The sequence below is a fragment of the Streptomyces reniochalinae genome, assembly GCF_003323735.1.
In the GTDB taxonomy this organism is placed as follows: Bacteria; Actinomycetota; Actinomycetes; order Streptomycetales; family Streptomycetaceae; genus Streptomyces; species Streptomyces reniochalinae.
The window spans coordinates 1-56527 of record NZ_QOIM01000047.1; the positions used below are offsets into that span (position 1 = coordinate 1).

The 56527-nt window shown below is 73.1% G+C and carries 51 protein-coding genes and 1 rRNA gene (1 of these 52 cut by a window edge); 17 read left to right on the plus strand and 35 right to left on the minus strand.

Annotation, left to right across the window (positions count from 1 at the left end; all coding sequences use genetic code 11):
• Positions 1–90: ribosomal RNA gene (locus tag DQ392_RS30760) — 16S ribosomal RNA — on the minus strand; the annotation flags it as partial.
• A gap of 541 nt (positions 91–631) precedes the next feature.
• Positions 632–2323: a sensor histidine kinase gene (locus DQ392_RS30770; protein ID WP_245982170.1), complete on the minus strand. Its 1692-nt coding sequence runs from the start codon at positions 2321–2323 to the stop codon at positions 632–634.
• Between the two features lie 110 nt (positions 2324–2433).
• Here DQ392_RS30770 and DQ392_RS30775 point away from each other — a divergent pair, with 110 nt between their 5' ends.
• Positions 2434–3177: a DedA family protein gene (locus DQ392_RS30775; RefSeq protein ID WP_114019077.1), complete on the plus strand. Its 744-nt coding sequence runs from the start codon at positions 2434–2436 to the stop codon at positions 3175–3177.
• On the opposite strand, the gene proC is transcribed toward DQ392_RS30775, so the two are convergent.
• The 11 genes from proC to DQ392_RS30830 all read right to left on the minus strand — a co-directional run bounded on the left by proC (position 3125) and on the right by DQ392_RS30830 (position 14456).
• A complete protein-coding gene (proC, locus tag DQ392_RS30780; protein WP_114019078.1) occupies positions 3125–3928 on the minus strand; it encodes a pyrroline-5-carboxylate reductase in 804 nt (267 codons plus the stop codon). The two genes, DQ392_RS30775 and proC, sit on opposite strands and share 53 nt — an antisense overlap.
• 127 nt (positions 3929–4055) lie before the next feature.
• On the minus strand, positions 4056–4793 hold the full coding sequence (locus DQ392_RS30785; protein ID WP_114018993.1) for an ABC transporter permease: 738 nt from the start codon (positions 4791–4793) through the stop codon (positions 4056–4058).
• Between the two features lie 27 nt (positions 4794–4820).
• Complete coding sequence (locus DQ392_RS30790; protein ID WP_114018994.1) at positions 4821–5621, minus strand: ABC transporter ATP-binding protein; 801 nt, start codon at positions 5619–5621, stop codon at positions 4821–4823.
• Positions 5622–5759: 138 nt separating this feature from the next.
• Positions 5760–7922, minus strand: a complete 2163-nt coding sequence (locus DQ392_RS30795; RefSeq protein WP_114018995.1) for an MMPL family transporter — start codon at positions 7920–7922, stop codon at positions 5760–5762.
• Positions 7923–8042: 120 nt separating this feature from the next.
• Entirely contained in the window at positions 8043–8336 is a 294-nt protein-coding gene (locus tag DQ392_RS30800) for a hypothetical protein (RefSeq protein ID WP_114018996.1), read from the minus strand.
• Positions 8333–8731: an ArsR/SmtB family transcription factor gene (locus DQ392_RS30805; protein WP_114018997.1), complete on the minus strand. Its 399-nt coding sequence runs from the start codon at positions 8729–8731 to the stop codon at positions 8333–8335. The genes DQ392_RS30800 and DQ392_RS30805 overlap by 4 nt, the downstream gene beginning before the upstream one ends.
• 172 nt (positions 8732–8903) lie before the next feature.
• Entirely contained in the window at positions 8904–9425 is a 522-nt protein-coding gene (locus DQ392_RS30810) for a hypothetical protein (protein WP_114018998.1), read from the minus strand.
• A 77-nt stretch (positions 9426–9502) separates the two neighbouring features.
• Complete coding sequence (ilvD, locus tag DQ392_RS30815) at positions 9503–11356, minus strand: dihydroxy-acid dehydratase (protein WP_114018999.1); 1854 nt, start codon at positions 11354–11356, stop codon at positions 9503–9505.
• 84 nt (positions 11357–11440) lie between these two features.
• Positions 11441–12253 (minus strand): TetR/AcrR family transcriptional regulator, encoded by an 813-nt coding sequence (locus DQ392_RS30820; RefSeq protein WP_114019000.1) that lies wholly within the window; start codon positions 12251–12253, stop codon positions 11441–11443.
• Positions 12250–13137 (minus strand): sugar phosphate isomerase/epimerase family protein, encoded by an 888-nt coding sequence (locus tag DQ392_RS30825; protein ID WP_245982172.1) that lies wholly within the window; start codon positions 13135–13137, stop codon positions 12250–12252. Before DQ392_RS30825 ends, DQ392_RS30820 begins: the two co-directional genes overlap by 4 nt.
• Positions 13138–13523: 386 nt before the next feature.
• Complete coding sequence (locus tag DQ392_RS30830; RefSeq protein WP_114019001.1) at positions 13524–14456, minus strand: Ppx/GppA family phosphatase; 933 nt, start codon at positions 14454–14456, stop codon at positions 13524–13526.
• Between the two features lie 85 nt (positions 14457–14541).
• On the opposite strand from DQ392_RS30830, the gene DQ392_RS30835 reads away from it, so the two are divergent.
• Positions 14542–15477 (plus strand): DUF3109 family protein, encoded by a 936-nt coding sequence (locus tag DQ392_RS30835; protein WP_245982174.1) that lies wholly within the window; start codon positions 14542–14544, stop codon positions 15475–15477.
• A gap of 66 nt (positions 15478–15543) precedes the next feature.
• Here DQ392_RS30835 and DQ392_RS30840 read toward each other — a convergent pair whose 3' ends face one another.
• Positions 15544–17124, minus strand: coding sequence for a hypothetical protein (locus DQ392_RS30840; protein WP_114019002.1), 1581 nt, complete (start codon positions 17122–17124; stop codon positions 15544–15546).
• A gap of 243 nt (positions 17125–17367) precedes the next feature.
• On the opposite strand from DQ392_RS30840, the gene radA reads away from it, so the two are divergent.
• On the plus strand, positions 17368–18774 hold the full coding sequence (gene radA, locus DQ392_RS30845) for a DNA repair protein RadA (RefSeq protein WP_114019079.1): 1407 nt from the start codon (positions 17368–17370) through the stop codon (positions 18772–18774).
• 328 nt (positions 18775–19102) lie between these two features.
• Positions 19103–20224 carry a DNA integrity scanning diadenylate cyclase DisA gene (gene disA, locus DQ392_RS30850; RefSeq protein WP_114019003.1) on the plus strand — a complete coding sequence of 374 codons (1122 nt, stop codon included), beginning with the start codon at positions 19103–19105 and terminating at the stop codon, positions 20222–20224.
• A 45-nt stretch (positions 20225–20269) separates the two neighbouring features.
• Here disA and DQ392_RS30855 read toward each other — a convergent pair whose 3' ends face one another.
• A complete protein-coding gene (locus DQ392_RS30855) occupies positions 20270–21148 on the minus strand; it encodes a hypothetical protein (protein ID WP_114019004.1) in 879 nt (292 codons plus the stop codon).
• A gap of 225 nt (positions 21149–21373) precedes the next feature.
• On the opposite strand from DQ392_RS30855, the gene DQ392_RS30860 reads away from it, so the two are divergent.
• Entirely contained in the window at positions 21374–22345 is a 972-nt protein-coding gene (locus DQ392_RS30860) for an HhH-GPD family protein (protein ID WP_114019005.1), read from the plus strand.
• A gap of 342 nt (positions 22346–22687) precedes the next feature.
• On the opposite strand, the gene DQ392_RS30865 is transcribed toward DQ392_RS30860, so the two are convergent.
• The 3 genes from DQ392_RS30865 to DQ392_RS30875 are packed head-to-tail and all read right to left on the minus strand — an operon-like array spanning position 22688 to position 25460.
• A complete protein-coding gene (locus DQ392_RS30865) occupies positions 22688–23131 on the minus strand; it encodes a VOC family protein (protein ID WP_114019006.1) in 444 nt (147 codons plus the stop codon).
• Between the two features lie 57 nt (positions 23132–23188).
• Complete coding sequence (locus tag DQ392_RS30870; RefSeq protein WP_114019007.1) at positions 23189–23638, minus strand: helix-turn-helix transcriptional regulator; 450 nt, start codon at positions 23636–23638, stop codon at positions 23189–23191.
• 55 nt (positions 23639–23693) lie between these two features.
• Complete coding sequence (locus tag DQ392_RS30875; protein ID WP_245982176.1) at positions 23694–25460, minus strand: MDR family MFS transporter; 1767 nt, start codon at positions 25458–25460, stop codon at positions 23694–23696.
• Positions 25461–25570: 110 nt separating this feature from the next.
• Between DQ392_RS30875 and DQ392_RS30880 the strand changes: the two genes are divergently transcribed.
• Positions 25571–26140: a TetR/AcrR family transcriptional regulator gene (locus DQ392_RS30880; RefSeq protein WP_114019008.1), complete on the plus strand. Its 570-nt coding sequence runs from the start codon at positions 25571–25573 to the stop codon at positions 26138–26140.
• Positions 26141–26263: 123 nt separating this feature from the next.
• Here DQ392_RS30880 and DQ392_RS30885 read toward each other — a convergent pair whose 3' ends face one another.
• Complete coding sequence (locus tag DQ392_RS30885; RefSeq protein ID WP_114019009.1) at positions 26264–26986, minus strand: M23 family metallopeptidase; 723 nt, start codon at positions 26984–26986, stop codon at positions 26264–26266.
• 479 nt (positions 26987–27465) lie between these two features.
• Between DQ392_RS30885 and DQ392_RS30895 the strand changes: the two genes are divergently transcribed.
• Positions 27466–27708 (plus strand): hypothetical protein, encoded by a 243-nt coding sequence (locus tag DQ392_RS30895; RefSeq protein WP_114019010.1) that lies wholly within the window; start codon positions 27466–27468, stop codon positions 27706–27708.
• Between the two features lie 180 nt (positions 27709–27888).
• Positions 27889–30471, plus strand: a complete 2583-nt coding sequence (locus tag DQ392_RS30900; protein ID WP_114019011.1) for an NACHT domain-containing protein — start codon at positions 27889–27891, stop codon at positions 30469–30471.
• Between the two features lie 94 nt (positions 30472–30565).
• Here the strand turns inward: DQ392_RS30900 and DQ392_RS30905 are convergent, their stop codons facing one another.
• The 12 genes from DQ392_RS30905 to DQ392_RS30965 all read right to left on the minus strand — a co-directional run bounded on the left by DQ392_RS30905 (position 30566) and on the right by DQ392_RS30965 (position 42763).
• Positions 30566–33091, minus strand: coding sequence for an ATP-dependent Clp protease ATP-binding subunit (locus DQ392_RS30905; protein ID WP_114019012.1), 2526 nt, complete (start codon positions 33089–33091; stop codon positions 30566–30568).
• Positions 33092–33765: 674 nt separating this feature from the next.
• Complete coding sequence (locus DQ392_RS30915) at positions 33766–34104, minus strand: histone-like nucleoid-structuring protein Lsr2 (RefSeq protein ID WP_114019013.1); 339 nt, start codon at positions 34102–34104, stop codon at positions 33766–33768.
• A gap of 161 nt (positions 34105–34265) precedes the next feature.
• Complete coding sequence (locus DQ392_RS30920; protein WP_114019014.1) at positions 34266–34790, minus strand: amino-acid N-acetyltransferase; 525 nt, start codon at positions 34788–34790, stop codon at positions 34266–34268.
• Positions 34791–34799: 9 nt separating this feature from the next.
• Positions 34800–35210 (minus strand): BlaI/MecI/CopY family transcriptional regulator, encoded by a 411-nt coding sequence (locus DQ392_RS30925; RefSeq protein WP_114019015.1) that lies wholly within the window; start codon positions 35208–35210, stop codon positions 34800–34802.
• An 82-nt stretch (positions 35211–35292) separates the two neighbouring features.
• Positions 35293–35463, minus strand: coding sequence for a hypothetical protein (locus DQ392_RS34670; RefSeq protein ID WP_181856644.1), 171 nt, complete (start codon positions 35461–35463; stop codon positions 35293–35295).
• A 115-nt stretch (positions 35464–35578) separates the two neighbouring features.
• A complete protein-coding gene (locus DQ392_RS36045) occupies positions 35579–36739 on the minus strand; it encodes a hypothetical protein (protein WP_181856648.1) in 1161 nt (386 codons plus the stop codon).
• A gap of 110 nt (positions 36740–36849) precedes the next feature.
• Entirely contained in the window at positions 36850–37647 is a 798-nt protein-coding gene (locus DQ392_RS30940) for a type III pantothenate kinase (protein ID WP_114019016.1), read from the minus strand.
• The gene (gene nadC / locus DQ392_RS30945) at positions 37647–38714 is read right to left on the minus strand and encodes a carboxylating nicotinate-nucleotide diphosphorylase (RefSeq protein ID WP_114019017.1); all 1068 of its coding nucleotides are present in this window, start codon (positions 38712–38714) and stop codon (positions 37647–37649) included. The genes DQ392_RS30940 and nadC overlap by 1 nt, the downstream gene beginning before the upstream one ends.
• Positions 38711–40492, minus strand: a complete 1782-nt coding sequence (locus tag DQ392_RS30950; protein ID WP_114019018.1) for an L-aspartate oxidase — start codon at positions 40490–40492, stop codon at positions 38711–38713. The genes nadC and DQ392_RS30950 overlap by 4 nt, the downstream gene beginning before the upstream one ends.
• Entirely contained in the window at positions 40492–41373 is an 882-nt protein-coding gene (gene panC, locus DQ392_RS30955) for a pantoate--beta-alanine ligase (RefSeq protein WP_114019019.1), read from the minus strand. The genes DQ392_RS30950 and panC overlap by 1 nt, the downstream gene beginning before the upstream one ends.
• Positions 41370–42317, minus strand: a complete 948-nt coding sequence (locus DQ392_RS30960; protein WP_114019081.1) for a Rossmann-like and DUF2520 domain-containing protein — start codon at positions 42315–42317, stop codon at positions 41370–41372. The genes panC and DQ392_RS30960 overlap by 4 nt, the downstream gene beginning before the upstream one ends.
• A gap of 197 nt (positions 42318–42514) precedes the next feature.
• Positions 42515–42763: a hypothetical protein gene (locus DQ392_RS30965; RefSeq protein WP_114019020.1), complete on the minus strand. Its 249-nt coding sequence runs from the start codon at positions 42761–42763 to the stop codon at positions 42515–42517.
• Positions 42764–42896: 133 nt separating this feature from the next.
• On the opposite strand from DQ392_RS30965, the gene DQ392_RS30970 reads away from it, so the two are divergent.
• Positions 42897–44018 carry a DUF5937 family protein gene (locus DQ392_RS30970; RefSeq protein WP_114019021.1) on the plus strand — a complete coding sequence of 374 codons (1122 nt, stop codon included), beginning with the start codon at positions 42897–42899 and terminating at the stop codon, positions 44016–44018.
• Between the two features lie 55 nt (positions 44019–44073).
• Here DQ392_RS30970 and DQ392_RS30975 read toward each other — a convergent pair whose 3' ends face one another.
• Complete coding sequence (locus DQ392_RS30975; protein ID WP_114019022.1) at positions 44074–44751, minus strand: response regulator; 678 nt, start codon at positions 44749–44751, stop codon at positions 44074–44076.
• Positions 44752–44873: 122 nt separating this feature from the next.
• Positions 44874–46106, minus strand: a complete 1233-nt coding sequence (locus tag DQ392_RS30980; RefSeq protein ID WP_114019082.1) for a sensor histidine kinase — start codon at positions 46104–46106, stop codon at positions 44874–44876.
• Positions 46107–46221: 115 nt separating this feature from the next.
• On the opposite strand from DQ392_RS30980, the gene DQ392_RS30985 reads away from it, so the two are divergent.
• Positions 46222–47232 carry an SAM-dependent methyltransferase gene (locus tag DQ392_RS30985; protein WP_114019023.1) on the plus strand — a complete coding sequence of 337 codons (1011 nt, stop codon included), beginning with the start codon at positions 46222–46224 and terminating at the stop codon, positions 47230–47232.
• 90 nt (positions 47233–47322) lie between these two features.
• On the opposite strand, the gene DQ392_RS30990 is transcribed toward DQ392_RS30985, so the two are convergent.
• Positions 47323–48480: an ABC transporter ATP-binding protein gene (locus tag DQ392_RS30990; protein WP_114019083.1), complete on the minus strand. Its 1158-nt coding sequence runs from the start codon at positions 48478–48480 to the stop codon at positions 47323–47325.
• A gap of 211 nt (positions 48481–48691) precedes the next feature.
• On the opposite strand from DQ392_RS30990, the gene DQ392_RS30995 reads away from it, so the two are divergent.
• The 4 genes from DQ392_RS30995 (at position 48692) to DQ392_RS31010 (ending at position 52758) form a co-directional block, all read left to right on the plus strand.
• On the plus strand, positions 48692–49495 hold the full coding sequence (locus DQ392_RS30995; RefSeq protein ID WP_114019084.1) for an ABC transporter permease: 804 nt from the start codon (positions 48692–48694) through the stop codon (positions 49493–49495).
• Positions 49496–49501: 6 nt separating this feature from the next.
• Complete coding sequence (locus DQ392_RS31000) at positions 49502–50290, plus strand: ABC transporter permease (RefSeq protein WP_245982178.1); 789 nt, start codon at positions 49502–49504, stop codon at positions 50288–50290.
• A 115-nt stretch (positions 50291–50405) separates the two neighbouring features.
• The gene (locus tag DQ392_RS31005; RefSeq protein WP_114019085.1) at positions 50406–51347 is read left to right on the plus strand and encodes an ABC transporter substrate-binding protein; all 942 of its coding nucleotides are present in this window, start codon (positions 50406–50408) and stop codon (positions 51345–51347) included.
• Between the two features lie 64 nt (positions 51348–51411).
• A complete protein-coding gene (locus DQ392_RS31010; protein ID WP_147266600.1) occupies positions 51412–52758 on the plus strand; it encodes a hypothetical protein in 1347 nt (448 codons plus the stop codon).
• Between the two features lie 44 nt (positions 52759–52802).
• On the opposite strand, the gene DQ392_RS31015 is transcribed toward DQ392_RS31010, so the two are convergent.
• Positions 52803–53951 (minus strand): NADH-quinone oxidoreductase subunit D, encoded by a 1149-nt coding sequence (locus DQ392_RS31015; protein WP_425470644.1) that lies wholly within the window; start codon positions 53949–53951, stop codon positions 52803–52805.
• 70 nt (positions 53952–54021) lie between these two features.
• On the opposite strand from DQ392_RS31015, the gene DQ392_RS31020 reads away from it, so the two are divergent.
• The 3 genes from DQ392_RS31020 to folP form a co-directional block, all read left to right on the plus strand.
• Entirely contained in the window at positions 54022–54579 is a 558-nt protein-coding gene (locus DQ392_RS31020; protein ID WP_114019026.1) for a PH domain-containing protein, read from the plus strand.
• Positions 54576–56075: a PH domain-containing protein gene (locus DQ392_RS31025; protein ID WP_425470646.1), complete on the plus strand. Its 1500-nt coding sequence runs from the start codon at positions 54576–54578 to the stop codon at positions 56073–56075. The genes DQ392_RS31020 and DQ392_RS31025 overlap by 4 nt, the downstream gene beginning before the upstream one ends.
• Positions 56076–56192: 117 nt before the next feature.
• Positions 56193–56527, plus strand: partial view of a dihydropteroate synthase gene (gene folP, locus DQ392_RS31030; RefSeq protein ID WP_245982180.1) — the beginning only. Its footprint extends 601 nt past the window's final position; the window shows 335 of its 936 coding nt (coding positions 1–335); it begins with the start codon at positions 56193–56195; its stop codon lies beyond the right edge, outside the window.

Below are 56527 nucleotides of genomic sequence, written 5' to 3' on the forward strand. Positions count from 1 at the left end.
TCCCCCACCGAAGCGGGTTCATCGTTCGACTTGCATGTGTTAAGCACGCCGCCAGCGTTCGTCCTGAGCCAGGATCAAACTCTCCGTGAATGCTTCAAACCATCCACAGGAAGAGCGGAACAAGCCGGAGGAATAATCCAACCTGTTCACAGCGTCCTCGCTGTTGTGTATTCCAAAGGAACCTCAACCCACCGGAACAACCCGGCAGGTCGGGGTATCAACATATCTGGCGTTGACTTTTGGCACGCTGTTGAGTTCTCAAAGAACGGACGCTTCCTTCAAAACCGTCTCACCGGTTTCTCCGGACGTTTGCCCTTTCGGTGTCTCCGACTCTATCAGATCCGTTTCCCGGCCCGTTTCCGTGCCGTTCTTCCGAATCGGATTCCCCTGTCGGCGGGGCGCCTTCCGGCTGGTCTCTACTTTAGAGCCTTTTCCCTCCGGCTCCAAATTGAGCCGGCCGCAGAAGAAATTCGGCATGCCGAATAGACCCCTGCGAAGGGAGATCGTGCTCTCGAAGTGGTACCCGCCGGAGTGGCGAAGAGGAGTCGCCGCGAAACCAGGACGGCTTTGCGGCAACCCGATGAACCTTACGGACGGGTGACCTCCGTGTCAACTGTGAGCCCCGTCTCGGTCAACGGTCCCGCTCATCCGCCCTGATCAGGTCTTTGTGGGACAACCGTCCGTCCGTGAAGCAGAGGCGGTAGAGCAGGGAGTTGTCGAAGGTGCTGACGCGGTGGAAGCGGCACTCGTCGGTGTGTACGGGGTTCTGTGGCGCGCCGGGCGGCGCCGCCTCCGCGTCGAACTCGTACGAGGGAAGGCGCGGGAGCACGGACGAGCGGGGGTCGCCGACACGCAGCTCGCTGTAGGTGTGGTCGCTGAGTACGGACTCGTATGAGGTGTAGAGCTGATAGCCGTACATCACCACCGCCAGTACCGCGGTCGCGGCTGCCGGGATCCACAGGGCGTTCGCCATCCCGCGCCGTACCCGCCGCCGGGCTCTGGCGAGCTGCGCCCCGGAGCGGGTGGCGAGGGGCGCGGCGTCGGTTTCGGGTCTCGCCGGCGCGTTGGGGAGGTGGTCGGGGCCGAGGGGGAGCTGGGCGGTCACCTCGAAGCCGTCGGCGGACGGGAGGGGGTGTGCGCGAAAGGTGCCTCCGGCCTGGCGGACGCGTTCGTCGAGGCTGATGAGCCCGGTGCCCGCGCCCGTGCCCATACCCGTGCCCGTCATCTTCCCTGCGTGCGCCCCGGGGCGGAGGCGACCGTCCGCCGCGGGGGCGTCGTTCGTGACCGTCACGTGCACGGCGGTCCGCTTCTTCCGTAGCTGGACGGTGATCGCCGCGCCCGGTGCGTGCTTGGTGGCGTTGGTGACGGCTTCCTGGACGACGCGGTGGACGGCGCGGTCGACGAGGGGCGGGAGCAGCACCGGAGCGTCCTCGGCGTCACTCTTGGGGCTCCCGGCGGTCCCGGTGTTCCCGGCGTCCTCCCGGAGGGTGATGGCGACGCCTGAGGCGGCGGTGCGGGCGACCAGGTCGTGGACGGTTTCGGCGGTGGGGGCCGTCGTGTCCTGACGGAGGAGGCCGATGATCTGGCGGAGGCGTTCGGTGGCGTCGGCGGCGGCCTGGCGGAGCTCGGCGGCGGAGGCCCGGGCGGCGTCGTCCACACCTGGGGACACCTGGAGCGCGGCGGCGCGCACGGCGATGAGGCTGAGGTCGTGGCCGAGGGAGTCGTGCATGTCGCCGGCGATGCGGGAGCGTTCGCGCAGCCGTGCGCGGTCGGCGACGAGTTCGTGTTCGCGCTCCATGCGCGCCGCCAGGTCCCATCCGGTGGCCTGGAGGTCGTACTGCCGGCGGCGGAAGCGTCCCAGCAGCCAGGGGAATACGGCGGCGAACAGGACGGTGATGATGAGGGTGAACCAGTCCCACAGGCTGGCGTCGGGGAGGGTCAGGGCCAGAACGAGGCCGACGGCGCAGACGGCGACCGCGGCGGCGAGCGAGCGGCGCCCGTTCTCGGCGCGGCGTCCGAGGAGGAAGCTCAGGATGACGAGGGCGGGGCTGAAGGTGCTGGTGAACAGCTCGGGGGTGACGGCGAGGCCGAGGCCGGCGGGGACGGCCGCCGCCGCGACGGGGGCGCGGCGGCTGAGGAACGCGGCGGCGGCCAGCAGGGGGGCCGCGGCCACCCTGAGCCAGACCGGGACTTCGCTGAGGGTGGGGAGGGGGTAGGCGAGGAACAGCCACAGGGCCAGGTCGGCGAGGAGGGCGCGGCTGCGGGGCCGGCGCAGTGCGGCGGTGAAGCGGCCGGGGCCGGTGCGGGTGGATGCGGCGTTCACGTGCGCCACGGTACGCAGGGCCGCCGCGGGGCACACCTGACGAAAGTGGGGGAAGGCCGGGGCCGATGGTGCACTGCTCGGCGTCTGGTGTGCTCCGTACGTTCCGGGGCATGAACGAGGCGATAGTGCATGCGGTCGAGGGGTTCGTGAGTACGCCGTGGGTGTACGTGGCGCTGTTCGGGATCGCGATGCTGGACGGGTTCTTCCCCGTGGTGCCGAGCGAGACGTTGGTGATCACGCTGGGGGTGTTCGCCGCGGCGCAGGGGGATCCGGCGCTGTTCTGGGTGATCGTGGTGGCGGCGCTCGGCGCGTTCGCCGGCGACCACGTCTCGTACCTGATCGGGCGGCGCTCGGGGGCGCGGCTGACGGCGCGGCTGACGGAGGGGAGCCGCACCTGGCGGGCCTACGAGCGGGTGGGGCTGATGCTGGCCGAGCGGGGCGGTCTGGTGCTGGTGGCGGCGCGCTACATTCCGGGCGGCCGGACGGCGGCCACGCTCACCACCGGCGCGACGGGTTTTCCGCGCCGGCTGTTCACGCGGTACGACGCCGTGGCCGTGGTGAGCTGGGCCTGTTACTCGGCGGGCCTGGGCTATGTGGGCGGCGCCGCGTTCGAGGAGACGCCGCTGTACGGGGTGGCGCTCGGGCTCGCGCTGGCGTTCACGATCACGCTGGTGCACGAGGGAGTGCGCGGCCTGCGGGCGCGCGAACGCCCCGAAGGGGCGCGGGGAGCTGCGCGGCCAGCCACAACGGACGCGCAGTCCGAAGGCGACGTACAGGTGGCGCCCCCTTTCAAACCCGCCGTCAGCCCCCGAGCTCGCGGCTGCGGTCGCGTGCGGCCTCGATGGCGTCGATGAAGGCGGCGCGGACGCGGTGGTTCTCCAGCTCGCGGATGGCGTTGATGGTCGTGCCGCCGGGCGAGGTGACGTTCTCGCGCAGGGTGACGGGGTGTTCGCCGCTGTCGCGGAGCATGGTGGCGGCGCCGACGGCGGCCTGGACGATCAGCTCGTGCGCCTTGTCGCGGGGCAGGCCGAGCTGGATGCCGGCGTCGGTCATGGCCTCGACGAGGAAGAAGAAGTAGGCGGGGCCCGAGCCGGAGAGGGCGGTGGCGGCGTCCTGCTGGCTCTCGGGCAGGCGGAGGGTCTTGCCGACGCCGCCGAAGATCTCCTCGGCGAGGGCGAGATGGTCCTCGGTGGCGTGCGTGCCGCCGGAGATGACGGACATGGCCTCGTCGACGAGGGCCGGGGTGTTGGCCATGACGCGGATGACGGGCGTGCCCTCGGTCAGCCGCTGTTCGAGGTAGCGGGTGGTGATGCCGGCGGCGCCGCTGATGACCAGCCGGCCGGCGGGCACGTGGGGGGCCAGCTCGTCCACGAGCGCGCCCATGTCCTGGGGCTTGGGCGTGAGGATGAGGGTGTCGGCCGCCTTGGCCGCCTCGGCGTTGCCGACCGGTTCGACGCCGTAGCGCTCCCGCAGTTCGGCCGCGCGTTCGGGGCGTCGCGTGGTGACCAGGAGGCGGGAGGGCGACCAGCCGCCTCGGAGCATGCCGGAGAGCAGGGCCTCTCCGATCTTGCCGGTGCCGAGGACCGCGACGTTCTGGGTGGTCATGGAGTGGTTCACCTCGTGCCTCGTCGTGCTGGTTGAGCCCGGCTGTGCCGTTGCCGGTCGTGGCCGGTGGTGCCTCGTCACGGGGGCGTGGCACCGGCGGGGCCGTCCATCCTCGCACCGGGGCGGCTCACGCGGTGCGGCGGCGCAGGGTGGCGGCGCCGAGGGCGAGGACCAGGAGCGCGCTGCCGGCGACGACGCCGATGTCGCGGACGAAGTCGCCGGTGGCCTCGGAGTGGTGCAGGACCTCCGTCATGCCGTCGACGGCGTAGGACATGGGCAGCACGTTCGAGATCCCCTCCAGGACGGGCTGCATGCTGCCGCGGGGGGCGAACAGGCCGCACAGCAGGATCTGCGGAAAGATCATCGCGGGCATGAACTGGACGACCTGGAACTCGGAGGCGGCGAAGGCCGAGACGAACAGTCCGAGGGCGGTGCCCAGGAGCGCGTCGAGCAGGGCGACGAGGAGCAGCAGCCAGGGCGAGCCCGCGATGTCCAGGTCCAGGAACCAGATGGCGACGCCGGTGGCGAGCGCGGCCTGGACGACGGCCAGCAGGCCGAAGGCGAGCGCGTAGCCGACGATCAGGTCGCCTTTGCCCAGCGGCATGGACAGCAGCCGCTCCAGGGTGCCGGAGGTGCGCTCGCGCAGGGTGGCGATGGAGGTGACCAGGAACATCGTCACGAGCGGGAAGATGCCCAGCAGGGACGCGCCGATGCTGTCGAAGGCGCGGCGGTCGGCGTCGAAGACGTAGTACAGCAGGACGAGCAGCAGGATCGGGACGAGCAGCAGCAGCGCGATCGTGCGGGGATCGTGGCCGAGTTGGCGCAGGACGCGGCGTGCGGTGGCGAGTGTGCGGGAGGCGTTCATGGTGCTCCTCGCGGTCGGTCGGTGGGGTCAGGGGGTGGAGTCCTCTGCGGCGCGGGCCGCGTCGACGAGGGCGAGGAAGGCTTCCTCGACGGTGTCGCTGCCGGTCTGCTCCCTGAGCGCCCGCGGGGTGTCGGCGGCCAGCAGCGTGCCGTCCCGTACGAGGAGCAGGTGTGCGCAGCGGTCCGCCTCGTCCATGACGTGGGAGGAGATCAGCAGGGTGGTGCCGTGGGCGGCGAGGCGGTGGAAGAGGTCCCACAGGTCGCGGCGGAGCACCGGGTCGAGGCCGACGGTGGGTTCGTCGAGCACCAGGAGTTCGGGGGCGCCGAGCAGGGCGACGGCCAGCGAGACGCGGGAGGCCTGGCCGCCGGAGAGGTTGCCCGCCAGGTCGTCGGCGTGCGAGGTGAGGTCGACGTCGGTGAGGGCCTGGGTGACGGCGGCGGCTCGCCGGGAGCGGGGGATGCCGAGGACTGCGGCGTAGTAGTCGAGGTTCTGGCGCGCGCTCAGGTCGCCGTAGACGGAGGGTGCCTGGGTGACGTAGCCGACGCGGGAGCGCAGCCCGGCCGATCCCGCGGGGCTGCCGAGGACGTCCAGGGTGCCGGTGACCTTGGCCTGGGTGCCGACGATCGCGCGGATGAGGGTGGATTTCCCGCTGCCGGAGGGGCCGAGGAGGCCGGTGACGGTGCCGGGGGCGACGTCGAAGGAGAGGGCGTCGAGGACGCGCCGGGTGCCGCGGACGACGGTGAGGCCGCGGGCGTGGACGGCGGGATCGGGGCCCGGCCCGGTGGGTTCCGCGGGGTCGGGGGGCGGTTGTGGCGGCGGTTTATTCATCACATGTTGAATTATGGGTCGGGCGGCGCACGGGCGTCAAGAAGGCGGGACGGTCAGGGCGGCGCCCCGCCCGCCCCGCCGCGTGGTGCGCACGGCGAGCGGGGCATCGGCCGGCGGGCGACGCGCACCGCCGCCGCCTCAGACCCTCTCCGGCTCCGGCCGCGCCACCCGCTCGCCCCGGCCCGGTGCTCCCTGCCCCCGATGGCGGTCCGGGCGCCCCGGCCACCAGATGCGGGCGCCGAGGTCCAGCGCCAGCGAGGGCACCAGCACCGTGCGGACGAGGAAGGTGTCCAGCAGGACGCCGAAGCCGACCAGGACGCCCAGCTGGGCCATCGAGACCAGCGGCATGGAGGCGATCACCGCGAAGGTGGCTGCCAGCACGATCCCCGCCGAGGTGATCACGCCGCCTGTGGAGGTGAGTCCGGCCAGCACCCCCGCGGCGTGGCCCCGCCGTCCGGCCTCCTCGCGGACGCGGGTCATCAGGAAGATGTTGTAGTCGATCCCCAGGGCGACCAGGAAGACGAAGCCCATGAGCGGCAGCGAGTTGTCCACCGCGGGGAAGTCCATCAGGTGCTGGAAGATCAGGTTCGAGGCTCCCAGCGCACCGAAGTAGGACAGCACCACCGTCGCCAGCAGGAGCAGCGGTGCGACCAGCGAGCGCAGCAGCGCGACCAGGACGAGCAGGACGACGGCGAGCACGACGGGGATGACGGTCTCCAGATCGCTCTCGGCGGCCCTGCGGGTGTCCAGCGACTCGGCGGTCGTGCCGCCCACCAGCGCGTCGGCTCCGTCGACGGCGTGGACGGCGTCCCTCAGCCCGTCGACGGTGGCTTTGGCGGCGTCGCTGTCGGGTGCGTCCTCCAGGACGACGGCCAGGGAGGTCAGTCGCCCGTCGCTCGTGCGGTCCTGGGGCCTGACGGACTCGACGCCGTCCACGCCGGACGCCGCGCCGCGCACCGCCTCGCGCGCGCCGGTGCGTACCACGACGGTGGCGGGGTCGGAGGCTCCCGAGGGGAAGTGCGCCGACAGCTTCTCCTGGGCCACCACCGACTCGGGCTTGTCCTGGTACATCTCCTCGTCGGTCAGGCCCATGGTCAGTCCTGTCGCGCTGAGCGCCAGCACGGCCGTCACACCGACCGACATCAGCCACGACCAGCGCGGACGGCGCGCCAGCACGGCGCCGATCCGGGACCAGACGGTGCGCGCCTGGCGCGGCGCCGATCCGTGGCGCGGTACGAACGGCCAGAAGACCCACCGGCCCGTCGCCACCAGCAGCGCGGGCAACACCGTGACCATGGCGAACACGGCGCAGACGACACCGACCGCGCCGACCAGGCCCAGTGAGCGGGAGGAGTTGATGTCGGCGAGGGCCAGGCAGGCCAGGCCGATGGCGATGGTGGAGGCGGAGGCGAGGATCGCGGGGCCCGAGCGGCGCAGCGCGATCCGCATCGCCTCGTGCCGGTCGGCGTGGCGGTGGAGTTCCTCGCGGTAGCGGGCGATCAGCAGCAGCGCGTAGTCGGTGCCGACGCCGAAGACCAGCACCATGAGGATGCCCGCGCTCTGCGGGTCGACGGGCAGCGCGGCGTACGTGGCCAGCAGGTAGGTGGCCACCTGGGTGAGCACGGCGGCGAAGCCGACCGACAGCACGGGGAAGAGCCACAGCAGGGGGCTGCGGTAGGTGAGCAGGAGCAGCAGTGTGACGACGGCGCCGGTGGCCAGCATCAGGGTGGAGTCGAGGTTGTCGAAGACCTCGATGCTGTCGAGCAGCGATCCGGCGGGACCCCCGACGGCGACGTCGAGTCCTGGTGGCGCGTTGGCGGCCGCCACGGTGCGGATCTTCTCCAGGTCGTCGGTCATGTCGTCGTCGCCCGTCGTCAGGGGCACGACAAGCATCAGGGCCTTGCCGTCCTTCGAGGGGACGGGCCCGGTGAGCTTCTCGCCCGGCGGCACCAGCGGGGCGAACGCGGCGCGGTCGGCGCGCGCCTTGGCCGCGTCGGCCTTCGTGACGGCGGCGCCGCCGCGTGCGTAGACGGCGACCGCGGGGATGATCTCGTCCTCACCGCGGAACTTCTCCAGCGCGGTGTTGACCTGGGCCGACTCGGCGCCGCCCGGCAGAAAGGCGTTGGCGCTGCTGTCCTCGACCTCGGTGAGCTTGCCGGCCAGCGGGCCGAGCGCCAGGACGAGCAGCAGCCAGGCGGCCAGGACCAGCCACTTGCCGCGCCGGTCGCCGGGGACCGCGGCGAGACGGCGCGGCCCGCGCGGGCGGCTGACGTCCGGAGGCGGCGGGGAGAGCGCGGACATGGGTAACCTCCATGGGGTGGGTGTGGGACGCGAGGGGTTCGCGGTGACGCACGCTCACGTGTACGGCCGGGAGTTGCCGCTCCCGGCCGTACGAGCGCCTTGGACGAGGGGACGGGCCGGTTACTCGATCTCGCGCATCATCTTCTCCATCGAGGCGATCGACTGCCGCGCCTGCGTCAGCTCCTCGACGCTGCGGCGGTGCAGCTCGACGTTGTCCTCCAGCAGCTGCGCGTACTTGAGGGCCAGCTGCTTGTACTGCTGCTCCCGGGCCGCCAGCATCCGGGCCCGCCAGGTGGCGGCGAGCTGCCAGACCACGACGATCAGCAGGACGAAGACCCCGCCGGTGCCCAGCGCCGCGGCCCAGACGCCGGCCGGGTCGACCGGCGCGGCCACGGTCGTGAGGTGCTCGTTCACGTCGCTCTCTCTTTCTCGTCCGAGACCTGCTCGTCCGGCTCGGGGCCGGCTTCTTGCCGCTCGTCGGCGCTCTTGGCGGCCTGGTCCGTGAGGGTCCGCGCGGCCTCTGCGACGACCTGCGGGGTCAGCGCGTAGGCGAACGGGGACACCTCGAAGAACTTCATCGCCTTGCCGCTGTCCGACAGCTCCAGCGATCCGACCACCAGACCGGCCGCCTCCAGCCGCTGGAGGTGCATGTGCAGCAGCGGACGGCTCATGCCGATCTCACGGGCGAGCCTGCTGACGTAGTTCCGGCCCTCGGCGAGTGCCGCGAGGATCCGCATCCGGTGCGGATTGCCGAGCGCTGCCAGGATTCTCAGCAGTTCGTCTCCTGTCGGGGTCTCGATCGCGCTCACCGCGACCCCTCTCTCTTGGGTGTAAGAAGAATCTGACACGTGGCGGAACGAGGTGTCGAGGCAACAGGTGCCTTGTCCGGGACAGTTCAGGGTTCCCCCTGACACGACTGCGGGAGGGCCCCTGGGGCCCTCCCGCAGAAGAGGGTTGACGTGAACGCCTCAGCGTTCTGGGTCAGCGCCTGCGCTTCTTCTTCCTCGCCGCCGGATTGCCCGTACGGGACTGCCGCTGCCGCGCGTGCCGGGCCTGCGCCTCCTCGTACTCGGCCCGGTGCAGCCGCTCCCCCGGCGCCTCGACGCAGGTGCGCAGCGCGTAGGCGAGCAGCACGCCGATGAAGCCGATGATCCGGATGCTGTGCATCGACGACTCGGCCGACGCCTCCCGCTCGTCGGGGCGGCGGCCGTAGAAGGTCAGCGTCCGCGCGAACGCCATCGCGCTGCACACGGCGAACGCGACGACCAGCAGCACACTCGCCCAGCTGCCGATGTCGGCCACCACGACGCCCTGGTAGGCGAAGCGCAGCACGAAAGCGCCCGCGGCGGCCGCCAGCACCGCGCCGACGCCGAGGCCGACCCGGCGCAGCACGTAGCCGCCGGAGTGGTCGACCCAGGTGGTGCCGTAGAAGCGCAGTGGCTCGGGGGCCGGTTCGTGAGCGGTCGGCGCGCTGTTCTCGGGGGTCTTCGAGCGGTGAGGCACGGTTCGATTATCGCGCGCCCGGAAACGAGACCGGGCCGGACCCCGTAAGGGCCCGGCCCGGTCGCGGCGGGAGCGCCTCAGCGCTCCAGCAGGGTCACGTCCCGCACCGCGCCCCGGTCGGCGCTGGTGGCCATGGCCGCGTAGGCGCGCAGCGCCGTGGAGACCTTGCGTTCGCGGGCCGCGGGGGCGTAGCGGCCGCCCAGGGCCTCGCGCCGCGCGGCCAGCGTCTCCTCGTCCACGTCCAGCCGCATCTGCCGCCGGGGGATGTCGATGACGACGGTGTCGCCGTCCTCGACCAGCGCGATGGTGCCGCCGCCCGCCGCCTCCGGCGAGATGTGGCCGATCGACAGGCCCGACGTACCGCCCGAGAAGCGGCCGTCGGTGATCAGCGCGCACGCCTTGCCCAGGCCCCGCCCCTTGAGGAAGGAGGTCGGGTAGAGCATCTCCTGCATGCCGGGGCCGCCCTTGGGGCCCTCGTAGCGGATGACGACGACGTCGCCCTCCTTGACCGTCTTGTCGAGGATCTTCTGGACGGCCTCCTCCTGCGACTCGCACACGACGGCGGGCCCGGTGAAGGTCAGGATCGACTCGTCCACGCCCGCGGTCTTCACCACGCAGCCGTTCTCGGCGAGGTTGCCGTACAGCACCGCCAGGCCGCCCTCGGCGGAGTAGGCGTGCTCGACGTCGCGGATGCAGCCGCCCGCCGCGTCCGTATCCAGCGACTCCCACCGCTCGGACTGCGAGAACGCCTCGGCCGAGCGGACGCAGCCGGGCGCCGCGTGGAAGAGCTCCAGCGCTACGGCCGACGGCGATCCTCCGCGGATGTCCCACGTCTTGATCCACTCGGCGAGCGAGTCGGCGTGCACGGTGTGCACGTCCTCGTTCAGCAGCCCGCCCCGGTACAGCTCGCCCAGGATGGCGGGGATGCCGCCGGCGCGGTGCACGTCCTCCATGTAGTACGTGCCGCCGGGAGCGACGTTGGGGGCCACCTTGGCCAGGCAGGGCAGCTTGCGGGAGAGCTGGTCGATGTCGTGCATCGTGAAGTCCAGCCCGGCCTCCTCGGCGGCCGCCAGCAGGTGCAGGATCGTGTTGGTGGAGCCGCCCATGGCGATGTCGAGGGCCATGGCGTTCTCGAAGGCGGCGCGGGAGCCGATGTTGCGCGGCAGGACGGTCGCGTCGTCCTGGTCGTAGTAGCGCCGGGCGGCCTCCACGACCGTGCGGCCCGCCGTCTCGTACAGCTCCTTGCGCGCCGTGTGGGTGGCCAGCGTCGAGCCGTTGCCCGGCAGGGCCAGGCCGAGGGCCTCGGTGAGGCAGTTCATCGAGTTCGCGGTGAACATGCCCGAACAGGAGCCGCAGGTCGGGCAGGCGTTCTGCTCGATGCGCAGGATGTCCTCGTCGGAGACCTTGTCGTTGGCCGCCTCCGACATCGCGTCGACCAGGTCCAGCTTGCGGACCGTCCCGTTGACCAGCGTGGTCTGGCCGGCCTCCATCGGGCCGCCGGAGACGAAGACCGTGGGAACGTTCAGCCGCATCGCGGCCATCAGCATCCCCGGGGTGATCTTGTCGCAGTTGGAGATGCAGATCAGCGCGTCCGCGCAGTGCGCCTCGACCATGTACTCGACCGAGTCGGCGATCAGGTCGCGGGACGGCAGCGAGTAGAGCATGCCGCCGTGGCCCATCGCGATGCCGTCGTCCACCGCGATCGAGTTGAACTCGCGCGGGATGCCGCCCGCCGCCTTGACCGCCTCGCTGACGATGCGGCCGACCGGCTGCAAGTGGGTGTGGCCCGGCACGAACTCGGTGAAGCTGTTGGCCACCGCCACGATGGGCTTGCCGAAGTCCTCACGCGCTACGCCGGACGCCTGCATGAGGGCACGCGCCCCCGCCATGTTGCGTCCGTGGGTGACGGTGCGGGACCTCAGCTCGGGCATGGCTGCCTCTCCCTTTGAAAACGCTGGAAGCACGGAAAGCTCTGCTGAAACAAATCGTAGAAGAACCGAGGGTACGCCTCCGGCTCAAGATCCGGACATGGAGTCCGGATCCTGGACGAACCCGCCGCACCGAGCGCCCTCTGTGCCCCCGCCCTGAGCCGCCCCCGTGTCCGCGCGGGGAGCCGGGCCCGTGAGGTGCTGCTGGACGACGGGCGCCAGCCGGCCGATCACGGCGGAGACGGGCTCGGAGGCCAGCGGCTCCAGCCGGATGACGTAGCGCAGGATCGCCGTCCCCACCAGCTGCGCGGCCGCCAGGTTCACCCGCAGGCGCGCGTCGGCCTCCCCCAGGTGCGCCGCCACCCGCGCGATCAGGTTCCGGCTCAGCAGCTCGCGGAAGACGGCGGCGGCCCGCTCGTTGTTGACGGCGGAGCGGACGATGGCCAGCACGGGCTCCCGGGTGCCGCGGTCCTCCCACATGCCCAGGAACGTGCGGGTGACCGCCTCGCCCACCTCCCCCGGCGCCGCCCCCTCGATGAGGCCGGGGACGGCGAGCGCCGGCGCGAGGGCGCCCTCCACGGCCGCGGCGAACACCTGCTCCTTGGGGCCGAAGTAGTGGTGCACCAGCGCCGCGTCCACGCCGGCACCGCGTGCGATGGCCCTGACGGACGCCTTGTCGTAGCCGCGCTCGGCGAACTCGCCCCGCGCCGAGGCGAGGATCAGCTCGCGCGTGCCTGGCCCGTCCTCGCCGCCGCGGCGGGCCGGGCGGCCCCGCCCGCGCGGCGCCGCAGAGGCGTTCCCGGTCCGCTCAGCGGGCTCCCCGGGCGCGCTCGCACGTCCCTCCGCGCCGTCCTCGCCGTCGCTCTCGCGTCCCCCGGCGGGCTCCTCGGGCGCGCTCACGCGTCCCCCCGGCGGGGAGAGGCGGACCGCCCGGCTTCCGGGTCCGCCGGGGTGCGCCCCGCACCCGTTCCCGCGGGGCCCGGGGCGGCGAGGTGCAGGCGGGTGTAGGCGAGCGCCTCGGCCAGGTCCTCCTCGCGCTCGGCCGCCGACATGGCCCGGCGCGTGTTGACCTCCACGACCACGTGGCCGTCGAACCCACGAGCGGCCAGCCGCTCCAGTACCTCGGCGCACGGCTGCGAGCCGCGGCCGGGAACGAGGTGCTCGTCCTTGGCCGAACCGTTGCCGTCGGCGATGTGGACGTGGCCGAGCCGGTCGCCCATCCGCTCCACCATCGCCAGGGTGTCGTTGCGCGCGGTGGCCGTGTGCGAGAGGTCGAGGGTGAAGTGCCGGTAGTCGTTCTGGGTGGGATCCCAGTCGGGGGCGTAGGCGAGCATCTCGCGGTCGCGGTAGCGCCAGGGGTACATGTTCTCGACGGCGAACCGCACGTCGGTCTCGTCCGCCATCCGCCACACGCCGCGCTCGAACTCGCGCGCGTAGGTGCGCTGCCAGCGGAAGGGAGGGTGGACGACGACGGTGGAGGCGCCCAGCGTCTCCGCCGCGGCCCGGGCCCGCACCAGCTTCTCCCAGGGATCCTTGGCCCACACACGCTGGGTGATGAGCAGACACGGAGCGTGCACGGCCAGGATCGGGACGCCGTGGAAGTCCGAGAGGCGGCGCAGCGCGTCCACGTCCTGGCTGACCGGATCGGTCCAGACCATGACCTCGACGCCGTCGTAGCCGAGGCGCCCGGCGATCTCGAACGCCGCGGCCGTCGACTCCGGGTACACCGAGGCCGTCGACAGGGCGACCTTCGCCTGGGGAACCCGCACGCTTTCGATGCCCACCCAGCCACCCTAAGCGCGCGCCGCTCCCCGCGAGGGAGCCGGCCACTGGGAGCCCGCTCACACACCGGGGTCCCGCTCGCACCGGACGCCGCGCCCCCGCCGCCCCGCGCCTGTCGTCCCGCGCCTGTCGTCCCACCCCTCGGGCCGCGGGAGACGGTCAGCACCGAGCGGCCGCTAGGGAGTGTCTTCAAAGTAGCGGCGTCCGCCCGGAGGGCGGGCCTGGCGGTGTCTGGTGCGTGCGCTCGCAAGGCGGAGGAGGGAGTCCCTGCGTGGGGGCACCTCCCGGGGCGAGCGAAGCCGAGCCCTGGGGGAAGCGGCGACCGACGACAACGCCGCGAGCGTGCGTGCCAGGCGCCGCCAGGCAGGCGGGACTTTGAAGACACGACCTAGAGGGCCGGGAGGCGGTCGAGGCGGCGCAGGATGACGCCCTCGCGCAGCGCCCAGGGGCAGATCTCCAGCTCGTCGACGCGGAAGAGGTCCATGGCCGCCTCCGCGACGAGGGCACCGGCGAGCAGCTGACGGGCCCGGCCCTCGGAGACGCCGGGCAGCCCCGCGCGCTCCTCGGCGGGCATCGCGGCCAGCTTGGGCACCCACTCCTCCAGGCAGGTGCGGCTGAGCCCGCGCTGCGCGTACGGCCCGTCCACGCTGCGCGGCGCGCCCGCCATCCGCGCGAGCTGCTTGAACGTCTTGGAGGTGGCCACCACCCGGTCGGGCGGGCTGAGCCGGTTGAAGTCCCCGACCGTACGCGCGATCTCGGCCCGTACGTGGCGGCGGAGCGCCCTCACGTCCGCCGCGTCCGGCGGATCCCCCGGCAGCCAGCCCGCGGTGAGCCGCCCCGCACCCAGCGGCAGCGACACCGCCGCGTCCGGGTCCTCGTCGAGCCCGTAGGCGATCTCCAGCGACCCGCCGCCGATGTCGAGCACCAGCAGCCGCCCGGCCGACCAGCCGAACCAGCGCCGCACGGCCAGGAACGTCAGCCGCGCCTCGTCGGCACCGGAGAGCACCTCCAGCTTGACGCCGGTCTCCTCGGCGACCCGGCCGAGCGCGTGTTCGGCGTTGGCCGCCTCGCGCACGGCGGAGGTCGCGAACGGCAGCAGCGCCTCGACGCCCTTCTCCTCGGAGACCTCCAGCGCCTCGGCGACGGTGGCGGTCATCCTCTCCACGCCCTCGGGGCTGATGGACCCGTCGGCCTCCAGCAGCTCGGCGAGCTTGAGCGCCGCCTTGTGCGAGTACGCGGGCAGGGGACGGGCGCCGGGGTGCGCGTCCACCACGAGCAGGTGGACCGTGTTCGACCCCACATCGAGGACACCGAGTCTCATACCCAGCACGCTAGCGGCTGCGCAGCGGCCGCCGACGGGGAGCGGCGTACCGGCGGGAGGGCGAAGGCCCCGTACGCTGGTCGGTGTGGGTATGACGAAAGCGGCGAAGCAGCAGAAGCAGGGCGGCGCACGCGGGGCGCACGGCCCGGCGGCCGAGGAGCCGGCAGCGGGCGCGGCGCGGGACGAGGAGGTCGCCCTCGACTTCACCCGCGCCTGGGTCGAGTTCCCCGACCCGGCCGACGACGAACAGGTCTTCCGCTGCGACCTGACCTGGCTGACCTCCCGCTGGAACTGCTTGTTCGGCAACGGCTGCAAGGGCATCACCGAGGGCCGCGCCGAAGACGGCTGCTGCACCCTCGGCGCCCACTTCTCCGACGAGGAGGACGAGGAGCGCGTCGCCTCCCACGTGGCGCGGCTCACACCCGAGATGTGGCAGCACCACGACGTCGGCACCGGCGCGGCGGGCTGGGCGGAGGTCAACGAGGAGGGCGAGCGCCAGACGCGGCGGTGGGAGGGCGCCTGCATCTTCCACAACCGCGCCGGCTTCGAGGGCGGCACGGGATGCGCGCTGCACCTGCTCGCCCTGCGCGAGGGCCGCGAACCGCTGGAGACCAAGCCCGACGTGTGCTGGCAGGTGCCGATCCGGCGCACCTACGAGTGGGTCGAACTGCCCGACGGCGCAGAAGTGCTCTACGTCTCGATCGGCGAGTACGACCGCCGCGGCTGGGGCGGCGGCGGACACGACCTGCACTGGTGGTGCACGGCGGCACCGTCCGCGCACGGCGCGGGCCGGCCCGTCTACCTCTCCTACCGCGCCGAGTTGACCGAACTCATGGGCAAGGCCGCCTACGACCACCTGGCGGAACTGTGCGCACAGCGGCTGGCCCACCAGCTCCCCCTGATGGCCCCCCACCCGGCCACCGAGGCCCACGCCTCCACCGCCGGCACGACGGACCAGGACGCGACAGGCCAGGACACGACAGGCCGCGACACGGCGGAGCAGGACCCCCTGTCGCTGTGACGCACCGCGCCTGCGCCCCGTGACACCGCCCGCGCCGCGACGTGACGCCGGCGCGCGGCGTCGCCCTTACGACGGCGAACCGGCCTCGGTGGGCGTCGCGGACGGGCCGGCCGTCTCCGTCGGGGTGGGTGTCGGCTTCGGCGTCTCGGTCTCCGTCGGAGTGGGTGTCGGCGTCGGCTTGGGGGACGCCGGAGAGGTCGGCGTCCCCGGAATCCCCCCGGGCCCTGGCAGGCCCGGCACCGACGACGGAGGCCGGGGCACCGAGGACCCCGGCGGGTGTGCGGAGCCACGGCCTCCTGCGGTCGTCCCGACGGCCGTGGGCAGGACACCCCCGGGGCCCGTACGGCGGTGCTTGCCCACCGCCCCTCCCGTGCCCGTGCCCGTTCGCGGTTCGGACGTGCGGCGACGGTGGCCGTCGCCGCCCGCGTGGCGGCCTCTGGACCCCCAGGCGCTCTCGCGCTGCGGACGGGGAGCACCCGCGCTCCCCCGTGGCTGTTCGGGAGCGGCGGCGGAACGCTCCGCCTGGGACTCGCCGCCGTCCTGCCCACCCTGGTAGGCGGCCCAGGCGGCGAACACCGGCGCGGCCACCACGGCCGTGACGACCGTCGAGGTGAGCACACGCGCCCGCAGCCGCTCGCGCCGCGCCGCACGGTTCCGCTCGCACACGGGGAAGCCGGCCCGGTCGAAACGCGGTGCCCGCTGGGCGCGCGCGCAGTGGGCCAGCTCCACCGCCGCGTACACCGCGGAGCGCGGAGCGGCGACCACGGCGAGCGCGGCGGAGGCCGGCGCGGTACCCGGCCACGAGACGCCCGCCATGGCGCGCTCGGCGGCGCGCCGGCACTGGGGGCACTCGTCCACGTGCCGGACCAGTTCGCGGCGGAGCGCGGAGCCCATCAGCAGCCGGTCGTCCCCGGCGAGCCGCGCCACGGCGGCGCAGCCGCCGGACTCGACGACGCGCAGCGCGGCACGGGTGCGTTCCACCTCGCAGGCCGCGTTCATCAGCAGATCCTCGGCGGCGTCGGCCGGCATCGCGAGGACCGCCGCGACCTGCGCGGGCGGCAGACCGTGCCGGACGGACAGCTCCAGCGCCTCCCGCTGCGCGGGCGACGTACCCGCCGCCTCCGGCCAGGCCAGCGCGGCCAGTTCGCTCCGCCGCCGCACCCGGGCCGCCTCGTCGAGCAGTTCCCGCCCCGTGGCGGCGGGGGACGCGGGGACGGACGCGCCACCGGAGGCCACCCCGCGCCCAGCGGCGGCGGATCCGTCGTCGGAAACCGCCCCCGCGTCGCCGCCTCCGCGCTGCGTCCTGCCCGTGGCCCCGGGCCTCGCCTTGGCCTTGTGTTCGGCGAGCCGTCGGGAGCACGCCCACCGGGCCAGCGCGTAGAGCCAGGGACGGCGCAGGTGTTCGGCCTCGGGGGCGCGGCCCCTGGCGTGCTGCCGGTCGGCGAGCGCGAGAGTCTCCCCGAGCGCGAGAAGGGCGGCTTCGTGCTCGCACAGAACGGACAGACAGTAGGTGAACAGGCCGTCCAGATACGCGTCGTCGCACCGTGTGGCGGTGCTGTCGGCACGACGGTGCGTCGTCCTTTCCACCCGGTGCGCTGGCGGTGCGCCGGTGGAGTTCCTGGGGTGCTCGCGCCTGCTCGTCTTCACCCCGGCGACGGTAGGCGGATGATGGCGCTTTGCTGGACCCGTCTGCGAGGGATTACTACCTTCGGGTGACGTTGTCCTTCAAAAGGGGACACGCGCCAGGGGTTTCGCGACAACGACGTCGCAAAGGGCGCACAGGGGGCGCACCGCCCCGGTCCGGCCGACCGCGCGCGGCCCACCGTCTCGCGGGGCCGCGAGACGGGCGGCCCGGCCCCGCTGTCGGTGGACGTCGGTACCGTGACCGTCATGGCCACCCGTAAAACCTCCGCGAAGGACCGCCCCACCTACCGCTGCACCGAATGCGGTTGGCAGACCGCCAAGTGGCTGGGGCGCTGCCCCGAGTGCCACGCCTGGGGCACCGTCGAGGAGGCGGGCGGAAGCCCCGCCGTCCGCACCACCGCACCGGGCCGGGTCTCCGCGCCCGCGCTGCCCATCGGCCAGGTCGACGGCCGGCAGGCGACGGCGCGCGGCACCGGCGTGCCCGAGTTGGACAGGGTGCTGGGCGGCGGCCTGGTGCCCGGCGCCGTGGTGCTGCTGGCCGGGGAGCCGGGGGTCGGCAAGTCCACGCTGCTGCTGGACGTGGCGGCCAAGGCGGCGGACGACGACCACCGCACCCTCTACGTCACGGGCGAGGAGTCCGCGGGCCAGGTGCGGCTGCGCGCCGACCGCATCGGCGCCCTCAGCGACCACCTGTATCTGACGGCCGAGACGGACCTGTCCGCCGTGCTGGCCCACCTGGACGAGGTGAAGCCCTCCCTGCTGGTGCTGGACTCGGTGCAGACGGTGGCCTCGCCCGAGATCGACGGCGCCCCCGGCGGTGTCGCGCAGGTGCGGGAGGTGGCGGGCGCGCTGATCCGCGCCTCCAAGGAGCGCGGCATGTCCACGCTGCTGGTCGGCCACGTCACCAAGGACGGCGCCATCGCCGGGCCCCGCCTGCTGGAGCACCTGGTGGACGTCGTCCTGCACTTCGAGGGCGACCGGCACGCGCGGCTGCGGCTGGTGCGCGGGGTGAAGAACCGGTACGGGGCGACCGACGAGGTCGGCTGCTTCGAGCTGCACGACGAGGGCATCACGGGTCTGGCCGACCCGTCGGGGCTGTTCCTGACCCGCCGCGACGAGCCGGTGCCCGGCACCTGTCTGACGGTGACGCTGGAGGGCCGCCGCCCCCTGGTGGCCGAGGTGCAGGCGCTCACCGTCGACACGCAGATCCCCTCCCCGCGGCGGACGACCTCGGGGCTGGAGAACTCGCGGGTGTCGATGATGCTGGCGGTCCTGGAGCAGCGCGGCCGGATCAACGCGCTGGGCAAGCGGGACATCTACAGCGCGACGGTCGGCGGGGTGCGGCTGTCGGAACCCGCCGCGGACCTCGCGGTGGCTCTCGCGCTGGCCAGCGCCGCCGGGGACACCCCTCTGCCGAAGAACCTGGTGGCGATCGGCGAGGTCGGTCTGGCGGGCGAGGTCCGCCGGGTGACGGGCGTCCAGCGGCGGCTGTCGGAGGCCGCGCGCCTCGGCTTCACGCACGCCCTGGTACCCGGCGATCCGGGGCGGGTGCCCGACGGGATGCGGGTGCTGGAGGTCGCCGACATCGGCGAGGCCCTGCGGGTGCTGCCGGCCCGCCCGGCGCGCTCGGGCACGGCCGCGGCCACCGGCTGAGCCCGCTCCGGCCGGCCGCGCCTCCCGCGCCGGGGCCGTCCCCGCGGGCCCGGCACCCGCCGTGCCCACACCCTCCCGCCGGGCCGTCGGACCCGCCCCCTCACCCGCCGCGGGAGGCACCCCTCACACGCCGCGAGGGGTACCTCCCGGTGCGCCGGTAGACTTTGCCCCGGTCTCGACCAACCACGAGCACCACGGGGGCTGTGCGCACCGTCGCGACGCGGTCGCGGCGAGGGGGGAACGGCACGGTGTCCGCCCCGGTGCGGTGGTCCGGCGATCCGGAGGTCGAGGAAACGCCGACAGGCACCCGCACGACCGAAGGAGTGCAGTGGCAGCCAACGACCGGGCCGCGGCCCTGGGCAGGGCCGAGGGGGCGTCCGGCCTGATGCGCGCCTCGCTGAGCGCGGTCGCGCCGGGTACGGCGCTGCGCGACGGCCTGGAACGCGTCCTGCGCGGCAACACCGGCGGACTGATCGTCCTGGGCATGGACAAGAACGTCGAGCAGCTGTGCACCGGCGGCTTCGTGCTCGACGTGGACTTCACCGCGACCCGGCTGCGCGAGCTGTGCAAGCTGGACGGTGCGCTCATCCTCGACAAGGACACCACCAAGATCGTGCGGGCGGGTGTGCAGCTCGTGCCCGACGCCTCGATCGAGACGGAGGAGACCGGCACCCGGCACCGCACCGCGCAGCGCGTCTCCATCCAGACGGGGTACCCCGTCATCTCCGTCAGCCAGTCGATGCGGCTGATCGCCCTCTACGTCGACGGACAGCGCCGCACGCTGGAGGACTCGGCGGCGATCCTCTCCCGCGCCAACCAGGCCCTGGCCACGCTGGAGCGCTACAAGCTGCGGCTCGACGAGGTCGCCGGCACGCTCTCCGCGCTGGAGATCGAGGACCTCGTCACGGTCCGCGACGTGACAGCGGTGGCACAGCGGCTGGAGATGGTGCGCCGCATCGCCACGGAGATCGAGCAGTACGTGGTCGAGCTGGGCACCGACGGGCGGCTGCTCTCCCTCCAGCTGGATGAGCTGATCGCGGGCGTCGAGCCCGAGCGCGAGCTGGTCGTGCGCGACTACGCGCCGCAGACGGTCGGCGCGGGCCGCCGGGTGCGCGCCGTACCCGACGCGCTCAGCGACCTGGACCGGCTCACCCACACCGAGCTGCTCGAACTGGCCACCGTGGCGCGGGCGCTGGGCTACAGCGGCGCCCCCGAAACGCTTGACTCGGCCGTCTCGCCGCGCGGCTTCCGGCTGCTGGCGAAGGTGCCCCGGCTGCCGGGCACCGTCATCGACCGGCTCGTGGACCACTTCGGCGGGCTGCAGAAGCTGCTGGCCGCCAGCGTGGACGACCTCCAGGCGGTGGACGGCGTCGGCGAGGCACGCGCCCGCTCGGTCCGCGAGGGGCTCTCGCGGCTCGCCGAGTCCTCGATCCTCGAACGCTACGTGTGAGCGCCCGGCCACGGGCGAGTGCCGGGCCCGCCGTGGTCGGCCCGGCTACTTGACCAGCTGGAAGGTCGTCCGCACCGTCTTCAGGCCCTTGACCTTCACCTCGATCTCGTAGGTGCCGGCCTTCGGCGCCTCGAAGGTGGGGGTGCCGCAGTTGGCCGCGCTGGCCTTGCGGAACCAGGTGAGGGTGTGCGTCGAGGAGCCGTCGCCCGGCACCTGGCGCAGCAGCGGCTTCTTGGTGGGCGGGCAGTCGTCCGAGGCCCAGAACTTGGCGTCGTCCGGGTTGGTGATCGTCACGATGGTGGCGGTACGGCCCAGGTCGATCTTGCAGGCGCTGCCGCGCTCGTTGGTGACCTTCAGCTCGAACCGCGGCTTCTCGCCCGGCCCGTACTTCTTCTCGACACTGCGCAGTTTCAGCTTCACGTCGCCCTCGCGGCAGTTGGCCAGGTCCGGAGGGGCCGGCGCTCCCGCCGCACCGCCGCCGCCCGAGCCGCCGGAACCGGAACCCGAACCGGAGGAGGACCCCGCCGAGTCGGCGCCGCCCGCTCCCGAACTTCCGTCGCCCGCGCCCCAGCCGGTACCGCCCGCGGACGACTGGTCCTCCGTGCCGGAGCCGCCCGAGGAACCCGAGCCGCCGGAGGAGCCCGAGCCGTCCGCGCCGCCGTCCGCGCCGCCCTCCTCGTCCCGGCCGCCCGGCCGGTCGCTGATCGCGGGCCCCGAGTCGCTGGGCCCCGGGGTGATCGTGCCGGCCGGCCCGTTGTCCTTGTCGCCGTTCTTGCCCTCGCTGCCCGGGTCTTCGCCGCCCGTCGAGGCCAGTGCCCAGACGACGATCAGGACCAGCAGCGCGAGGACAGCAAGGACAACTGCCCTCCGTCGCCAGTAGATGGAGGAGGGAAGCGGCCCGATCGGATTGCGCAGAGATCCCACGCGGAAACCTTACGAGACATCAGGCGCCTCACAGGCCCGTACCCGCCGCTCAGACCGCCAATTGTTGTGATGAGCTGTCCGATGCCCGGGAGATTTGCGGCGGTTTATACCCCTCTGCGGGGTTCGACGCGGATACATGGCGTACGCGGCGTACGTGACGGACAGGCTTTCGTACCGCGTGTGCGTTTTTCGGATGAGGAGCGCCGTGCCAGGATCGGTTGTGCCATGACTGCGACCACCGAGACCTCCCAAGCCGCTTCGGCCGGCGCCCCGCCAGCACGCGCCGCGGAATCCGAAGCCGTCGACCCCGCCCTGCGCGAGACGGCGCGCGCCCTCCATGCCCCCGTCGTCGACTGGTTCGCCACCCACGCCCGCGACCTCCCCTGGCGCCGCCCGGAGGCGGGCGCGTGGGGCGTCATGGTCAGCGAGTTCATGCTCCAGCAGACCCCTGTGAGCCGGGTGCTGCCGGTGTACGAGGAGTGGATGAAGCGCTGGCCGCGCCCCGCCGACCTGGCCGCCGAGGCGCCCGGCGAAGCCGTGCGCGCCTGGGGCCGCCTCGGCTACCCGCGGCGCGCCCTGCGGCTGCACGGCGCCGCCAAGGCCATAGCGGAACGACACGGCGGCGAGGTACCCGTCGAGCACGCGCAGTTGCTGGCGCTGCCGGGCGTGGGCGAGTACACGGCCGCCGCCGTGGTGTCCTTCGCGTACGGCAAACGGCACGCGGTGCTCGACACCAACGTGCGCCGCGTCTTCGCGCGCGCCGTCACCGGACACCAGTACCCGCCCAACGCCACGACCGCCGCCGAACGCAAGCTCGCCCGCGCGCTGTTGCCCGAGGACGACACGACAGCCTCCCGCTGGGCCGCGGCGACCATGGAACTGGGCGCGCTCGTGTGCACCGCACGCAACCCGCAGTGCGCCCGCTGCCCGATCGCCGCGCGCTGCGCCTGGCAGCTGGCGGGCGCGCCCGAACACCAGGGGCCCGCCCGGCGCACCCAGGCATACGCCGGCACCGACCGGCAGGTGCGTGGCCGGCTGCTCGCCGTACTGCGCGCCGCCAAGGAGCCGGTGGCCCAGGCCGATCTCGACCGCGTCTGGCACGAGCCGATCCAGCGCGCACGGGCGCTGGACGGACTCGTCTCCGACGGGCTGGTGGAACCACTGGACGGCAAGCGGTACCGGCTCCCGCTGAGCTGAGTGCCGCTGAGCTCGGCTCAGCGGCGGGGCTGCCTGGGCGGGACTGGCCCGGCCGGACTGGCCCGGTAGGACTGGCTCGGCCGGACTGGCCCGGTAGGACTGGCGCAGCCGGACTGGCTCAGCCGGGGTGCGGCGCTCCGGCCGAGCAGCCCGGAGACGGCGCTGGCGCTCGTCGCCCCCGCCGGGCGACGGGCGCCCGGCGGTCTGTTGCCGTCGCCGTCGGCACCGCCACCGGCACGGGCACGGGCACGGGCCGCACGGTGATGCCTCGCGCCGCAGGGTGACTACTGACGCCGCCGGTCGCCGGGCTGCCGCGTCGGTGGCTGCGCGGCCGGCCCGCGCTCAGCAGGAGAACGGCTGGTCCATGTCCAGCTTCCCGTCCTCGCGGGGCTGGGTGAGCGAATACCAGTTGCCGTTGTCGTCACGGAACATCGCCTCCGTGCCGTACGGGCGCTCTTGCGGGTCCTGGAGGAACTCGACGCCCTTGTCCTTGAGCCGGCGGTGATCGCCCTGGCAGTCGTCGGTGGTGAACGCGCCGGCGCCCAGCACCCCCTTGGTGACGAGCGTGGTCAGCGCCTGGGACGACTCCGGGTCGAGTCCCGCGCCGTCGGTGCGCATGATCGCCATTTCCGGATGCGGCTGCCCCGGCACGCCCACGGTGACCCAGCGCATGTCGCCCATCGGCACGTCGCTGCGGACCTCGAAGCCGAGCTTGTCGGTGAAGAAGGCGAGGGTGCGCTCCTGGTCCGTGGACCAGACGGTGGTGATACCGAGAGCCTTGATCATGGTTTACTCCGATAGGGGTGGTTCGGCGCGGATCGTCCGCCTCGTCGTTCACCGTAGTCAGCGCGTGGGGTCCCCTGCTTCTCGGAAGTTGCGCTCCTCGGCTCCCCGAAATCCCCCGTACATCAGCATGGCGAAGCAGCCGGGGATCAGGGCGCCGCCCGTGCGCGGATACCTCGCGCGGTACGCGCTCGGCGTCAGCCCCGTGCGGCTCTTGAAGCGGGCGGAGAAGGTGCCGGGGCTGCTGAACCCCACCCGGGCGCAGATGTCCGTGACCGGGTGGTCGGTGCAGCGCAGCAGCTCCTGGGCCCGCTCGATGCGGCGGCGGCTCAGGTACTGGCCCGGCGTCTCGCCGTAGGTCTCCTTGAAGGCGCGGACGAAGTGGAAGCGCGAGTATCCGGCGCGCGCGGCGACCGCGGCCAGGTCGAGCGAAGGCTCGGCCCAGTCGCGGTCCATGGCGTCCTTGGCCTGGCGCAGGGCGCGCAGCCGCGTCGTGCCGGGTGTGGTCATGTCCCGATGCTGGCACGCCCCTCTGACAGCGGCCGCCGACCGCCGCCGCGTCCCGCTACGCCGACGCCTGCGACTCCAGCGGCTTCTGCGGCTCCTCCGGCTTCTGCGCGGTGGCGTCCTTGAGGGGGACCTCCTTGATGAACCAGGCGGCGACGAAGGCGAGCACCGCGATGCCCGCCGACATCAGGAAGACCGCATGGGTGCCGTTCGCGACGGCGTGCTCGTAGGCCACTCGGAGCGCGTCCGGCAGCTTGGCGAGGGAGGCGGAGTCGAGCTGGGCGCCGCCCTCGGTGAGCTTGCTCGCCGCCCCGCCGCCGGCGCCACCGCCCGCGGCCGCGCCCTCCCGCATGGAGTCCTCGACCCGGCGCGCGAAGATCGTGCCCATCAGGGCGACGCCGAAGGAGCCGCCGATGGTGCGGAAGAGCGTGGTCGTCGACGAGGCGACGCCCATGTCCTTGAACTCCACGCTGTTCTGCGCGATGAGCATGGTCAGCTGCATCAGGAAGCCCATGCCGGCGCCGAGCACCGCCATGTAGAGCCCGGAGGTCAGTCGGCTGGTGCCGGACTCCATCTGGGCGAGGAGGAAGAGGCCGACCGGGATCAGCGCGCCGCCGATGATCGGGTAGGCGCGGTACTTCCCCGTCTTCGTGGTGGCCCGGCCCGTGACGACGGAGACGACCATCATCGGGAGCAGGACGGGGAGCAGCAGCAGCCCGGAGTTGGTGGCCGAGGCGCCCTGGACGCTCTGCTGGAAGAGCGGCAGGAACGTCATCGAACCGAACATCACGAAGCCGAGCAGGAAGCCGATCAGGGTGACCAGCGAGAAGTTGCCGCTGCGGAAGACGCCCAGGGGCAGGATCGGCTCGGCGACCCGGCGCTCCACGAACGGGAAGGCGACCAGTGCCGCCACCGCGAGCGCCCCGATGCCGAGGATCGTGCCCGAACCCCAGGCGTACTCCGTACCGCCCCAGCTGGTGACCAGGACCGCGGCGGTGATGCCGGTGGTCAGCAGCGCGGCGCCGAGGTAGTCGATCCGCCCCTTGCTGCGCTTCATGGGCAGGTGCAGCACGGTGGTGACCATCGCGAGGGCGACGGCGCCCAGCGGCAGGTTGATGTAGAAGGCCCAGCGCCAGCCGAGGTGGTCGGTGAGCGTGCCGCCGACGAGCGGGCCGCCGATCATGGCCAGCGACATGACACCGGCCATCATGCCCATGTACTTGCCGCGCTCCCGGGGCGGGATCAGATCGCCCATGATCGCCATGGCGCCGACCATCAGGCCGCCCGCGCCCAGCCCCTGGAGGGCGCGGAAGCCGATGAGCTGGCCCATCGTCTGGGCGGCGCCCGAGGTCACCGAGCCGGCGAGGAAGACGAGGATCGAGGTGAGGAAGACGCCCTTGCGCCCGTACATGTCGCCGAACTTGCCCCACAGCGGGGTCGAGGCGGCGGTGGTGAGCGTGTAGGCGGTGACGACCCAGGAGAGGTGTTCGAGGCCGCCCAGCTCGCCGACGATGGTGGGCATGGCGGTGCCCACGATCATGTTGTCCAGCATCGCCAGCAGGACGGCGATCATCAGCGAGAAGAGGACGACCCGGACGCTGCGCGGCTTGGGTCCGCCGGCCCCGGGTTCCGCGGCCGCCGCCGTGGAAGCCTGCGCCCCCGTGGGAGCCTGCGCCGTCGGGGGCTGCGCCGCGCGGGGGTCCGCCGTGGGGGCGGGCGCCGGGTCCGCCCGCTTGGTCAGTTCTTGACCTTGGCTAATCCCGTCCTCCGCTTCGACGCCCCCACCATCCCGGTCTGCCCGTTTCGTCGCCCCGCTGGCAGCCATGCGCAGCCCCCTCCTTTACCCGTGCCTTACTTGCCGCACGGCTAGTTCAGTACGATGGACAAGCTAGGTCCTCACTAGCCGGGCGTCAAGTAAGTTATGAAGGGGTCGGCATGAGCAGGGGAAACACCCGTCAGCGCATCCAGGACGTCGCCCTGGAGCTGTTCGCCGAACGCGGCTACGAGAAAACCTCACTCAGGGAGATCGCCGAGCAGCTCGGTGTGACCAAGGCCGCGCTCTACTACCACTTCAAAACGAAGGAGGACCTGGTCACCAGCCTCTTCGAGGACCTGGTGCTCGGCCCGTGCGACGAGGTCATCGCCTGGGCGCGGATACACCACCCGACCACGCTGGAGGCGAAGCTGCAGATCCTCCGCCGCTACAGCGCGTGCATCAGCAACGCCACCCCACTGGTGCGGTTTATGCACGAGAACCAGGCGACGCTGCGCGACCTGTCCATCGGCGAGCAGATGAAAGAGCGGATCTTCACGCTCCTGGGGTTCCTCAAGGACCAGGACGCGGCCCTCACCGACCAGGTGCGCTGCACCTCCGCCCTGTTCACCATGCACTCGACGCTCTTCACCCTGGACAGCTCGGGCGCGGGCCCCGAGGACAAGCGGCGGGCGGCGCTGGAGGTCGCGGAGGAGCTGGTCACCGCCGCCCACCACGGCGAAGGCGCCTGAGCCACGCGCGTCCGCACCCGACCGCCCCCGCACACCGCACACCGAAGGCCCCCGGCACGCCGAAGGCCCCGGCACGGGGCGTGCCGGGGCCTGGCGTGGAGAGTCCGTCGGAGCGGGGTGGGGTCAGAAGTCGACGCCCACCGCGCGCATCGCGCTGACGGGGTCGACGGCGGTGCCGTAGTCGGGGCCCTGCCGGATCTCGAAGTGCAGGTGCGGCCCGGAGGAGTTCCCCGTGTTGCCCGACTTGGCTATGGCCTGGCCGGTCTTGATCTGCTGGCCTGGCTTGACGTCGATCTCGGAGAGGTGGGCGTACTGCGAGTACGCGCCGTTCTCGTGCCGGATGACGAGGGCGTTGCCGTACGCCGGGCCGTCACCGGCGCCGTTCGGGCCCGCCTTGACGACGGTGCCCTGGTGCACCGCCTTGACGGGGGTACCGATGTCCACGGCGAAGTCCTGGCCCGAGTGGTTGTGCGCCCAGCGGCCGCCTGCCTTGCCGAAGGTGGCGCTCAGCTCGTACTTGCCCGAGACGGGCTTGACCCAGGACAGCTGGAGACGCTCGGCGTCCCGGGCGGCCTTCTTCGCGGCGTGCTTCTTCGCCTCGGCGGCGCGCTGCTCGGTCTTCTTCGCCGCCTCGGCGGCCTTGCGGTGCGCGTCGGCCTGGGCGTGGGTGGACTCGGCGAGCTGGTTCGCCGTGCCGAGCGCGAAGAGGTCGGTGTGGGTCGCGCCGGTCTCGGCCTTCCCGGCCGCGGACGCGGTGCCGGCCCCCAGGGCCATCGACGCGCCGAGCCCGGCGACGAGGGACGCCGAGACAACAGCGGCGCGATTGGTGGTCCTGAACTTCCGCATGCGGGTGCTACCTCCGTGAGGGGGTTCGTGAAGTGCGCCCGAACCCGGACGCGCCCCCTTGGTAACCCGCCAGAAAAACGACATCAAGGACCGTTATTACTAAACACCCCCGTAGTAGCACGAGAGACCCACGTCACTCGGCGCCCCGGCACCGGGCCCCGCCCCGCGCCCCGCGCCCGCCGACGCGCCGCCACCTCCTAAACGGCCTCGTAGACCCCGGCCGGGCTGTGCCCCACCTCACGGGCGCGGCCCACCCCCGGCCCACCGGATGTGGCCCCGCTCATAGGGCCGCGCCCCTCTTCCGCACGAGCCGCGCACGGACAGGGCCGTCGTCGACGCGCCGGGGGCCGCCCTCTCCGCTTGCTCACCGTGTACGACCCCGCACGGTGGGCAGCGGGGATGCCGACGACCCCGTGAGCCGGTACGGAGGGCCACGGGCGGGGAGAGGCAGTCGGCCCTCACCTCCCCGGAGAGGACTGGTGGAAGCGCCCGTCCGCGTCCGTGCGCTCGTCTCCTCGTCGACGTCCGTCGTCGACCTCGTCCCCTCCCGGTCGGCGCAGGACGCCGGTTTCGAGCAGCGGTACGCGCGCTACACCGCGGGCAGACACTCGTGCTGGGCCTGCTGCCCGAGCGCTGCCCCGGGCCCCAGCAGCTCGGAGACGCCGCAGGTGGGGCAGCTCGGCCAGCGAAGCGAGCGGCGAGGTCCGCCGGGGCGCGGGTGAGGGCACCGGCCCACGTCGAGACGTCCTTCCTCCCCCGCCCACGGCGCGCGCGAGCGGCCAACCCTGGCCGAACGCAGGGTGACCGCTGCCACACGGACGGCCTACGCTGGTGGGAGACCCGACCCGCCACCAGCACGCACGCGCCCGCCACCCCGCCCCCGTCCCCGGGAGCCCGCTCACATGGACCCTGCCGTCCGGCTCGCCTCCGCCGTCGCCGACCCCCTCGTCAGCCAGTTCCTGCTCCCCGTGGAGGCCACGCCCGACAAGGCGCAGGCCGAGGGGGAGCTGCTGGCGCGGCTGGTCTCGTTCCGGGGGGAGGCGCCGCCGCTGAGTTTCGAGTCGCTGCTCTCGCTCGCCGAGGAGCTGGTGAGTCTGACGGCGCCCGCCCACCGCCTCCCGGCCAGGGACGAGACGCCGGTCGCCGCGGTGCTCGCGCGCATGTTGTGGATCATCGGCGAGCTGGACGTCACGGACGTGCAGGCGGTACGGCTGGGTCCGCAGGACTACGCGCGGCGGCTGCGCTCCGCGGTGCCGGGTGCCGACCGGGAGCTGAACCCGGACGCGGCCTGGTTCCACGACCGGCTGCTGGTCACCGTCTGCCTGCACCTGCTGCACCACCTGATCCGCCGCTCCCCCGTCCTCGCCGAACACATGCCTGAACGCGCACACCGGATACGCCAGTTGATCGACCTCAACGACGTCGAAGCCGTACGCGGCCGTCCCGAGCCGTCCGCCGCCGACGCCGAGTTCGAGATCAGGTACGCCCGCTCCGTCGCCGAGGAGCACAACCGGGTCACCATCCACGGCATCGACCTGCCCAACCCGAACACCCCCGACAGCTGGTCGCTGGACGCCACCTACCTCAGCCTCAGCGCCGAGTTCGACAACCCCGAGCGCCGGGCCGAACTGGGCGGCGAGGACAGCGGCGAGCCCGTGCTGCCCGCCGACAGGGCGCTCGGCGGACACGAGAGGGTCCTGCTGCGCGGCGTGGCGGGCTCCGGCAAGACGACGCTGGTGCAGTGGCTCGCCGTCGCCACGGCGCGGGACGCGCTACCGGCCGAACTCGCCTCGCTCCGCGGCCGGATACCGCTCGTCCTGCCGGTACGCCGCTTCGCCCGCGAGGGGTTCCCCTCCCCGGACGACTTCCTGCACGCCATACGCCACCCGCTCGCCGACGAGGCACCCGACGGCTGGGCGGCACGCGTACTGACCGAGGAGCGGGGGCTGCTGCTGGTCGACGGCATCGACGAGGCCCCCGAGTCCGAACGCGCCGCGCTCCGCGACCAGCTGCGCCGCCTCATGCGGATCTACTCGGGCAACTTCTGCCTCGTCACCGCCCGCCCCTCCTCCGTGGAACCGAACTGGCTGGCCGACGAGGGCTTCGACGAGCTGACCCTCGCACCGATGAGCCGGGACCAGGTCGCCGCCTTCATCACCGCCTGGCACGCGGCCGCCGCCGACGACGAGGGCAAGGACCACCAGCTGCTGGCCGAGTACCGCGACCGGCTGCTGGCCTCCATCCCCCTCTACCGCGAACTGCGCGGGCTGGCCACCAACCCGCTGATGTGCGGGCTGATCTGCGCCCTCAACCGCGACCGCTCGGGCTCCCTGCCGCACGGCCGCAAAGAGCTGTACGAAGCGGCGATGGAGATGCTGCTCCAGCGGCGCGACCCCGAACGCCGGGTGCTGTACGCCGACGCCGTCAAACTGCGGCGCGGCGCCCGCGAGCGGCTGCTGCGCAAACTCGCCTTCCGGATGCTGGTGGAGCGGCGCGCCGAGATGCCGCTGGACGCAGCGCTCGACGAGATCTCCCGCAACCTTCCGGCCATCCCCTCCACGGCGGGCCAGGGCCGCCCCGAGGACATCTTCAACCACCTGCTGCTCCGTACCGGCCTGCTCCGCGAGCAGGCCGACCGCTCCGTGGAGTTCGTCCACCGCACCGTCCAGGACTACCTCGCCGCCAAGGAAGCCGTCGAGCAGGGCGCCTTCGACCTGCTCTTGGACCACGCCCACGAGACCGAGTGGGAAGAGGTCATCCGCATGGCCGTCGCCCACGCCCGCCCGGCGGAGTGCGCGCGGCTCCTCGGCGGACTGCTGGCGCCCGGCCGCAAGGGCATGCAGCGCAACCGGCGCCGCCTGCTGGCAGCGGCCTGCCTCGAACACGTCACCGAACTCGACCCCGACACGCACGCCCGTATCCGCCGGGAGACACGCAACATGGTGCGCCCCACGACCGTGGAAGCCGCCCGCAGCCTCGGCTGGGTGGGCCCCATAGTCCTGGAGATGCTCCCCGACCCCACCCACGTCACCGACCGCGAGGCCCACCGGCTCGCCGTCACCGTCACCCGGATCAACGACGACGCGGCCGTCCACTACCTCGCCCAACTGCGCAACCGGGCCTCACTCCAGCTGCGGGCCGAGCTCGCGCGAGGGTGGCACAACTTCGACACCGACCGGTACGCGGACGAGATCATCGGGCACCTCGACCCCGAGGGCCTGTACTACCCCGTCTCCGACCGGTACGAGCTGGCCGCGCTGCGGAAACTCGGGGGCAGGGCCCGCGTGCAGATCGTCGGGCCCTTCACGCCGGACGAGCTGCTGGAGGGGCTCGTACGCGAGCAGCTGACCCACCTGTGGCTCGCCTACGACCTCGGTGTTCCCATGGGGTGGCTCGCCGCCTTCCCCCAGCTGACGACCCTGCGGGTCAACCCCCGGCTGCCGCGCGTCAGCGGCGTACCCGAAGGCATCCGCATCCTGGCGTAGCGCCCGGCGGAAAGAGCCCCCGGCGGAAACGGGGAGAACACGCGAGCGGGGCCGGCCACGCATGGCCGGCCCCGCTCGGTGGTGCGGTGGAGGCTTACGCCTCCTTGCTCAGGTTCGGGCCACCGCCCGCGGCGGACTCCACCGGAGGAGCGTCCGGCAGCGCCGACTTCTCCTCACCGCGGAAGGTGAAGGTCTTCGTCTCGCCCTCGCCCTCGGTGTCGACGACCACGATGTGCCCAGGGCGCAGCTCCCCGAAGAGGATCTTCTCCGACAGGATGTCCTCCACCTCGCGCTGGATGGTCCGGCGCAGCGGCCGGGCGCCCATCACCGGGTCGTAGCCCTTCTTGGCCAGCAGCTCCTTGGCGTCCTGGCTGAGCTCGATGCCCATGTCCCGGTCCTTCAGCCGCTCGTCGACCTGCTGGATCATCAGGTCCACGATGCGGATGATGTCCTCCTGCGTGAGCTGGTGGAAGACCACCGTGTCGTCCACGCGGTTGAGGAACTCGGGGCGGAAGTGCTGCTTGAGCTCGTCGTTGACCTTGGCCTTCATCCGGTCGTATCCCGCGCGGACGTCACCCTGGCCGGCGAAGCCGAGGTTGAAGCCCTTGGAAATGTCCCGGGTGCCCAGGTTGGTCGTCATGATGATGACGGTGTTCTTGAAGTCCACGACCCGGCCCTGGGAGTCGGTCAGCCGACCGTCCTCCAGGATCTGCAACAGCGAGTTGAAGATGTCCGGGTGTGCCTTCTCGACCTCGTCGAACAGGACGACCGAGAACGGCTTGCGCCGCACCTTCTCGGTGAGCTGGCCGCCCTCCTCGTAGCCGACGTAGCCGGGCGGGGAGCCGAACAGCCGCGAGACGGTGTGCTTCTCGCCGAACTCCGACATGTCGAGGGAGATCAACGCGTCCTCGTCGCCGAACAGGAACTCCGCCAGTGTCTTGGACAGCTCCGTCTTACCGACACCGGACGGGCCGGCGAAGATGAACGAGCCACCGGGGCGCTTGGGGTCCTTCAGACCCGCGCGGGTGCGCCGGATCGCCTGGGAGAGCGCCTTGATGGCGTCCTCCTGGCCGATGACGCGCTTGTGCAGCTCGTCCTCCATGCGCAGGAGCCTGCTGGACTCCTCCTCGGTGAGCCGCATGACCGGCACACCGGTGGAGGCGGCCAGGACCTCGGCGATCAGGTCCTCGTCGACCTCGGCGACGACGTCCATGTCGCCGGCCTTCCACTCCTTCTCCCGCTTGGCCTTCTCCGCCAGCAGCTGCTTCTCCGTGTCACGGAGGGAGGCGGCCTTCTCGAAGTCCTGCGAGTCGATCGCGGACTCCTTGTCCCGGCGCACGTTCGCGATCTTCTCGTCGAACTCGCGCAGGTCCGGCGGGGCGGTCATCCGGCGGATACGCATCCGGGAGCCTGCCTCGTCGATCAGGTCGATGGCCTTGTCGGGCAGGTAGCGGTCCGAGATGTAGCGGTCCGCGAGCGTGGCCGCTCCGACCAGGGCCGCGTCGGTGATGGAGACGCGGTGGTGCGCCTCGTACCTGTCGCGCAGGCCCTTGAGGATCTCGATGGTGTGCGGCAGCGAGGGCTCCGCGACCTGGATCGGCTGGAAGCGGCGCTCCAGGGCCGCGTCCTTCTCCAGGTACTTGCGGTACTCGTCCAGCGTCGTGGCACCGATGGTCTGCAACTCGCCACGGGCCAGCATCGGCTTGAGGATGCTGGCGGCGTCGATGGCGCCCTCGGCGGCGCCCGCGCCGACCAGGGTGTGCAGCTCGTCGATGAACAGGATGATGTCGCCGCGGGTGCGGATCTCCTTGAGCACCTTCTTCAGGCGCTCCTCGAAGTCACCGCGGTAGCGGGAGCCCGCGACCAGCGCGCCCAGGTCCAGGGTGTAGAGGTGCTTCTCCTTGAGGGTCTCGGGCACCTCCCCCTTGACGATGGCCTGCGCCAGCCCCTCGACGACGGCGGTCTTGCCGACGCCGGGCTCGCCGATCAGCACCGGGTTGTTCTTGGTGCGGCGGGACAGGACCTGCATGACCCGCTCGATCTCCTTCTCGCGCCCGATGACCGGGTCGAGCTTGGACTCGCGGGCGGCCTGCGTCAGGTTGCGGCCGAACTGGTCCAGGACGAGCGAGGTGGACGGCGTGCCCTCGGCGGGTCCGCCGGCCGTGGCGGCTTCCTTGCCACCGGAGTAACCGGACAGGAGCTGGATGACCTGCTGGCGGACCCGGTTCAGGTCGGCGCCCAGCTTCACGAGGACCTGGGCGGCGACGCCCTCGCCCTCGCGGATCAGGCCCAGCAGGATGTGCTCCGTGCCGATGTAGTTGTGGCCGAGCTGAAGGGCTTCGCGGAGCGACAGCTCCAGCACCTTCTTGGCACGGGGAGTGAAGGGGATGTGGCCGGAGGGCGCCTGCTGGCCCTGGCCGATGATCTCCTCCACCTGCTGCCGGACAGCCTCAAGCGAGATCCCGAGGCTCTCCAGTGCCTTAGCGGCGACACCCTCACCTTCGTGGATCAGGCCCAGAAGGATGTGCTCGGTGCCGATGTAGTTGTGGTTGAGCATCCGGGCTTCTTCCTGAGCCAGGACGACAACCCGCCGCGCGCGGTCGGTGAACCTCTCGAACATCGTTAATCGCTCCTCAGAGCGGTCAGGCAGTGAGGGGACGCTCCCCTCGCTGTCCTTCCGCAGCTTAGTCCCGCAACGGGGGACCGCTCATTCCAACTGCCGACTGCTGGCCGGTCGATCCGGTCGATCATGCGCCTCCTGCCCGGACAGCCGACAACAGTTCCAACCCGATGGTGCGAGACGATGTTCCCGCAGGCCAGGCGTATTCACCTGGATCCACTACGCCGACGGCGAACGCCCTCTTCCCGACGCGTCCGCACACGACGAGGCCCGTGCCTCAGCACCCCCGTTCCGCCCTGCGCCACCTGGGCTTTAAGGCTCCTGAAGCCTTCTTACCCGCTCGGTGTGACAATCCATGCGGCGTCGCCGGGATACGGTCCCCCACATCCGCTCAGGGCGAACACCGGGACACGGATGCGCGTCCGGCACTACGGGGCGTGCACACAATGGGTGATCACCCTCGACGTTCCGTGATCGCCGTGGCTGTCCCGGACCGGGTCACTCCCGTCGCCTCACCGCTCCGCGGCGTGCGTCACGGGCCGCCCGCGCTTCGCCTCGGGCCGCCGGGCGGGATCCGCGGGGCGCACCGGGGCCCTCGGGAGGCCCGCACGGGGCCTCCCGCACCGGGAAACGGCCATCGGATCGGGCCCGGACAACTGATCAACCGGAATGACTCAGCCGTTGGCCTTCTCGTACGCCTCACGAATGCTGGCGGGAACACGGCCGCGGTCATTGACCTCGTAACCCTGCTCCTTGGCCCACGCGCGGATCTTCGCCGTGTCCTGACCCGCGCCGGAAGCCGATCCTGAGCGGCCGCTCTTTCCGCGCGCGGAACGGCCACCGGTACGCCGCCCGTTCTTCAGATAGGGCTCCAGAGCGGAACGGAGCTTGTCCGCATTAGCGGTGGTGAGATCGATCTCGTACGACTTACCGTCCAGCGCGAACGTCACCGTCTCGTCCGCCTCGCCGCCGTCGAGGTCGTCGACAAGAAGAACCTGAACCTTCTGTGCCACCTGTTGCTCCCATTCGTACTGGATAACTGATTACAGATACCGACGTGGAAAGCAAACCGCTTTTGCGGGAGAAACACAAACCCTGTGCTGAGTTTGCCCGGCACCGCACGGGGATTGGCGGGACCTTTCGGACATAGTGGGGGGCCTTCGGGCGCCGCCGTTCACAGACGCAGCAGCATCCGGCTGTTGCCCAAGGTGTTGGGCTTCACTCGTTCGAGCCCCAGGAACTCGGCCACGCCCTCGTCATAGGAACGCAGCAGCTCGCTGTAGACGTCACCGTCCACAGGCGTCTGACCGATCTCCGTGAAGCCGTGCCGGGAGAAGAAGTCCACTTCGAAGGTCAGACAGAAAATGCGCCGCACCCCCAGCCAGCGTGCGGTGTGCAGCAGCTTCTCCAGCAGCAGATGACCGACGCCCGTGCCCCGCTGGGAACGGTCCACGGCCAGCGTCCTGACCTCCGCGAGGTCTTCCCACATCACGTGCAACGCGCCGCAGCCGACGACTTCCGCGTCGGCATCCCGTTCCGCGACCCAGAACTCCTGGATGTCCTCGTAAAGCGTCACGGTGGCTTTGTCGAGCAGGATGCGATCGCGCGAGTAGGTGTCGATCAGGCTGCGCACCGCCGGGACGTCGACCGTGCGCGCCCTGCGGATCGTGACCTGGGATAGCGGTGCGTGTTCTGCCATGAACGGACGCTATCGGGCGCCACCTGGGCCCTCGTCGCCGGGGGGATCGAGATGTACCCCGTTCAGATGTACGACGCGCAAGGCGGCGCGCAGCACGTCGACCTGTTCCGGCGACATCATCCCGAAGAAGTCGACGAGCGCGGCGGCCGGGTTGTCACTGGCCGACCACGCTTCGTTCATGAGAGCCGCGGAGTATGCGGCCCGGGTGGAGACCGCCGCATATCGATAGGCGCGGCCTTCTTGCTCCCGCCTCAGCCAGCCCTTCTGGCGCAGGTTGTCCATTACGGTCATCACCGTCGTGTACGCGACGGTCCGTTCCTTCTGGAGATCCTCGAGGACTTCCCGCACGGTGACCGGGCGGTTCCAGCGCCATACCCGGGTCATCACGGCGTCTTCCAGCTCTCCCAATGGCCTCGGCACGGAAGAATAATAGTGGAAAATGTCCGGATCGCGGGAATTACCCGGAAGGCGGGCAGTCGGCGCTGTCGGGGCGAGCGACCGCTCAGCTGCCGGACTTCCGCTGACCCGCCTCGGCACGGGAGAGGGCCGCGTCGACGACGGCGTCCTCCTTCGCCTTGTTCGCCCCACCCTGGCTCTTGATCATGGTGACGATGAGCGCGGTGAAGGCCACCGCCATCACGACCGGCGGGGTGAGCGCGGCAAGGTAATCCATGACGTGAGCCTCCTCGACGAACCAGACCCCCAGCCTACGCCGCCGCCCTCACCCGAGGGGACGCACCACCCCGCCGGGCGGGGTCGCCCCGGGCCGGAGGGCGGGCCGCAGGGGGTCAGGCCGGGATCGAGCGCGGGCGGCCGTCGGCGGAGCGGGCCGGGCGCGCATGCCGGACCCCGGCCTCGCCCTGGTCCCGGTCCCCGTCCTGGTCCTCCCGCTCGGGAGAGGGGGCCGCCGGCGGGGTCCGGCGGCGGGGCGGGAAGACCTCGGCGGGCGTGGGGACGGGGCGGGACGGCGGGGCCGGCTCCGGGGACCCGGGCCGCTCGGCGGGACCGGGGTTCACCGGACCAGGAGAGGGCTCCCCTTCCCGCTCCCGCTCAGCGTTCTCGTCCCCCCGCACGTCCTGCCCGGAGGCGACCTCAAAGTACGCGGATTCCGAGTCCGACGCGGAACCGCCCTTGGCGGTGGAGCCCGAGCCGGAGGCGGAAGCGGTCTCGGGTTCTGTGGCCGCGCCCGGCAGGGGGACATGACCGGGCGCGACGGCAGCGCCCGCCACCAGAGCGTCCCGGGGGACCGTGGCAGCGTCCGCCTCGGGGAGATTGCCGAGCGCGGCCGCGCCGGGAGCGGAGGCCGTGCCCGGAGGCGCCGTGGCGGGACCGGGCGCGGGGCCTGGTGTCGGGCCTGGCGTGGGGCGGGGGGCCGTGGACGGGCGGGGCGGGCGCGCGGGGTTGTGCGGGGCGGGGAGGGCGAGGGGTGCCGAGCGGGCGGGAGGCACGTGGGGGCCGCGCTCGGCGTGCGTGCCGCCGGTGGTCGTCTCCTCGGCCGGATCCTCCCCGCCGGCTGCCGGTCCCTCATCGGCGGGCCGGCGCCCCTGGGGGACGTACGCGGATGCCAGCGCCTCGGCGCGGCGGAGGAGCCGGCTGCGGCGCGCCCGTTCGTCGGACCCCGTCCGCCGGGCGCACAGCCCGCGGAGGGCGGCCAGGTCGTCCCGGGTGGGCCGGTGGCCGGATTCGAGGGCTGCCTCCAGCTGGTCGAGGTAGCCGGCGGCGGCGCCGGGCAGGGCCCCGCGGTAGCGGGCGAGATCGGCCCGCAGGAAGGAGCGCAGCCTGCTGCCCTCACGGACGGCTTCGTCCACGGCCTGGGCGAGCCGCAGGTACGCGCGGGCGTCCTCGGGCGCGGGTGCGGACTTGAGGGCGGTGGCGAGGGCGCCGCCGAGCACGCGCAGCTCGTCGGCGCTGAACGCCACGCCGCCTCGGGAACCGTGTGGCGTGGGCATGGGGAGACGATAGGCGCCCCATGCCCTAAATGTGCTTATCGCCCGATTTATGGGCGTGGCGCTCGCGGACGGGACGGCGCGTCCCGCCCCGTCCGCCGTGGCCGGGCCCGTCAGCCGCGCTCGACGTTCCGTTCGTAGACCAGGCGGAGCCCGATCAGGGTGAGCCACGGCTCGTGCTCGTCGATGACCGCGGACTCGCCCAGGACCATGGGGGCCAGGCCGCCGGTCGCCAGGACGGTGACGTCCTCGGGGTCGTCGGCCAGTTCGGACGCCATACGGTGGACGACGCCGTCGACCTGCCCGGCGAAGCCGTAGACGATGCCGGACTGCATGGCCTCGACCGTGTTCTTGCCGATGATGCTCCGCGGCCGGGCGATCTCGATCTTGCGGAGCTGGGCGCCGCGCATCCCGAGCGCGTCGACGGAGATCTCGATGCCGGGCGCGATCACGCCGCCCACGTACTCGCCGCGCGCGGAGACCGCGTCGAACGTGGTGGCCGTGCCGAAGTCGACGACGACGCACGGGCCGCCGTACAGCTCGACGGCCGCGAGCGCGTTGATGATGCGGTCGGCGCCGACCTCCTTCGGGTTGTCCATGAGGATCGGCACGCCCGTCTTGACGCCGGGTTCGACGAGCACGGCCGGGATGTCGCCGTAGTAGCGCCGGGTGACCTCGCGCAGCTCGTGCAGCACGGAGGGCACGGTCGAACAGATGGCGATGCCCTCGACGTTGTCGCTCAGGTCGTCGCCGAGGAGGGGGTGCATGCCCATCAGGCCCTGGAGCAGCACGGCCAGTTCGTCGGCGGTGCGGTGCGCCTCGGTGGAGATGCGCCAGTGCTCGACGATCTCCTCGCCGTCGAAGAGGCCCAGCACGGTGTGGGTGTTGCCCACGTCGATGGTGAGCAGCATCAGGGCCGCTCCTTACCGGAGTCGGCCGGGCCATGGGCGCCGTCGGCTCGGCTCTCGGCGCGCAGGTCGAGGCCGATGTCGAGGATCGGGGACGAGTGCGTCAGCGAGCCGACGGCCAGGAAGTCGACCCCGGCCGCGGCGTACTCGGCGGCGTTGTCGAGCGTGAGGCGGCCTGAGGACTCCAGCCGCGCCCGCCCGGCGACCAGCGTGACGGCCTCGGTCGTCATGCCCGGCGTGAAGTTGTCCAGCAGCAGCAGGTCGGCGCCCTGGTCCAGGACCGGCGGGATCTGGTCGAGGCTGTCGACCTCCACCTCGATCGGCACGTCGGGGAACTCGGCCCGCACGCGGGCGAACGCCTCCGCGACGCCGCCGGCCGCGATGACGTGGTTGTCCTTGATGAGCGCCGCGTCCGAGAGGGACATGCGGTGGTTGACGCCGCCGCCGCAGCGCACCGCGTACTTCTCCAGGGCGCGCAGCCCCGGGGTCGTCTTGCGGGTGTCGCGGACCGCGGTCTTCGTGCCCTCCAGCGCGTCCGCCCACGCGCGGGTCCCGGTGGCGATACCCGAGAGGCGGCACAGCAGGTTGAGGGCGCTGCGTTCGGCCGTGAGCAGGTCGCGGGTGCGGGTGCGGACGGTGAGCAGCCGCTGCCCTGCCTCGACCCGGTCGCCGTCCAGGACGTGGCGTTCGACCTCGAACTCGTCGGTGCAGACGACGGAGAGGACGGCCTCGGCGACGCGGAGTCCCGCGGCGGTGCCCGCCTCGCGGGCCGTGAAGTCGCCTGTGGCGACGGCCTCGTCGGGAATGGTCGCCACGCTGGTGACGTCCACGCCGCGGTCGAGGTCCTCCTCGACGGCGAGGTGGGCGATGTCCTCGACCTGGACCGGGTCGAGGCCCGCGTCGAGGAGGAGCTGGGCCAGGTCGGGGTCGAGACCGCACTCCAGCGGGTCGAGCCCCGGGTCGTCGGCGGCACCGGCCGAGCAGCCGCAGGCGTCGCCGCAGCCGCCTGCCTCCTTTGGCCGCTCCGCCGGGTCCCTGCCGATCTGGAGGAGGGGGAGGTCGTCGGTCACTTGTGCTCCTTGTGCTCGCTCATGACCGGGGGAAAGGCGGTCGTGTCGGTGGTGCGGACGGTGAAGTGTCCGCCGGGGGGCGTGCTGACGACCAGGTGACGGCGCCAGGCGGTGTCGTCGCGGTCCGGGTGGTCCTCCCGCCAGTGGCAGCCGCGTGTCTCCTCGCGGCGGAGCGCCGTCGCGACGAGGACCTGCGCGACCAGGTGGAGGTTGGCCGTCTCCCAGGTGTCGACGCCCGGTTCGGCGGGCTTGTCGTCCGGGGAGGGCGTGAGGGCGGCGAGCCGCTCGGCGGCCTCGGTGAGGGAGCGCGCGGAGCGCAGGACGCCCGCGCCCCTGGACATGGTGCGCTGGATCTCGGCGCGGGCGGTGGGCGGAAGGAGCGCGCCCCGGCCGGAGGGACCGCCCGCGGAGGGGGCCGCGGAGCGGGGCTCCGCGGCGCGGGACGACGCCCGGCCGGGGGCTGCGCCGGCCGGCCCTGAGGCCCGCTCGGCGATCTGCCCGGCGACCCGCTCCGCGATCTGTTCTGCGAAGACCAGACCTTCCAACAGGCTGTTCGAGGCGAGGCGGTTGGCGCCGTGCACTCCGGTGCAGGCGGTCTCACCGCAGGCGTACAGGCCGGGGACGGTGGTGCGTCCTGCCAGGTCGGTGCGGATGCCGCCGCTGGCGTAGTGGGCTGCGGGCGCGACGGGCACAGGATCGGTGACGGGGTCGATGCCGTGCGCACGGCACGCCGCGAGGATGGTGGGGAAACGGGACTCCCACATGGGGGCGCCGAAGTGGCGGCCGTCCAGGTACATGTGGTCGGTGCCCTGTTCGGCGGCGCGGCGCGTGATGCCCTTGGCGACGATGTCGCGGGGGGCCAGCTCGGCGAGGGGATGGGCGCCCTGCATGAAGCGGACGCCGGCCGCGTCGACGAGGTGGGCGCCCTCGCCCCGCACGGCCTCGGAGATCAGCGGCTGCTGGCCCTCCGCGTCGGGGCCGAGGTAGAGGACGGTGGGGTGGAACTGGACGAACTCCAGGTCGGAGACCTCGGCGCCGGCGCGCAGCGCGAGGGCGACGCCGTCGCCCGTGGAGACCGCCGGATTGGTGGTGGCCGCGAAGACCTGGCCCATGCCGCCGGTGGCCAGGACCACGGCGGGCGCGCGGACGGCCCCGACCCCGTCGTGCCGGCCCTCGCCCATCACGTGCAGGGTGACGCCCGCGGCGCGGCCTTCGGCGTCCGTGAGGAGGTCGAGGACGAGGGCGTTCTCGACGGTGCGGATGGACTGCTCCCGTACGGCCTCGACCAGGGCGCGGGAGACCTCCGCTCCGGTGGCGTCGCCGCCGGCGTGGACGATGCGGTCCCGGTGGTGGCCGCCCTCCCGGGTGAGGGCGATCCGCCCGGTCGCGGCAGAGGTGTCGAACCGGGCGCCGGACGCGATGAGCCGTCGTACCGCCCCGGGGGCCTCGGTGACGAGGGTGCGGACGGCTGCCTCGTCGCACAGCCCCGCCCCCGCTTCGAGGGTGTCGTCGAGGTGCTGCCCCGGGGTGTCGCCCTCGCCCAGGGCGGCCGCGATGCCGCCCTGGGCCCAGCGGGTGGATCCCGCGTCGAGCCGCGCCTTGGTGACGACGACCGTGCGGGCGCCGTGTGCCGCGCAGCGCAGGGCGGCGGTCAGCCCCGCGACGCCGGAGCCGACGACGACCACGTCGGCCTCCAGGCTCCAGCCCGGCGGCGGCGCGGGGAGGGCGCCGCCGGCTATGCCGGGGGTGGCTGCGGGCCGCCCACTGGTCCGGGTCATCACGAGGCTCCAAGGTGCAGGGGGACGTTGTCGATCAGCCGGGTGCGGCCCGCGCGGGCCGCGACGGCGAGGAGGGCGTCCCCCTGCCAGGCGGCGTCGGTGATCTCGCGGAAGCTCGCCGGGTCGACGAGGGCCACGTAGTCGACGTCGAGGCCGTCGGGTCCTTCGGCTGTGCGGCCCTGGCAGGCCAGCACGTCGCGGGCGGCGCGGAGCACGGCCACAGGTCCCGCGCCGGCCGCCTGTTCCCCGGCGCGCAGGGCGCGGGAGAGGGCGAGCGCGTGGGTGCGGTCGGGCTCGCCCAGGTAGCGGTTGCGGCTGGAGAGGGCGAGGCCGTCGTCCTCGCGGACGGTGGGCACGGCGACGATCGCGGTGGGGAAATTGAGGTCCTCGACCATGCGGCGGACCAGCGCGAGCTGCTGGGCGTCCTTCTGGCCGAAGAAGGCCACGTCGGGCGCGGTCAGGTGGAGCAGCTTGGCGACGACGGTGAGCATGCCGTCGAAGTGCCCCGGGCGCGAGGCGCCCTCCAAAACGTCGCCCATGGGGCCCGCCGAGACGCGCACCTGGGGTTCGCCGCCGGGGTAGACCTCCTCGACGGGCGGCGCGAAGACCACGTCCGCGCCCTCCTTGCCGGCGACCAGTACGTCGGCCTCCAGGGTGCGCGGGTAGCGGTCCAGGTCCTCACCCGCGCCGAACTGGAGCGGGTTGACGAAGACGGTGACGACGACCTGCCCGCCGGGCCCCACGCGCTCCCGGGCCGCTCGTACCAGCGCGGCGTGGCCCTCGTGCAGGGCGCCCATCGTCATGACGACGGCGCGCTCGGCGGTCGTGTCCCCGCGCCGGCCGCGCAGCTCGGTGGCGGTGGTGACGACGTGCGCGGTCATGCGCGGTCCTCCCCGTCGGCTCCGCCGTCCCCCTCGTCGGGGCCGCCCGTACTGTCCGCGCCGTCCGCGCCTCCGCCTCGCTCGTGCGTGCCGTCGCCGAGGACGTCCAGCAGGTCGCCGGCCGGCCCCGCCGTGAGCAGGCCGTGGTCGAGCGCGCGGTCGGCGGTGGCCCGCGCCATCGCCAGGTAGCTCGCCACCGTCCGCGGTGCGTGCCGGCGCAACTCGGCGACGTGGGCGGCGACCGTCCCGGCGTCCCCCCGGGCGACCGGGCCGGTCAGTGCGGCGTCACCGGAGCGCAGCGCGTTGTCGAGCGCCGCGCCCAGCAGGGGCCCCAGCATCCGGTCGGGGGCCTGCACACCGGAGGTGCGCAGCAGCTCCATGGCCTGGTTGACGAGGGTGACCAGGTGGTTGGCGCCGATGGCGAGGGCCGCGTGGTAGAGCGGCCTGGCCTCCTCGGCGACCCACTCGGGCTCCCCGCCCATCTCGATGACCAGCGCCTGGGCCGCCAGCCGCAGCTCCTCGGGCGCCGTCACCCCGAACGAGCACCCGGCCAGCCGCTGCACGTCCACCGCGGTGCCCGTGAAGGTCATCACCGGGTGCAGTGCCAGCGGCAGGGCCCCCGCGGCCAGCGCGGGTTCCAGTACGGAGACGCCGTACCGGCCCGAGGTGTGGACCACCAGCTGCCCAGGGCGCACGGCGCCGGTGGTGACCAGGCCCGCGACCAGGCCAGGCAGCGCGTCGTCGGGAACGGTCAGCAGAACGAGTTCGGAGCGGGCCAGCACCTCGTCGGGGCCGACCACGGGGACGCCGGGCAGCAGCTCGGCCGCGCGGCGCCTGGAGGCGTCCGAGACGCCGGAGACCGCGACCGGGCGGTGTCCCGCCAGCCGCAGCGCCGCCGCCAGCGCGGGGCCGACGCGGCCCGCGCCCACGACGCCGACCGCCAGCCGTGCCGGGCGGTCCTCGGCCCGCGCCGGAGCGGACGGCTCGGGTCCGCCACCGGCCGCGGACCGCGAGGGCCCCCCGGCGCTCTGCGGCCCGTCGCCCGGGTGCGGGTGGTGAGGGTGGTGTGCGTTCACGAAAGAGGCCTTCCGTATGCGTTCCGGTCCGCTCAGTGGCCGGTACCGGACGAGACCTCGCCATGCTAAGCCCTGCGCGCGCGCCGCCGGAGGGGTCGGGGTGCGGCCCCGCTCGCCGCCGAGCGCCGCTCGCGGCCCTGTTCGGCGGCCCGCCCGGCGGCGCGGGTTTGGCCGAGTTCCCTCCTGGCCTCCTTGCGCGCCACCCACCAGGCCCGCAGGAGCTTCGCCTCGTGCGTGCCCGGTGCCGGTGGCGGCGCCTGCCCCTGGGAGCGGAGCCGCCAGGTGTCCATCGCGTACTGCTCACCGATGCTCATGCCCCCGACGCTGCACCGCCGCCGCCCGGCCCGGCACGCGCATTGACCAGCCTCGTCAATCGGTACCCGTTCGATTGACGACGCTGGTCAATCGAGGGGGGAACGGCGCTGACCGGCAGGCAGGATGGAGGGCATGAGCGTCACCGTCCACATCGCGGGGCTTCCCCTGGAGCGTGTCGTCTTCTCCCCGTCGCCGCTGGCCGAACTGGGTACGGCGCTGCACACCCTGGCCGAGCCCGGACACCATCCCGGGGTGCACGGCTGGGCGACCGCCACCAACGCCTCGCTCAAGCAGGACCTGGCCGACCGGCTGTGCGAGGCCGACTTCCTGTGGCGGACGACCTTCTCCGACATCCTGCTGGGCTTCGCGGGGCTGCGGGACGCCTCCGCGCAGCCCGGCGGGACGCTCTCGCAGGACCTGGACCTGCTCGACCGGCTCGACGACGAGAGTTACGTCATGGCCGCCCTGGAGTTCACCTGCGGTGCGCTCTACGGAACCGACGCGGTCCGCTCCCCGCTGGCCGACCCGGCGCTGCGGGAGAGGGCCCTCGACCTGGCGGCGGCCCGGGGTCCGCAGCAGCAGCGGTTCACGCAGCGGCTGCTGGACGACCCGCCCGCCGTACGGTCCTGGATACGCCGCCTGTTCGAGGACTGCGACCGGGCCTTCTTCGCCGACACCTGGAACCGGGTGCGGCCGCAGCTGACCGCCGACGCGCGCGAGAAGACCGAGTTGCTGCGCCGCAGGGGGCTGGCGGCCACCCTGGCGGCCGTCTCCCCCGCGCTGTCGACCGACGAGGCGGGCAGCGTCATCGACGCCGACAAGCTCGCCAGCGCGCGCACCACCGCCGTGGACCCCGCGGTGGGGCCCGGCGTGACGTTCGTCCCGTCCATCCACCAGTGGCCGCATCTGCTGGTGCTGCACCGGCACGGGTGGCGGCCCGTCGTGCACTACCCGGTCGCGGCACCCGAGTTGCCAGGTCCGCTGTCGGTGGACCAGTTCAAGCTGCGGATGGAGGCCCTGGCCCATCCGATGCGGATGCGGCTGTGCCGGAACCTGGCGCGGGCGCCCTACTCCACCAGCGAACTCGCCGACCAGTACGCGCTCAGCTCCCCCGAGGTCTCCCGGCACCTGGCGGTGCTGAAGAAGGCGGGTCTGATCACCGCCAGGCGGCGCGGACGGTACGTGCAGTACCAGCTCGATCTCAAGGTGGTGGGACGGCTGGGCAGCGACTTCCTGGAGACGGTGCTGCGATGACGCCCGGGGCAGTGGCCCCGCTGATGCCCCGGGGGGGGCAGCGGCCGCCCGGGGGTCAGCCCCCCGCCCGTACCAGGCCCGTCTCGTACGCCAGGACGACCGCCTGGACGCGGTCGCGCAGCCCCAGCTTGGACAGGATGCGGCCCACGTGGGTCTTGACCGTCGCTTCGGAGAGCACCAGCCGGGCGGCGATCTCTCCGTTGGACAGGCCCTGGGCGATGAGCGTGAGCACCTCCCGCTCGCGTTCGGTCAGGCGTTCCAGCTCCTTGGCGACCGGCTCGGTGGCGGTGGCGGGCAGCACCGAGGAGAACCGGTCGATCAGCCGCCGCGTGGTGCTGGGCGCCACCACCGCGTCGCCGCTGTGCACCGCGCGGATGGCCTCCAGCAGGTCGCCGGGCGGCACGTCCTTGAGCATGAACCCGCTGGCCCCCGACTTGAGCGCGGAGAACGCGTACTCGTCCAGGTCGAACGTGGTCAGGATCAGCACCTTCGGACCGCCCGGGCCTCCCTCACCGCCCTCGCAGATGCGGCGGGTGGCCTCGACCCCGTCGACGTTCGGCATCCGCACGTCCATCAGCACCACGTCCACCGGCGTCTGCCGCAGGATCGCCAGCGCCTCCGCGCCGTCGCCCGCCTCGGCGGCGACCTCCATGTCCTGCTGCGCCGTGAGCACCATGCGGAAGCCGGTGCGCAGCAGCGCCTGGTCGTCGACGAGCATCACGCGGATCGTCATGCGGGGTCCTTCTCGATCGGGGGGCGGGGACAGCAGGGGACGGGAGTGCACGGGGCGGGAGGGGGCTTCGGCCGGAGGGGAGGAGGGGGCGTTGGCCAGGACGGGCGGCGCCCCGGTACTGCTCAGCCGGCGCCCTTGAGAGGGAGGGCCGCACAGATGCGGAAGCCGCCGCCGGAGCGGGGACCGGCCTCCAGCGCGCCACCCACCATGCCGACCCGCTCGCGCATGCCGATCAGCCCGTGGCCGAGACCGTCGGCGCCGCCCTCCTCGTACAGCTCGCGCTGGGCGCCGCGCCCGTCGTCCTCCGCGAGGACGGACAGCTCGTCGTCGGTGTACTGGAGCCGCACGGTCGCCCCCACGTCGGGGCCGCCGTGCTTGCGGGTGTTGGTCAGCGCCTCCTGCACGATGCGGTACGCGGTCAGCTCGACGCTGCTGGGCAGCGGGTGCGGGACTCCCTCGACCTGGAAGTCGACGGTCAGGCCCGCGCCGCGCACCTGTTCGACGAGGTCGGCGATCTGCTCCACACCGGGCTGCGGCACGTACGCGCCGCCGTCCCCCTTGGCACCGTCCTCGCTGCGCAGCACCCCCAGCAGGCGGCGCATCTCGGCGAGCGCCTGCCGGCCCGTGCCGGAGATGGTCTCCAGCGCCATGCGGGCCTGGTCGGGCGCGTTGTCCAGCACGTAGGCGCCGCCGTCGGCCTGGACGACCATCACGGACACGTTGTGCGCCACCACGTCGTGCAGCTCGCGCGCTATCCGGGCCCGCTCGGCGGCGACGGCCACCTTGGCCTGCGCCTCCCGCTCCTTCTCCAGCCGCCGGGCGCGCTCCTCCAGCTGGAGGTAGTAGGCGCGGCGGGTGCGCAGGGAGTCGCCGAGCACCCAGGCCATCACGAACGCCAGTGTCATGAACAGCGTGCCGAAGATGTCGTTCGCCAGGCCGCCCGTCGTGCTCGGCCAGCGCACCGCACTGATGCTGGGGGTCAGCAGCGCGCCCGCCAGCGCGAACCTGGAGGCCCACCTGACGTGCCGGGAGGCGACGGTGAAGACGATGACCAGGAACGCGAAGTTTCCGGGGAACGCGCTGACGTTGACGATCACCTGAGCCACGCCCGTACCGGTGGCCAGCACCAGCATCTTCTCCGGGGCCCTGCGGCGCAGCGCCACGACCGCGCTCAGCGCTAGCGCGATGGGGACCATCGCGATCTGCTCCTGGGGCGTGGTCGAGAGCCCCTCGGCCTCCGGCGGCGCTGACACGCTGGCGACGATCCACAGCGACGACAGCATCAGCAGCGCGACAGCCCAGAGGCTGTCCACCCACGTGGGGTGCCTGCGGATGAAGTCGTAGAGCCGGTGCACGTCACCCAGCGTATGCAGACCGGGCACGTGCGGGGGTCAGCCGGACGGCCGATCCGGGGACGGCGCTCCTACTCCCCAAGGTGGAGGGCGCCGGTCCGCGCATACGGTGAGGCCCATGCTCCCCCAGTTGCCCGGCTGGCGCTCGGCCACCGCGACCGCCCTCTACGGGCCCGGCGGTTTCTACACCCGTCAGGCGCCCGCCGCCCATTTCCGCACCTCCGTGCACGCCTCCGGGCACTTCGCCCACGCGGTGGCGCGTCTCCTGCTGCGGGTGGACGCGGCCCTCGGGCACCCTCCGCGCCTCGACCTGGTCGACGTCGGCGCCGGCGCCGGCGAGCTCCTCACGGGGGTGGCGGCCGCGCTGCGCGAGCACGAGGCCGCCGGGGCCGGGGCACTGGCGCGCCTGCGGTCCACCGCCGTCGAGCACCGGCCGCGCCCCGAGGGCCTCGACCCGGCCGTCCACTGGAGCGCGCGCCTGCCGGACCCCGCCACGGTGACGGGGCTGCTGTTCGCCAACGAGTGGCTGGACAACGTGCCCGTCGACGTCGCCGAGAACGACCGCACGGGGACGGCACGGCTGGTACTGGTCGCGCCCGACGGCAGCGAACGGCACGGGCCGCCCGTCACCGGCGCCGACGCCCGGTGGCTGGAGCGGTGGTGGCCGCTGGACCAGGCGGGCGAAGGGGCCCGCGCGGAGATCGGCCACCCCCGCGACGCCGCCTGGGCGCGCGCCGCCGGCAGCGTGCGCCGCGGCCTGGCCGTCGCCGTCGACTACGGGCACACCCGCACGACCCGCCCCCCGTTCGGCACCCTCGCCGGATACCGCGAGGGCCGCGGTTGCCTCCCCGTGCCGGACGGCAGCCGCGATGTGACCTCTCACGTGGCCCTCGACGCGGCCGCCGCGAGCGCGCCAGGCACCACCCGGCTGCTCGGCCAGCGCGCCGCCCTCGGCGCCCTGGGCGTGACGGGCCGCCGCCCGGACCTCACCCTGGCGAGCTCCGATCCCGCCGCCTACGTACGCGGGCTGAGCGCGGCCGGCGAGGCCGCCGAACTGCTGGACGCGGGCGGGCTCGGCGGCTTCGGCTGGCTCGTGTCTCAGATCGACTGCACGGTGGGGCTCGGCTGAGAGCCGCCTTCCCGGGATGTCGCCGAGCGTCTTGCCGAGGTGTCTTGCCGGGCGCCCTCGCGGTGTGTGTCCCCCGGTCGCCCTCCCGGGTCAGGAACTCTCGATCGACTCCAGCTCCACCTCTCCCCTGCCCACTTCGCGGGCGTCGGCGTCGATGGAGCGCCGCAGCGCCGCGTGCAGCCGCGACGGGGTGAGGACGCCGACGAACCTGTCGCCGTCCAGTACGGCGATCCAGCCGGCGTCGTGCTGGAGCATCGTGCTGAACGCCTGTTTGAGAGAGGAGCCGAGCGGCAGCCACGCCTCCATGCGGCGCGCGTGGTCGGCGACCGTGCCCTCCTGGGCTTCCACCACACCGGCCGAGACCCAGCCGTGCAGCTCGTCGGCGTCGTCGAGTACGACGGCCCAGCGGGCGCCCGCCGCGGCCATCCGCCGCGCCGCCTTGTCCAGGCGGTCGCTGAGGTGGACGGTCGGCGGCTCCTCCAGGTCACCGGGCTCGATGGGGGTGACGGACAGCCGCTTGAGGCCGCGGTCGGCGCCGACGAAATCGGCCACGTACGGCGACGCGGGGGCGCCCAGCACCGCGGCGGGCCGGTCGAACTGTTCGATCCGGCCCTCCCCGTAGACGGCGATGCGGTCGCCGAGCCGCACGGCCTCCTCGATGTCGTGCGTCACGAACAGCACCGTCTTGTGCAGGCGGGACTGCAAGCGCAGGAACTCCGTCTGCAAATGCTCGCGCACCACCGGGTCCACCGCGCCGAACGGCTCGTCCATCAGCAGCACCGGCGGATCGGCCGCCAGCGCCCGCGCGACACCCACCCGCTGCCGCTGCCCGCCGCTGAGCTGGTCGGGGTAGCGGTCGCCGAAGACGGACGGGTCCAGACCCACCAGGTCCAGCAGCTCGCGGGCACGCTCACGCCGGCGCGCCTTCGACCAGCCCAGCAGGTGCGGGACGGTGGCCGTGTTGTCCAGCACCGTGCGGTGCGGGAAAAGACCCGTCTGCTGGATGACGTAGCCCATCCGGCGGCGCAGCTCGACCGGTTCGACCCCGGCGATGTCCTCGCCGGCGACCAGGATGCGGCCCTGCGTCGGCTCGATCAGCCGGTTGACCATCTTCATGGTCGTGGTCTTGCCGCAGCCCGAGGGACCGACGAGCGTGACCAGCTCGCCTTCGGCGACCTCGAGGGACAGCCCCTCGACGGCGACCGTCCCGTCGGGGTAGCGCTTGGTCACGTTCTCGAAGCGAATCATGGTCATCCTCTTATCCCCGTCGGACCCGGACCTCTCCTGTGGTACCCGAACACCGAATCACGGCACACTGACAAACCTTCAATCCTTCGATCCTTCGCGCGTGGATGAACACCGCGTCGCGGGATACGGCACTGCGGACCGATTGTCAGTCTGTCGGGATAGGGTCGGCCGACATCACGGTGGGACCGCACGGCACGGGGAGGTGACCGGCGTGAGCAGCACGGCGACGGGCGGCCCGGAGGGCTGTCTGGCACAGAACGACTGGCTGTGCGGGGAATACCTGCGCACCCGGCAGAGCGAACTGCTCGACGCCACGGTCGAGCACGTCTGGATCACCGCGGCCTCCGTCGGCATCGCCCTGCTGCTGGCGCTGCCACTGGCCGTCGCGGCCCGCCGCTGGCGCGCGGCGCGCGGCCCCGCCCTCGGTGTGACGACGGTGCTCTACACCATCCCGTCACTGGCGATGTTCGCGCTGCTGCTGCCCGTCTTCGGACTCTCGGCGGCCGTGGTGGTCACCGGCCTGGTGCTGTACTCGCTCACCGTCCTGGTGCGCAACATCCTCGCGGGCCTGGACGCCGTACCGGCCGAGGCCAGGGAGGCCGCCCGCGGCATGGGGTACGGGCCCGGCAGGCTGCTGTTCGAGGTCGAACTGCCCCTGGCGCTGCCTGCGCTGCTGGCGGGGGTGCGCATCGCGACGGTCACGGCGGTGTCTCTGACCACCATCGGCGCCATCGTCGGCTACGGCGGCCTGGGCAACCTCATCTACGACGGCATGGAGAGCTACTTCAAGTCGCAGGTGCTGACCGCCTCCGCGATCTGCGTCCTCCTCGCCGTCGCCGCCGACGTGCTGCTCCTGTGGCTCGGGCGGGCGCTCACCCCCTGGACGCGGACCCGCAGCCGTGCCCGGAAGCGAGGAACGGGCGCAGGTCGGCCGAAGGGGACGAAGGAGCCGAGGGGGACACAGCAGCCCCCGCCCGGCACCGCCGGCACGGACCTCGTCGGAAAGGCGGGCTGAGCTGCCATGGGCATCTTCACCGACGTGTGGACGTGGCTGACCACGGGATCCCACTGGACGGAGAACGGCGGGGTGCTCCAGCGCCTCACCGAACACGCCTACCTGACGGGCGTCTGCCTGCTGCTCTCCTGCGCGATCGCCCTGCCACTGGCGCTGTGGCTCGGCCACGTGGGGCGCGGCGGCGCGCTCGCGGTCAACCTGTCCAACGCGGGCCGCGCGATCCCCACCTTCGCCGTGCTGGTCCTGCTCTCGATGGGACCGCTGGGCCGGCACGGCGACTGGGCGACGATCGTGGCGCTGGTGCTGTTCGCGCTGCCTCCGCTGCTGACGAACGCCTACACGGGCGTACGCGAGGCGGACCGCGAGGTCGTCGAAGCCGCCCGCGGCATGGGCATGACGGGGTGGCAGCTGCTGCGCCAGGTCGAGCTCCCCCTCGCGCTGCCGCTGATCATGACCGGGATCCAGACGGCCGCCGTCCAGCTCGTCGCCACCGCCACGCTCGCCGCGCTGCCCGGCGGCGGCGGCCTCGGGCGGCTGATCACCGCCGGGTTCGGCAACTACGACACCGCCCAGGTGGTCGCCGGAGCACTGCTGGTGGCCGTCCTGGCGCTGCTGGTGGAGCGCGCGCTGGCACTCGTCGAGCGGCTGCTGGACCCGATGCGGCGCGGCCCAGGACCCCGCCGGGCCGCCGCGGAAAGCGGCGAAGGCGACGGCGCGGACGGGACGGGCGGCGGCGGACCGGACAGCGGCGGCCTGACCAGCAAGACCCCGGCACCCTCGCACTCCGCGGCCTGACACCCGCCGCCCACGCCCGAACACGACCACAGACATCCGGACGAATGGACGCATGATGGCCTCCACCCCGACCACCCCGCGCGCGCCACGCCCCTCCACCACCCGGCGCGCCCCCATGCGCCGACGCGCCCTCGCCGCGGGCGGCGCCGTCGCCGCACTGACCCTCTCGCTCACCGCCTGCGGCGGCAACGACCTGGAGAAGGAAGGCGGCAGCGGCGGTGGCGGCAAGGGCAGCCTCGTCATCGGCTCCGCGGGGTTCACCGAATCGGAGATCCTCGCCGAGCTGTACGCCGGCGTCCTGTCCGAAGCCGGCTACAAGACGAGCGTCAAGAACGTCAAGAACCGCGAGCTGTACGCGCCCGAGCTCGAAAAGGGCCGCATCGACGTCGTACCGGAGTACGCCGCGACGATGGCCGAGTTCCTCAACGCGAAGAAGAACGGCCCCAAGGCGGATCCCGTCGCCTCGCCGAACGCCGACAAGACCGTCGAAGCCCTGCGGAAGCTGGCCGAACCCCGCGGCCTCAAAGTCCTGGACGCGGGCAAGGCGGTGGACCAGAACGCGTTCGCCGTCTCCGCCGACTACGCCAAGAAACACAAGCTCAAGACCCTCAGCGACCTGGGCGCGTCCAAGGAGAGCGTCACCGTCGCGGCGGGCGACGAGTGCGAGACCCGCCCCTTCTGCCAGCCGGGCCTGGAGAAGACCTACGGCATCGACGTCAAGGGCATCGACCCCAAGGGCGTGGGCACCAGCCAGTCCAAACAGGCCGTCAAGGACGGCAAGGACCAACTCGTCCTGACCACCACCACCGACGCCACCCTCGACCAGTTCGGCCTGGTCATCCTGGACGACGACAAGAAACTCCAGAACGCCGACAACGTCCTGCCCGTCGTCAACGCCGACGACGCGGGCGAGACGAAGGTCGCAGGCGCCCTCGACGAACTCACCCGCACCCTGACCACCAAGGACCTGACCGACCTCAACCGCCAGGTCGACCAGGAACGCAAGAAGGCCAAGGACGTCGCCGAGGACTACCTCGCGGAGAAGAAACTGGCATAAGGACACCCCCGCGGCGACCTCGGCCGGTGTCGCCGCACGAGCCGCACACGGTAAATTCCCAGCCATGCCACGTGGACGTCATCGCCATTCCCCGCCGCTGCACCGCCTGCTCCCCCCGGCGGCGGTAGCGGTGGCAGCGCTGGCCTGCGCCGGCGGTACCTGGCTGGTGGGCGAACCGGGCGTCGGCGACCTCGACACCGTCGTCCTGCGAGCCCTCGCCACCGCCGCGGCCGCCGCAGCCGTCACCGGAGCAGTGCTGCTCCGCCGGTGGGACCGGGCGGCGGGCAGACAGGTCGGCGACCTCAAGGCGCGGATGGCCAGCACGGCGTGGCGGGCCGAGGAGAAACAGGCCGAACTGGAAGGCGAAGCCGAAGAGCTGCGCGAGGTCCGCGCCAAACTGGCCGGCAAGCTCCGCGGGAAGCGCGCCGAGCTGACCAGGCTCCGCTCCGAACACGCCGACCTGCTGCGCCGCTACGCGCACGCCGAGACCCGGCGCGCCAGCGCGCTGGAGGGCCGCAGGCTGCTGGAGCTGGAGTCCGGCGCCCCCGCCGGAGGCAGCAAAGCACTGACCAAGGACGCCACCGACCACCGCCACACCTCCGGCGCCCCCACCCCGCTGACCTACCTGCGGGCCGACGAGGCGCTGACCGCCCTGGCCAGGAACGTGGTGCGGCAGCGTGCCGCTGAGGCTCGGCGGCACGCGGACGGGGAGGGCCTCCCCGGGCCGTCCGCGCCGGCGGCCCCGGAGGCCGGCTCCCCGGACGCGGACCGCGCCGCGGACGCGGACACCGGCCCGCGTGCGCAGGCCGCCCCGAGCGCGGGTGCCGCCCCACGTGCGGATGCCGCCCCGAGCACGGACGCGACCCGGCGAGCGGACGCCACCCCGCGTGCGGATGGCGACCAGCGTGCGGGCGCCGCCCCGGGCGCGACCGCCGCTCCGCGTGCAGGTGCTGCTCCGGGCGCGGGGGCGGACGCCGACCCGGGCACCGATGCCGTTCCGGGTTCGGGCACCGTTGCGGCCGCAGGGGCGGACGCCGTTCCGGGGACGGCCGCAGGTCCGGGGACGGCCGCAAGCCCCCTGCCGGACGCGAGCCCGGTGCCGGACGCCGGGCCGGGGGCGGGCGTAGGTGCTGGTTCTGGTGGGGGTGCGGGCCGGAGCTCGGGGCCCGGCCCCCTGCCGCCCGCTCGTGCCGTGCCCGCAACGGATGCCGCCGGAAGCGCGGGGGCCGGCGCCGTTCCGGCCGCTCCCGCCGGGCCCGTCGCACCGGCGTCCCCCGTACCGCCGCAGGCGACGCCCGCGAGCAGGAGGGATCCCGACGAGGGTGACGCCGAGCCGGACGGGCGCGAGGGCGACACCGGCGGGTTCGACTTCTTCGGCCGCAGCAGGCGCGGGAGCGGCTCGCGTCCCTGAGCCCGTCCGTGCCGTGCGGCCCTGGCGTGCGGCCGGGCCCGCGACTACTTGTCGATGTCGCCGACGACGAAGAAGAAGGATCCCAGGATCGCGACCATGTCCGCGACCAGCGTGCCGGGCAGCAGTTCGGTCAGTGCCTGGATGTTGTTGAACGAGGCGGAGCGCAGCTTGAGCCGGTAGGGCGTCTTTTCGCCCTTGGAGACGAGGTAGTAGCCGTTGAGCCCGAGCGGGTTCTCCGTCCAGGCGTAGGTGGCGCCTTCGGGGGCCTTGAGAACCTTGGGCAGCCGCTGGTTGACGGGCCCGGGCGGCAGCTCGGCGAGCCGGTCGAGACAGGCGTCGGCCAGGTCGAGGGAGTTGTGCACCTGGTCGAGGAGCACCTCGAACCTGGCCAGGCAGTCGCCGTCCTGGCGGGTGACGACCTTCAGGGTGTCCGCCAGTTCGCCGTAGGCGAGGTACGGCTCGTCGCGCCGCAGGTCGAAGTCGACGCCGGACGCGCGGGCGAGGGGGCCGCTGACGCCGTACGCGTGCACCAGTTCGGGGCTGAGCACGCCGACCCCGCGGGTCCGGCCGCGGAAGATCTCGTTGCCGAGGACCAGGTCGTCGAAGGTGCCCATGCGGGAGCGGACGGCGGCCACCGCGTGCCGTGCGCGGTCGCGCCAGCCGGCCGGGAGGTCGTCCTTGAGCCCGCCGACGCGGTTGAACATGTAGTGCATCCGGCCGCCGGAGACCTCCTCCATGACGTTCTGGAGCTCCTCGCGCTCCCGGAACGCGTAGAAGACCGGCGTGATCCCGCCCAGTTCCAGTGGGTAGGAGCCGAGGAACATCAGGTGGTTGAGCACCCGGTTCAGTTCGGCCAGCAGGGTGCGGGTCCACACCGCGCGCTCGGGCACCTCCATGCCGAGCATCCGTTCGACGGCGAGGACGACGCCCAGCTCGTTGGAGAACGCCGAGAGCCAGTCGTGGCGGTTGGCCAGCACGATGATCTGGCGGTAGTCGCGCGCCTCGAAGAGCTTCTCCGCTCCCCTGTGCATGTAGCCGACCACCGGCTCGGCCCGCTCGATGCGTTCCCCGTCCAGGACCAGCCGCAGCCGCAGCACGCCGTGCGTGGAGGGGTGCTGCGGACCGATGTTGAGCACCATGTCGGTGCTCTCGGCCGCCCCGCCGATACCAACGGTCGTCTCCGTCTGAGTCATGAGACTCATCCTGTCAGCTTCCTCCTCGCGGTGGACACGGCCTCCAGGCGCCCGCTCGTACGCTGAGCAGATGACCGACCCCACCTCCGTTCCGTCCGCCGAGACGGCACCCGGCCAGGCGGCGCCCGGCGAGGCGGCACCCGGCCAGGCGACGCCCGGCGAGGCGGCGCCCGAGTGGCGCGGCGTCGAGCGGGCGTTGCTGCCGCTGCGCAGGCTCGTGCTGCTGTGCTCGCTGCTGCCGCTCGCCGTCGCGGCCGGGGTGGTGCTCGCCCTGACGCTCGGCGCGGTGTGGGCGTCGTGCGCGCTGCTGCCGCTCGCGGCGGCGGCCTGGGGGTGGGGCGCGCTGCACCGCAACTGGCGCTCGTGGCGGTACGCGGAGCGCGCCGACGACCTGCTCATCGCGCACGGCGTGCTGTGGCGGGAGACGACGGTGGTGCCGTACGGGCGGATGCAGCTCGTCGAGGTGACGTCAGGACCGCTGGAGCGCCGCTACGGGCTCTCCCGGCTCCAGCTGCACACCGCCGCGGCGACGACGGACGCCACCATTCCGGGGTTGGCTCCGGCGGAGGCCGCGCGGCTGCGCGACCGGCTCACCCAGCTGGGCGAGGCCCGCTCGGCGGGGCTGTGACCGGCCCGGCGGGGCCCCGCGAGCCGGGACCGCGGAGCGACGGCGGCGAGCCGGATCCCCGGGGCGGCAGCCGCACGCCGGACCCGCAGGGCGACGCGGGGCGGCCGGAGCCCCCGGGCGAGGCCCGCCAGCCCGGGCCGCGGTGGCTGCCGCGGCGGCCCGAGGGAAAGCCGCTGCACCCCGTCACGCCCTGGCGCCGGGCCTGGGCGCCGCTCGCCGCGCTGCTGGCGTTCGTGGCGCACGACGCACAGCAGGCCCGCGAGTGGTCCGCGCACCTGACGGCCGGGTGGGTGGCCCTCGGCCTGCTGGTGCTGCTGCCGGCGGCCGCCGCGTACGGCTTCCTGACGTGGTGGTGCACCAGCTACCTGGTCACGGACACCGAGTTGCGCATCCACACAGGTCTGCTCTTCCGCCGCACCGCGCACATCCGCCTCGACCGCGTGCAGGCCGTCGACGTCGCCCGGCCGCTGCTGGCCCGGGTGGCGGGTGTGGCCAAGCTGAAGCTGGACGCCGTCGGCACCGAGTCCAAGGACGAGCTGGCGTTTCTCGGCGAGCGGGACGCCGTCGCGCTGCGCGCCGAGCTGCTGGCCCGTGCGGCCGGGATCGCGCCCGAGGCAGCCGCCGAGGCGGGCGAGGCGCCCTCCCGCGAGCTGCTGCGCGTGCCGCTGCGCACGCTGGTGACGAGCGTGGCGCTGCTGGGCGCCGGGTGGGGGACGCTGATCGCGCTGCTCGTCATGCCGCCGCTGATCTACCTGGCCTCGGACAGCGTGTGGCCCGCACTGGCGACGGCGTTTCCGCTGGCCGGCGGGGTGTGGGCCAGCGGCGCCGGGCGGGTGATCCGCGAGTTCGACTGGACCGTCGCCGAGTCGCCCGACGGTCTCCGCCTCGACTCCGGGCTGCTGGATCGCCGGCACGCCACCGTGCCGCCCGGCCGGGTACAGGCCGTCCACCTCGTCGAACCGCTGCTGTGGCGGCGGCGGGGCTGGACGCGGGTGGAGCTGGCGGTCGCGGGCGCGAGGGACCCCGCCAAGGACGACAGCGGCGGCGTGCTCCTCCCCGTCGCCCCGTGGCCGCAGGCCGCGGCGGTCCTCGCCCGGGTGCTGCCCGGTGTCGACCTGGACGCCGCCACCGCCGCGCTCACGCCCGTGCCCCGGCGGGCCCGCTGGTGCGCCCCGGTGGCCCGGCGCGGCTACGGGTGCGGGGTGACCGGCGAGGTGTTCGTCACCCGCCAAGGACTCCTCAAGCGCCGCACGACCCTCGTGCCGCACGCCAAGGTGCAGAGCGTCCGCCTGGAACAGGGCCCCTGGCAGCGCCGGCACCGGCTGGCGGACGTCTCGCTGGACCACGGCGCGGGCGGCACCACCCGCGCCAGGCTGCGCGACGCCGAGGAGGCCGACGCCCTGCTGGGCGCCCAGGCGGAGCGCTCCCGCACCGGGCGCCGTACGGCCGCCCCGGAGCGCTGGCTGACCGCACCGGGCCCGCCACCGGGCGACTGACCGGCACCCCCGGCGCAGGCGGCCCGGGCCGGGACGGACGGGCCCGGCGCCGCCGGGGTGCGACCCTCCGCGCGGCCTGGGGCCGCCTGGTGTCCGACGGACGCCTACCCTGGGCACATGGGTGCGAGAACGCGGGGCCGCGTGGACGGCCTCCCCGAGTGGGACCGCTGCGCGGTGATGGGTGTGGTCAACGTGACCCCCGATTCGTTCTCGGACGGGGGGCGCTGGTTCGACACCGAGACCGCGGTCAAGCACGGACTCGACCTGGTGGCGCAGGGCGCCGACCTCATCGACGTCGGCGGTGAGTCCACCCGCCCCGGAGCCGCACGCGTGAGCGAGGACGAGGAACTGCGCCGGGTGCTGCCCGTCGTGCGCGGACTGGCCGGCGAAGGGGCCGTCGTCAGCGTCGACACGATGCGCGCCACCGTGGCGGCACGGGCACTCGAGGCGGG

Excerpts from the sequence above, each read along its gene's own strand:
- DQ392_RS30775 (WP_114019077.1), top strand. The coding sequence starts at position 2,434 with ATGAACGAGGCGATAGTGCATGCGGTCGAGGGGTTCGTGAGTACGCCG.
- proC (WP_114019078.1), bottom strand. The coding sequence starts at position 3,928 with ATGACCACCCAGAACGTCGCGGTCCTCGGCACCGGCAAGATCGGAGAG.
- DQ392_RS30785 (WP_114018993.1), bottom strand. The coding sequence starts at position 4,793 with ATGAACGCCTCCCGCACACTCGCCACCGCACGCCGCGTCCTGCGCCAA.
- DQ392_RS30790 (WP_114018994.1), bottom strand. The coding sequence starts at position 5,621 with ATGAATAAACCGCCGCCACAACCGCCCCCCGACCCCGCGGAACCCACC.
- DQ392_RS30795 (WP_114018995.1), bottom strand. The coding sequence starts at position 7,922 with ATGTCCGCGCTCTCCCCGCCGCCTCCGGACGTCAGCCGCCCGCGCGGG.
- ilvD (WP_114018999.1), bottom strand. The coding sequence starts at position 11,356 with ATGCCCGAGCTGAGGTCCCGCACCGTCACCCACGGACGCAACATGGCG.
- DQ392_RS30830 (WP_114019001.1), bottom strand. The coding sequence starts at position 14,456 with ATGAGACTCGGTGTCCTCGATGTGGGGTCGAACACGGTCCACCTGCTC.
- radA (WP_114019079.1), top strand. The coding sequence starts at position 17,368 with ATGGCCACCCGTAAAACCTCCGCGAAGGACCGCCCCACCTACCGCTGC.
- DQ392_RS30860 (WP_114019005.1), top strand. The coding sequence starts at position 21,374 with ATGACTGCGACCACCGAGACCTCCCAAGCCGCTTCGGCCGGCGCCCCG.
- DQ392_RS30865 (WP_114019006.1), bottom strand. The coding sequence starts at position 23,131 with ATGATCAAGGCTCTCGGTATCACCACCGTCTGGTCCACGGACCAGGAG.
- DQ392_RS30870 (WP_114019007.1), bottom strand. The coding sequence starts at position 23,638 with ATGACCACACCCGGCACGACGCGGCTGCGCGCCCTGCGCCAGGCCAAG.
- DQ392_RS30875 (WP_245982176.1), bottom strand. The coding sequence starts at position 25,460 with ATGGCTGCCAGCGGGGCGACGAAACGGGCAGACCGGGATGGTGGGGGC.
- DQ392_RS30880 (WP_114019008.1), top strand. The coding sequence starts at position 25,571 with ATGAGCAGGGGAAACACCCGTCAGCGCATCCAGGACGTCGCCCTGGAG.
- DQ392_RS30885 (WP_114019009.1), bottom strand. The coding sequence starts at position 26,986 with ATGCGGAAGTTCAGGACCACCAATCGCGCCGCTGTTGTCTCGGCGTCC.
- DQ392_RS30900 (WP_114019011.1), top strand. The coding sequence starts at position 27,889 with ATGGACCCTGCCGTCCGGCTCGCCTCCGCCGTCGCCGACCCCCTCGTC.
- DQ392_RS30905 (WP_114019012.1), bottom strand. The coding sequence starts at position 33,091 with ATGTTCGAGAGGTTCACCGACCGCGCGCGGCGGGTTGTCGTCCTGGCT.
- DQ392_RS30920 (WP_114019014.1), bottom strand. The coding sequence starts at position 34,790 with ATGGCAGAACACGCACCGCTATCCCAGGTCACGATCCGCAGGGCGCGC.
- DQ392_RS34670 (WP_181856644.1), bottom strand. The coding sequence starts at position 35,463 with ATGGATTACCTTGCCGCGCTCACCCCGCCGGTCGTGATGGCGGTGGCC.
- DQ392_RS36045 (WP_181856648.1), bottom strand. The coding sequence starts at position 36,739 with ATGCCCACGCCACACGGTTCCCGAGGCGGCGTGGCGTTCAGCGCCGAC.
- DQ392_RS30940 (WP_114019016.1), bottom strand. The coding sequence starts at position 37,647 with ATGCTGCTCACCATCGACGTGGGCAACACCCACACCGTGCTGGGCCTC.
- DQ392_RS30950 (WP_114019018.1), bottom strand. The coding sequence starts at position 40,492 with ATGACCCGGACCAGTGGGCGGCCCGCAGCCACCCCCGGCATAGCCGGC.
- panC (WP_114019019.1), bottom strand. The coding sequence starts at position 41,373 with ATGACCGCGCACGTCGTCACCACCGCCACCGAGCTGCGCGGCCGGCGC.
- DQ392_RS30965 (WP_114019020.1), bottom strand. The coding sequence starts at position 42,763 with ATGAGCATCGGTGAGCAGTACGCGATGGACACCTGGCGGCTCCGCTCC.
- DQ392_RS30970 (WP_114019021.1), top strand. The coding sequence starts at position 42,897 with ATGAGCGTCACCGTCCACATCGCGGGGCTTCCCCTGGAGCGTGTCGTC.
- DQ392_RS30975 (WP_114019022.1), bottom strand. The coding sequence starts at position 44,751 with ATGACGATCCGCGTGATGCTCGTCGACGACCAGGCGCTGCTGCGCACC.
- DQ392_RS30985 (WP_114019023.1), top strand. The coding sequence starts at position 46,222 with ATGCTCCCCCAGTTGCCCGGCTGGCGCTCGGCCACCGCGACCGCCCTC.
- DQ392_RS30990 (WP_114019083.1), bottom strand. The coding sequence starts at position 48,480 with ATGATTCGCTTCGAGAACGTGACCAAGCGCTACCCCGACGGGACGGTC.
- DQ392_RS31000 (WP_245982178.1), top strand. The coding sequence starts at position 49,502 with ATGGGCATCTTCACCGACGTGTGGACGTGGCTGACCACGGGATCCCAC.
- DQ392_RS31005 (WP_114019085.1), top strand. The coding sequence starts at position 50,406 with ATGCGCCGACGCGCCCTCGCCGCGGGCGGCGCCGTCGCCGCACTGACC.
- DQ392_RS31010 (WP_147266600.1), top strand. The coding sequence starts at position 51,412 with ATGCCACGTGGACGTCATCGCCATTCCCCGCCGCTGCACCGCCTGCTC.
- DQ392_RS31015 (WP_425470644.1), bottom strand. The coding sequence starts at position 53,951 with ATGACTCAGACGGAGACGACCGTTGGTATCGGCGGGGCGGCCGAGAGC.
- DQ392_RS31020 (WP_114019026.1), top strand. The coding sequence starts at position 54,022 with ATGACCGACCCCACCTCCGTTCCGTCCGCCGAGACGGCACCCGGCCAG.